Source organism: Chitinophaga sp. (genome assembly GCF_036569185.1).
GTDB lineage: Bacteria > Bacteroidota > Bacteroidia > Chitinophagales > Chitinophagaceae > Chitinophaga.
The window spans coordinates 1-57671 of the sequence record NZ_DATCRD010000422.1 but is presented as its reverse complement, the minus strand read 5'-3'; the positions used below and the strand labels follow the sequence as shown (position 1 = coordinate 57671).

Annotated in this window: 49 protein-coding genes, 1 tRNA gene and 1 pseudogene (1 of these 51 running past the window's edge); 25 read left to right on the top strand and 26 right to left on the bottom strand. The window is 48.2% G+C overall.

The features are described 5' to 3' along the window. On the top strand, positions 1-1373 hold the 3' portion of the coding sequence (locus VIM72_RS31900) for a L,D-transpeptidase family protein (RefSeq protein WP_332006840.1). It extends 163 nt beyond the left edge of the window; 1373 of the gene's 1536 nt are visible here — the last part of the coding sequence; its start codon lies off the left edge, out of view; it ends in the stop codon at positions 1371-1373. 71 nt (positions 1374-1444) lie between these two features. Here the strand turns inward: VIM72_RS31900 and VIM72_RS31895 are convergent, their stop codons facing one another. Both VIM72_RS31895 and icd read right to left on the bottom strand, forming a co-directional pair. After that, complete coding sequence (locus tag VIM72_RS31895) at positions 1445-2674, bottom strand: NADP-dependent isocitrate dehydrogenase (protein WP_142683440.1); 1230 nt, start codon at positions 2672-2674, stop codon at positions 1445-1447. 393 nt (positions 2675-3067) lie between these two features. Next, positions 3068-4339, bottom strand: a complete 1272-nt coding sequence (gene icd, locus VIM72_RS31890) for an NADP-dependent isocitrate dehydrogenase (RefSeq protein WP_142683439.1) — start codon at positions 4337-4339, stop codon at positions 3068-3070. Between the two features lie 190 nt (positions 4340-4529). On the opposite strand from icd, the gene VIM72_RS31885 reads away from it, so the two are divergent. The 6 genes from VIM72_RS31885 (at position 4530) to VIM72_RS31860 (ending at position 8913) form a co-directional block, all read left to right on the top strand. Then, positions 4530-5135 (top strand): SGNH/GDSL hydrolase family protein, encoded by a 606-nt coding sequence (locus tag VIM72_RS31885; protein ID WP_332006839.1) that lies wholly within the window; start codon positions 4530-4532, stop codon positions 5133-5135. A 43-nt stretch (positions 5136-5178) separates the two neighbouring features. Continuing rightward, positions 5179-5847, top strand: coding sequence for a flavodoxin reductase (locus VIM72_RS31880; protein WP_332006838.1), 669 nt, complete (start codon positions 5179-5181; stop codon positions 5845-5847). Positions 5848-5964: 117 nt separating this feature from the next. Beyond that, complete coding sequence (locus VIM72_RS31875; protein WP_332006837.1) at positions 5965-6702, top strand: LiaF transmembrane domain-containing protein; 738 nt, start codon at positions 5965-5967, stop codon at positions 6700-6702. A gap of 60 nt (positions 6703-6762) precedes the next feature. Further along, a complete protein-coding gene (locus VIM72_RS31870; protein ID WP_079469030.1) occupies positions 6763-7116 on the top strand; it encodes a DUF4288 domain-containing protein in 354 nt (117 codons plus the stop codon). A gap of 17 nt (positions 7117-7133) precedes the next feature. After that, positions 7134-8198 carry a sensor histidine kinase gene (locus VIM72_RS31865; protein ID WP_332006836.1) on the top strand — a complete coding sequence of 355 codons (1065 nt, stop codon included), beginning with the start codon at positions 7134-7136 and terminating at the stop codon, positions 8196-8198. Beyond that, the gene (locus VIM72_RS31860; protein WP_332006835.1) at positions 8176-8913 is read left to right on the top strand and encodes a LytR/AlgR family response regulator transcription factor; all 738 of its coding nucleotides are present in this window, start codon (positions 8176-8178) and stop codon (positions 8911-8913) included. Before VIM72_RS31865 ends, VIM72_RS31860 begins: the two co-directional genes overlap by 23 nt. 221 nt (positions 8914-9134) lie before the next feature. Here VIM72_RS31860 and VIM72_RS31855 read toward each other — a convergent pair whose 3' ends face one another. The 3 genes from VIM72_RS31855 to VIM72_RS31845 are packed head-to-tail and all read right to left on the bottom strand — an operon-like array spanning position 9135 to position 12113. Further along, a complete protein-coding gene (locus VIM72_RS31855; RefSeq protein ID WP_332006834.1) occupies positions 9135-9521 on the bottom strand; it encodes a thioesterase family protein in 387 nt (128 codons plus the stop codon). A gap of 36 nt (positions 9522-9557) precedes the next feature. Next, complete coding sequence (locus VIM72_RS31850) at positions 9558-11438, bottom strand: Nramp family divalent metal transporter (RefSeq protein WP_332006833.1); 1881 nt, start codon at positions 11436-11438, stop codon at positions 9558-9560. A 15-nt stretch (positions 11439-11453) separates the two neighbouring features. Next, positions 11454-12113: a metal-dependent transcriptional regulator gene (locus VIM72_RS31845; protein WP_332006832.1), complete on the bottom strand. Its 660-nt coding sequence runs from the start codon at positions 12111-12113 to the stop codon at positions 11454-11456. A 132-nt stretch (positions 12114-12245) separates the two neighbouring features. On the opposite strand from VIM72_RS31845, the gene VIM72_RS31840 reads away from it, so the two are divergent. Both VIM72_RS31840 and VIM72_RS31835 read left to right on the top strand, forming a co-directional pair. Then, positions 12246-13187: a hypothetical protein gene (locus VIM72_RS31840; RefSeq protein ID WP_332006831.1), complete on the top strand. Its 942-nt coding sequence runs from the start codon at positions 12246-12248 to the stop codon at positions 13185-13187. 421 nt (positions 13188-13608) lie between these two features. Next, positions 13609-13683, top strand: a tRNA-Val gene (locus VIM72_RS31835). A gap of 77 nt (positions 13684-13760) precedes the next feature. Here VIM72_RS31835 and VIM72_RS31830 read toward each other — a convergent pair. Continuing rightward, positions 13761-15905, bottom strand: coding sequence for a cation:proton antiporter (locus VIM72_RS31830; RefSeq protein ID WP_332006830.1), 2145 nt, complete (start codon positions 15903-15905; stop codon positions 13761-13763). A gap of 104 nt (positions 15906-16009) precedes the next feature. On the opposite strand from VIM72_RS31830, the gene VIM72_RS31825 reads away from it, so the two are divergent. The 4 genes from VIM72_RS31825 to VIM72_RS31810 all read left to right on the top strand — a co-directional run bounded on the left by VIM72_RS31825 (position 16010) and on the right by VIM72_RS31810 (position 19172). Beyond that, positions 16010-16318, top strand: a complete 309-nt coding sequence (locus VIM72_RS31825; RefSeq protein WP_332006829.1) for an ATP-dependent Clp protease adaptor ClpS — start codon at positions 16010-16012, stop codon at positions 16316-16318. 8 nt (positions 16319-16326) lie between these two features. Then, the gene (gene aat, locus VIM72_RS31820; protein ID WP_332006828.1) at positions 16327-16965 is read left to right on the top strand and encodes a leucyl/phenylalanyl-tRNA--protein transferase; all 639 of its coding nucleotides are present in this window, start codon (positions 16327-16329) and stop codon (positions 16963-16965) included. 56 nt (positions 16966-17021) lie between these two features. Then, entirely contained in the window at positions 17022-17630 is a 609-nt protein-coding gene (locus VIM72_RS31815) for a DinB family protein (RefSeq protein ID WP_332006827.1), read from the top strand. 75 nt (positions 17631-17705) lie between these two features. Then, positions 17706-19172, top strand: a complete 1467-nt coding sequence (locus VIM72_RS31810) for an MFS transporter (RefSeq protein ID WP_332006826.1) — start codon at positions 17706-17708, stop codon at positions 19170-19172. On the opposite strand, the gene mtaB is transcribed toward VIM72_RS31810, so the two are convergent. Further along, positions 19169-20446, bottom strand: coding sequence for a tRNA (N(6)-L-threonylcarbamoyladenosine(37)-C(2))-methylthiotransferase MtaB (mtaB, locus tag VIM72_RS31805; protein WP_332006825.1), 1278 nt, complete (start codon positions 20444-20446; stop codon positions 19169-19171). The two genes, VIM72_RS31810 and mtaB, sit on opposite strands and share 4 nt — an antisense overlap. A 91-nt stretch (positions 20447-20537) precedes the next feature. Between mtaB and VIM72_RS31800 the strand changes: the two genes are divergently transcribed. The 3 genes from VIM72_RS31800 (at position 20538) to priA (ending at position 24248) form a co-directional block, all read left to right on the top strand. Further along, positions 20538-20972 carry a DUF4258 domain-containing protein gene (locus VIM72_RS31800; RefSeq protein ID WP_332006824.1) on the top strand — a complete coding sequence of 145 codons (435 nt, stop codon included), beginning with the start codon at positions 20538-20540 and terminating at the stop codon, positions 20970-20972. Between the two features lie 73 nt (positions 20973-21045). Next, positions 21046-21813, top strand: a complete 768-nt coding sequence (locus VIM72_RS31795) for a lysophospholipid acyltransferase family protein (protein ID WP_332006823.1) — start codon at positions 21046-21048, stop codon at positions 21811-21813. Continuing rightward, positions 21810-24248 carry a replication restart helicase PriA gene (gene priA, locus VIM72_RS31790; protein WP_332006822.1) on the top strand — a complete coding sequence of 813 codons (2439 nt, stop codon included), beginning with the start codon at positions 21810-21812 and terminating at the stop codon, positions 24246-24248. The genes VIM72_RS31795 and priA overlap by 4 nt, the downstream gene beginning before the upstream one ends. A 3-nt stretch (positions 24249-24251) precedes the next feature. Here the strand turns inward: priA and VIM72_RS31785 are convergent, their stop codons facing one another. Further along, positions 24252-26216: a hypothetical protein gene (locus VIM72_RS31785; RefSeq protein ID WP_332006821.1), complete on the bottom strand. Its 1965-nt coding sequence runs from the start codon at positions 26214-26216 to the stop codon at positions 24252-24254. A 32-nt stretch (positions 26217-26248) separates the two neighbouring features. After that, entirely contained in the window at positions 26249-26911 is a 663-nt protein-coding gene (locus VIM72_RS31780) for an oxidoreductase (protein ID WP_332006820.1), read from the bottom strand. 73 nt (positions 26912-26984) lie between these two features. Between VIM72_RS31780 and murB the strand changes: the two genes are divergently transcribed. Further along, a complete protein-coding gene (murB, locus tag VIM72_RS31775) occupies positions 26985-28001 on the top strand; it encodes a UDP-N-acetylmuramate dehydrogenase (protein ID WP_332006819.1) in 1017 nt (338 codons plus the stop codon). A 222-nt stretch (positions 28002-28223) separates the two neighbouring features. Here murB and VIM72_RS31770 read toward each other — a convergent pair whose 3' ends face one another. From VIM72_RS31770 to VIM72_RS31695, 16 genes and pseudogenes are all read right to left on the bottom strand, one after another. After that, positions 28224-29192, bottom strand: a complete 969-nt coding sequence (locus tag VIM72_RS31770; RefSeq protein WP_332006818.1) for a YpdA family putative bacillithiol disulfide reductase — start codon at positions 29190-29192, stop codon at positions 28224-28226. A 15-nt stretch (positions 29193-29207) separates the two neighbouring features. Beyond that, positions 29208-29903: a type 1 glutamine amidotransferase gene (locus VIM72_RS31765; protein WP_332006817.1), complete on the bottom strand. Its 696-nt coding sequence runs from the start codon at positions 29901-29903 to the stop codon at positions 29208-29210. A 37-nt stretch (positions 29904-29940) separates the two neighbouring features. Further along, positions 29941-30822 (bottom strand): SAM-dependent methyltransferase, encoded by an 882-nt coding sequence (locus tag VIM72_RS31760; RefSeq protein WP_332006816.1) that lies wholly within the window; start codon positions 30820-30822, stop codon positions 29941-29943. A 113-nt stretch (positions 30823-30935) separates the two neighbouring features. Then, positions 30936-31892: a YeiH family protein gene (locus VIM72_RS31755; RefSeq protein WP_332006815.1), complete on the bottom strand. Its 957-nt coding sequence runs from the start codon at positions 31890-31892 to the stop codon at positions 30936-30938. A 94-nt stretch (positions 31893-31986) separates the two neighbouring features. Then, a complete protein-coding gene (locus VIM72_RS31750) occupies positions 31987-32826 on the bottom strand; it encodes a hypothetical protein (RefSeq protein WP_332006814.1) in 840 nt (279 codons plus the stop codon). Between the two features lie 73 nt (positions 32827-32899). Beyond that, positions 32900-33277 carry a hypothetical protein gene (locus VIM72_RS31745; protein ID WP_332006813.1) on the bottom strand — a complete coding sequence of 126 codons (378 nt, stop codon included), beginning with the start codon at positions 33275-33277 and terminating at the stop codon, positions 32900-32902. A 96-nt stretch (positions 33278-33373) separates the two neighbouring features. Continuing rightward, a complete protein-coding gene (locus tag VIM72_RS31740) occupies positions 33374-33952 on the bottom strand; it encodes a hypothetical protein (protein WP_332006812.1) in 579 nt (192 codons plus the stop codon). A 63-nt stretch (positions 33953-34015) separates the two neighbouring features. Beyond that, positions 34016-34447 carry a phosphohydrolase gene (locus VIM72_RS31735; RefSeq protein ID WP_332006811.1) on the bottom strand — a complete coding sequence of 144 codons (432 nt, stop codon included), beginning with the start codon at positions 34445-34447 and terminating at the stop codon, positions 34016-34018. Positions 34448-34504: 57 nt separating this feature from the next. Further along, positions 34505-36436 (bottom strand): annotated as a pseudogene (nagB, locus tag VIM72_RS31730) (glucosamine-6-phosphate deaminase); the annotation flags it as partial. Positions 36437-36674: 238 nt separating this feature from the next. Then, positions 36675-38969, bottom strand: a complete 2295-nt coding sequence (locus tag VIM72_RS31725) for a beta-N-acetylhexosaminidase (protein ID WP_332006810.1) — start codon at positions 38967-38969, stop codon at positions 36675-36677. Positions 38970-38987: 18 nt separating this feature from the next. Next, a complete protein-coding gene (locus VIM72_RS31720; protein WP_332006809.1) occupies positions 38988-39755 on the bottom strand; it encodes an endonuclease/exonuclease/phosphatase family protein in 768 nt (255 codons plus the stop codon). Positions 39756-39762: 7 nt separating this feature from the next. After that, the gene (locus VIM72_RS31715) at positions 39763-40647 is read right to left on the bottom strand and encodes an alkaline phosphatase (RefSeq protein WP_332006808.1); all 885 of its coding nucleotides are present in this window, start codon (positions 40645-40647) and stop codon (positions 39763-39765) included. 86 nt (positions 40648-40733) lie between these two features. Continuing rightward, a complete protein-coding gene (locus VIM72_RS31710; protein ID WP_332006807.1) occupies positions 40734-41489 on the bottom strand; it encodes a copper homeostasis protein CutC in 756 nt (251 codons plus the stop codon). A 64-nt stretch (positions 41490-41553) separates the two neighbouring features. Further along, positions 41554-42609 carry a N(4)-(beta-N-acetylglucosaminyl)-L-asparaginase gene (locus VIM72_RS31705; protein ID WP_332006806.1) on the bottom strand — a complete coding sequence of 352 codons (1056 nt, stop codon included), beginning with the start codon at positions 42607-42609 and terminating at the stop codon, positions 41554-41556. Between the two features lie 36 nt (positions 42610-42645). Further along, positions 42646-43611, bottom strand: a complete 966-nt coding sequence (locus VIM72_RS31700) for an ROK family protein (RefSeq protein WP_332006805.1) — start codon at positions 43609-43611, stop codon at positions 42646-42648. Continuing rightward, positions 43583-45499, bottom strand: a complete 1917-nt coding sequence (locus tag VIM72_RS31695; protein WP_332006804.1) for an MFS transporter — start codon at positions 45497-45499, stop codon at positions 43583-43585. The genes VIM72_RS31700 and VIM72_RS31695 overlap by 29 nt, the downstream gene beginning before the upstream one ends. 197 nt (positions 45500-45696) lie before the next feature. Between VIM72_RS31695 and VIM72_RS31690 the strand changes: the two genes are divergently transcribed. Together VIM72_RS31690 and galK are read left to right on the top strand one after the other, a co-directional pair. Beyond that, positions 45697-47019 (top strand): sugar MFS transporter, encoded by a 1323-nt coding sequence (locus VIM72_RS31690; RefSeq protein ID WP_332006803.1) that lies wholly within the window; start codon positions 45697-45699, stop codon positions 47017-47019. 110 nt (positions 47020-47129) lie between these two features. Further along, the gene (gene galK / locus VIM72_RS31685; protein WP_332006802.1) at positions 47130-48275 is read left to right on the top strand and encodes a galactokinase; all 1146 of its coding nucleotides are present in this window, start codon (positions 47130-47132) and stop codon (positions 48273-48275) included. Positions 48276-48505: 230 nt separating this feature from the next. Here galK and VIM72_RS31680 read toward each other — a convergent pair whose 3' ends face one another. Then, on the bottom strand, positions 48506-49900 hold the full coding sequence (locus VIM72_RS31680; protein WP_332006801.1) for a Gfo/Idh/MocA family protein: 1395 nt from the start codon (positions 49898-49900) through the stop codon (positions 48506-48508). Between the two features lie 551 nt (positions 49901-50451). Here VIM72_RS31680 and VIM72_RS31675 point away from each other — a divergent pair. From VIM72_RS31675 to VIM72_RS31650, 6 genes are all read left to right on the top strand, one after another. Next, positions 50452-52509, top strand: coding sequence for an alpha-L-fucosidase (locus VIM72_RS31675; protein WP_332006800.1), 2058 nt, complete (start codon positions 50452-50454; stop codon positions 52507-52509). Between the two features lie 610 nt (positions 52510-53119). After that, positions 53120-53899 (top strand): GNAT family N-acetyltransferase, encoded by a 780-nt coding sequence (locus VIM72_RS31670; protein WP_332006799.1) that lies wholly within the window; start codon positions 53120-53122, stop codon positions 53897-53899. 50 nt (positions 53900-53949) lie between these two features. Beyond that, positions 53950-55152, top strand: coding sequence for an argininosuccinate synthase (locus tag VIM72_RS31665; RefSeq protein ID WP_332006798.1), 1203 nt, complete (start codon positions 53950-53952; stop codon positions 55150-55152). Positions 55153-55244: 92 nt separating this feature from the next. Beyond that, a complete protein-coding gene (locus tag VIM72_RS31660) occupies positions 55245-55604 on the top strand; it encodes a four helix bundle protein (protein ID WP_332006797.1) in 360 nt (119 codons plus the stop codon). Between the two features lie 93 nt (positions 55605-55697). Further along, a complete protein-coding gene (gene argC, locus VIM72_RS31655; protein ID WP_332006796.1) occupies positions 55698-56678 on the top strand; it encodes an N-acetyl-gamma-glutamyl-phosphate reductase in 981 nt (326 codons plus the stop codon). 33 nt (positions 56679-56711) lie between these two features. Continuing rightward, positions 56712-57671, top strand: a 960-nt coding sequence (locus VIM72_RS31650) for an aspartate aminotransferase family protein (RefSeq protein ID WP_332006795.1), incomplete at its 3' end; no start/stop codon positions are given.

Genomic DNA, 57671 nt, shown 5'->3' with positions numbered 1-57671 from the left:
CCGATTCCATGCTGTATATGATCCAGCATGCGGAAGATATGGGGCTGCTGCCGGCGCAATATCATGAGCCGGCGCTTACCGCTGCATGGGAGCAGATCAGCAGCGATGCTACTGCAAAAAAAGACGCCGCCCTATGGGCGAAGGTAGATGTACTGATGACAGACGCTTTCATGAAAATGGCGTCGGACCTGCGCTACGGCGTTGCGCCGCGCGACAGCGTTACGCTCAGGAAAGATTCAGCGTTTACAGATGAAGAGCTTATTGCCCGGTTGCGGCAGGCGCTCGAAGAGAAAAATGTGACAGCTATCCTGCATTCACTGGAGCCTACCCATGAAGGATACCTTGCCCTGAAAGAAGGGATTCAAACTTTCAAAGCCAAATACGCAGACTACCACTGGGATACATTACCGCTTAATTATACGGACACACTGGGTTTCCGCCAGTTGGTGTTCAACCGCCTGGTACAAAGCGGGCATCTTGATACCACTGGCCGTGAGCTGGATTCAGCGCTGTTGAAAACAGGTGTAAAAGCATTTCAGAAAGAGTTCAATATCTATCCCGATGGTGTGGCCGGGAAGAGAACAGTAATGGCCATGAACCGCTCTGCGCACGACTGGATCATGCAAGCCGCTGTAAACCTTGATCGCTGGCGTAAACTGCCGGATACACTGCCTTCCAGGTATATCCTCGTGAACCTGCCGGGTTATAACCTGAAAGTGGTGGATAGCGGGGAAGTGGTGCTGGAATCCCGTGTAATTGTAGGCGCGCCGCGTACGCGCACACCGCTGCTCAATTCCTATATGACCAATTTTATGATGTTCCCTTACTGGCGCGTGCCTTACAGCATTGTGTTTAAGGAAATGCTGCCTGCTATAAAAAAAGATATCGGTTATCTCGCTAAGAAAAACCTGGAAGTAATTGATAAGGATGGCAATGCAGTGGATCCATATACCATCGACTGGTCAAAGCTCAAGCAAGGGCATTTCCCTTATGTGCTCCGGCAGATGGATGGCATCGATAATTCACTGGGCGTCATGAAGTTTAATTTCAGGAATAAATACAGTGTATATCTTCATGATACCAATAACCGCGGATTGTTTAAGAACTCTATGCGGGCCATGAGCCATGGTTGCGTGCGGGTGCAGCAATGGGATAGCCTGGCGCAGTACCTGGTGCGGGCCGATAGCCTGAGGCACAGCGGTGATAGTATCCGGGTATGGCTGGCGAGGGAGGAAAAGAAACAGATAGATCTGCCTAAACATATTCCCATCTATCTACGGTATTTTACTGCAGAAGGAAAAAACGGGGAGCTTGTTTTCTATGATGATATTTATGGAGAAGATAAGATATTAAGGAAGAAGATGAAGTTGTAAAAGTCTTTATCTCATTAAATAAAAAAGCAGCGGAATGATATTCATCCCGCTGCTTTTTTATTATTCGTAAATTAAGCCAGTTTCGCTTTCAGTGCGGTATCCAGCGCTTCCAGGAATTCTTCAGTATACAGGTAGTGTTTACCATGTTCTACTTTATTTCCATGGATACAAACAGCCAGATCTTTTGTCATTTTACCACTTTCCACAGTTTCAATACAAACCTGTTCCAGTGCCTGGCAGAAGTTGATCAGTTGCTGGTTGTTATCCAGTTTACCACGGAACTCCAGTCCGCGTGTCCATGCGAAGATGGAAGCGATAGGGTTGGTGGAAGTAGGTTTACCAGCCTGGTGATCACGATAGTGACGGGTTACAGTACCGTGAGCGGCTTCTGCTTCCATTGTTTTACCATCAGGAGTGATGAGGGTGGAAGTCATGAGGCCGAGGGAACCAAAGCCCTGTGCAACGGTATCAGACTGTACGTCGCCATCGTAGTTTTTACAGGCCCATACAAAGTTACCATGCCATTTCAGTGCGCTGGCCACCATGTCATCGATCAGGCGATGCTCATAGGTTAAGCCGTTGGCCTGGAATTCAGCTTTAAATTCCTGTTGATAGATTTCTTCGAAGATATCTTTGAAACGGCCATCATATTTTTTAAGGATGGTGTTTTTGGTGCTCAGGTATAAAGGCCATTTTTTCATCAGTGCCTGGTTGAAACATGCACGGGCAAAGCCTTTGATAGATTCGTCGGTGTTGTACATGGCCAATGCAACGCCATCGCCTTTGAAGTTGTATACTTCATGTTCAATCACTTCGCCGTTTTCGCCTTCAAACTTAATGGTCAGTTTACCCTTTCCTTTTGTAACGAAATCGGTAGCGCGGTACTGGTCACCAAAAGCATGACGGCCAATACAGATCGGCGCAGTCCAGTTTGGCACCAGGCGCGGAACATTCTTGGTCACTATTGGCTCACGGAATACGGTGCCATCCAGGATATTACGGATAGTTCCGTTGGGTGATTTCCACATCTGTTTCAGGTTAAACTCCTTTACACGCTCTTCATCCGGTGTAATGGTAGCGCATTTGATACCTACGCCTACTTCCCTGATAGCATTGGCTGCATCAATGGTCACCTGGTCGTTGGTAGCATCGCGGTGCTCCATGCCCAGGTCAAAGTATTTGATCTCAACATCCAGATATGGAAGTATCAGTTTATCCTTGATGAATTTCCAGATGATCCGTGTCATTTCATCACCATCCAGTTCAACTACCGGATTAGCAACTTTAATTTTTTCTGCCATTTCGGGTTTTTTAAAATTAGATTAAAAGCTTTTCACAACAATTATTCAAGCGAGTCCCAATTGGGATAATCACGAAAAATACGAATAGCTGGGAAAAAAACAAAATTTCGCGGAATTTGTCCGACTCAGGATTATGATGATTATAATGATTAGCTTGATTTTATTTTTTGAATTGGGAGATGGGAGCGGGGTTTGTCTGACTCAGGATTACACTTATTTTGACGATTACGCGGATATTTTAATAATTAATTAAAACAGACCGGGGAGATAAAAGCGGTTCTATCCGCTTCTATCTCCCCGAATTATATAAAAAATTTAATCAGCTTAATCCATAAAATAAAATCAGGCTAATCATTATAATCATCATAATCCTGAGTCAGACAAAATCCGCGCTTAGTGCTGCATTTGCTTGATCACTTCATCCGCAAATTCGCTGGTTTTTACCAGGGTGGCATCATCCATCAGGTTGTAGAAGTCGATGGTAACGCGTTTGCGCATGATAGCAGTGCTGAGGCCGTGAACAATAATTTCGGCAGCTTCTTTCCAGCCCATGTATTCCAGCATCATTACGCCGCTCAGGATCACTGAAGACGGGTTCATGGTGTTGGTATTGGCAAAGCGTGGCGCGGTGCCGTGGGTGGCTTCAAATACAGCATAGCCGGTAAGATAGTTGATGTTGGCGCCGGGAGCAATACCAATACCGCCTACAGCGGCAGCCAGTGCATCGGAAATATAGTCGCCGTTCAGGTTCAGGGTAGCTACCACGGAGTAATCCTGCGGCGCCAGCAGGATCTGTTGCAGGAAGTTATCCGCAATTACATCCTTGATCAACAGCTTTCCTTTTGCGGTGGCTACTTTCAGCTCTTTGTTAGCTTCTTCTTCACCCAGTTCTTTCTTGGTTTTTTCCCAATGTTCCCAGGTGTATACTTTATCACCGAATTCTCTTTCTGCCAGTGCATAGCCCCAGTTTTTGAAACCGCCTTCGGTGAATTTCATGATATTGCCTTTATGCACCAGGGTGAGCGATGGGCGCTTGTGCTCCAGGGCATAGATAATTGCAGCGCGTACCAGTCTTTCTGTACCTTCAATGGATACCGGTTTAATACCCAGGGAAGAGGTTTCCGGGAACCTGATCTTTTTAACGCCCATTTCATTTTGCAGGAAATCGAGCAGTTTCTTTGCTTCAGGCGTACCCGTCATATATTCAATGCCAGCATAGATGTCTTCCGTGTTTTCGCGGAAAATCACCATATCCACCTTTTCCGGATGTTTTACCGGGGAAGGCACCTTGTTAAACCAGCGTACAGGCCTTACACAGGCATAGAGGTCCAGTTCCTGGCGCATAGCAACGTTCAGGGAGCGGATACCACCACCAACGGGAGTAGACAGGGGACCTTTGATAGATACCAGGTATTCTTTCAGTGCATCCAGTGTAGCCTTTGGCAGCCATTCACCTGTTTGCTGGAAGGCTTTTTCACCTGCCAGTACTTCTTTCCATTCGATTTTCCTATCACCGCCATAAGCTTTCTCTACAGCCGCGTCGAATACGCGTACACTGGCTCTCCAGATGTCCGGACCTATTCCGTCGCCTTCTATAAATGGGATGATGGGTTGTGCAGGGACCTGTAACAGGCCATTGTTCATCGTTATTTTTTCTGCCGGCATAAAACGGTTTCTTTATGCGTTACGTAATTGTTGTAATCGCGTGCAAAGGTAAGGCTTTTCAGTTTACGCAGTGGGAAGATTTGCCCTTTATTCCGCAAATTTAACACCCGCATATAACTTTTTGCTTATGTTAGGATTAATGTTATTTTGCTGCACACTTTTTTGCAGCAACAAAATCTCAGCTACCAGCATGATACCAGTTACGTATCTCGCCCTTGGCGATAGTTATACCATAGGTGAACAGGTTGCCTATCCTGAATGTTTTCCCGTACAGGCCGCCGCTTTGCTGCGGGAACAGGGCATAGCGGTAGATCCACCGCAGATCATAGCCACCACCGGCTGGACCACCGACGAACTGGAAGCCGGTATTGCCGCCGCTCATATACATAAAACTTACGATATAGTAACCCTGCTGATCGGTGTAAATAACCAGTACCGCGGTCGTTCCGTGGAGGAATATGCAGGTGAGTTTACCGCGCTGCTGCAAAAAGCCATTGCCTTTGCAGGTAATAATCCTGCGCATGTGGTAGTGTTGTCTATCCCCGACTGGGGCGTAACTCCCTTCGCGGCAAACCGCGACCGGGAGCAGATCAGCCGGGAAATAGATGCCTACAATGCGGTTAATAAAACCATCGCGGGGGAATGGCTGGTGCCTTACCTGGATATCACGCACTTTACCCGGGAAGCCCCGCAGGACCCGGAACTGGTAGCGGCCGACGGGCTGCATCCCTCCGGGAAAGACTACCGCCGCTGGGCGGCCGCATTGCTGCCTTTATTGCTGCAGGCATTGCGCTGAGACGAAAAATACCCTACTTTCATATTCAAGAAAACCTGTACAAATGGAAAGCCATATCGTAAAAATCCTGGCCATTACCCCTGTAACGCACAACGTTCGCCAATTTACCGTGGAAAAGCCCGCAGGATATACCTTTGTGCCTGGCCAGGCCACAGAAGTAGCTATCAACAAACCCGGATGGGAAGAAGAAAGACGCCCTTTTACCTTTACAAGCCTCACCTCATGGGATCAACTGGAGTTCACCATTAAGATCTATGACGACCATAACAGCGTTACCCATGAACTGGGCCTGCTGAAAGCAGGTGATGAACTTATCCTGCACGATGTATGGGGCACCATTCACTATAATGGCGAAGGCGTGTTCATTGCGGGTGGTGCAGGCGTTACGCCCTTTATTGCCATTCTGCGCGACCTGCAGCAAAAAGGCCAGCTGGGCAGCAACCAGCTGATCTGTTCCAATAAAACCCTGGCGGATATTATCCTGAAAGATGAATTTGAAGCTATGCTGGGCCCCCGCTTTATTAATACCCTCACTGCACAAGAGGTACCCGGCTACGATCATCATACCATTGATGAGCGCTACCTGAAAGAGAAGATCCGGAACTTTAACCAGCATTTCTATATCTGTGGCCCCGATCCTATGGTGCAGCAGCTGAAAGCCATCCTGGTAAAACTGGCCGGAAACGATGCCCTGGTAACGGTAGAAATATAACCCGTCATTTTCACCGGCAATTTCCTGCTTTTTACCGGTAAGGGTGCTTTATTAGCCTAAACCCTGTTTTCAATAACAAGGCGCCGTTCTACATTTGTATCATAAACAATAAAACAAATGAGAAACGAAGATATTGAAGCATCAAGAAGAAAAGGCCGCTTTGTAGGCGGTGCAGTTCTTATCATCGTTGGTGCCTGCCTGTTATTGCAACGCCTGGATCTGAACCTGCCCCACTGGCTGTTCTCCTGGGAAATGATCCTGATAGCTGTGGGTATCGTTATTGGAGCTAAGCATAACTTCAGGCCCGGGGGATGGATCGTGATGGTGCTGGTAGGCGGAATCTTCCTGGTAAACGAAATATTTGATCTGCCATACGCCACTGCCCAGTTTATCTGGCCGGTTGTATTGATCCTGGTGGGTATTATGCTGATCGTTAAAAAAAATTATCCGGAGGCAGAATGGCCATCCAGAAAAAAGAGCTTCGCCGCCAGTGAGGAATTCTCTACCGGGGAAGATGTACTGAATGCTACCGCCATCTTCGGCAGTGTGAATAAAGCGATAATGTCTAAAAATTTTAAGGGAGGCGATGTAACCGCTATTTTCGGGGGCGCAACACTCAATTTTATGAAGGCAGATATCAACGGCGCGGCTGTAATGGACATCACCACGGTGTTTGGCGGATGTGAAATCATTGTGCCGGCCAACTGGAAAGTACAGGTAGATATCACTACTATCCTGGGCGGTGTGGAAGATAAACGTTACATGGGCCAGCAGATCCCTAACGGACCAATTGAGAAATTGCTGATCCTGAAAGGAACCTGTTTACTCGGCGGCGTGGAAATAAAAAGCTTCTGATCATAAAATATCCATATCTCAACCTTTATTCTATCTTCTCCAACTTTTAAATTTAATTTTATGCATTGGTTTGTTGCGAAAGTTGTATACCAGATCATCTGTGGCGAAGGCAATCATACCCCGCAGTTTGATGAACAATTAAGATTGATCAGCGCTGTTACCAAGAAAGACGCCTGCGATAAAGCCCGCGAAATTGGTATGCAGGAACAATATGCTTTTAAGAATCAGCAACAGGAACTGGTACAGTGGAAGTTCATCAATGTACCGGAAGTATATACCCTGGACCAGCTGACAGATGGTATGGAACTCTACTCCCGCATCGAAGAACCGGGAGATCCGAATTCCTACATCGCCTGGCTACAGATGAAATCGGCCCAGTTACAAGGCCAACAGTATTTTGAGCTTAACGTATAACAAAAAAAACGGCTCCTTTGCTTAAACAATTGATGAAAGGCAATTCCTGGTGGACTTTCCTCACTCCATTCGCTATATGGTTGCTCTTATATGGCGGACTGTTGTGGTACTGGTACGACCTCCCCATTTTGGAATCTGCGACTGACAGCGCAGTACACGTAATACTACTGGGAGCCGCCGGTATTATAATCAGCCATAACGTGGCTTATTATCGCCCGGCAGACGGCACCATGAAGTTTGGCTATGTGTCTATCGTGAGCTTTGCCCTGTCTGTATTGTGGGTATGCCTGAGCCGCTGGCTCCTCACCTCCGCCTTTCCCGGCAATCCGAACTATGTCAGCTGGCTGAATAATGCAATCCCCATTCATGCCCTTGTTGGATGGATGCTGATTGCAGGCATCGGCTACCGGAGCCAGATGTGGTACGATGCGGAAGAGCAGCAGGAATACCGCGAACGTAAAGAAGCCACGGAGAAGATAGTAAGAGAAGCAGAGCTCTTTAAACTGCGGCAGCAATTGCAGCCGCATTTCCTGTTTAACAGCCTCAACTCCATTAACGCACTGATCATGCTGCGGCCAAAAGAAGCCCGCGAAATGGTATTGAAGCTTTCTGATTTTCTGAGAGGATCCCTGAAGCGCGAAGATGATCAATGGATCACACTCTCCGAAGAACTGAACTACCTGCAGCTCTACCTGGATATAGAAAAAGTACGTTTCGGACATCGTTTAACCGCTAACGTTACTACCTATGAGGAGGCCGACAAAATGCTGCTGCCGCCCATGCTGCTGCAGCCTGTAGTAGAGAATGCCATTAAATTCGGATTATACGATACCACTGGTGATATCACCATCAGCATAAAAACATGGTTGGAAGATAATATGTTGTACATCGCGGTGCAAAACCCGTTCGACAACGAACTGCAGCAACCAAATAAAGGAACCGGCTTCGGCTTGTCGTCAATACAACGCAGGCTTTACCTGCTGTTTGCACGCCAGGACCTGCTGGAAACTTCCACCGTTGAAAATAAATTTACTACCGTTATTAAAGTACCACAATCGCATGATAAAAGCAGTATTAATTGACGATGAACCATTGGCCAGGGAAGTGGTAAAGGAATACCTGTTAAACTTTCCACAGATAGAAGTAGTACAGGAATGTAATGATGGGTTTGAAGGATTAAAGGCCATACAACAACATCAGCCGGATATCGTTTTCCTGGACATTCAGATGCCCAAGATCACCGGTTTTGAGATGCTGGAGCTCGTGGAAAATATGCCCGCCGTGATCTTTACCACCGCCTTTGAAGAACATGCTATCAGGGCCTTTGAAGTACATGCGGTTGATTACCTGCTGAAACCTTTTTCCGCCGATCGTTTTGATAAAGCAGTACAAAAATGGCTGGATCATTTTCAGACACCCACCGCCAATACGGAGGCACTGCTGGAAACCGCTGCAGCAACGCCTTTGCAGAGCAACCGCGTGGTAATAAAGATCAACGGGAAGATCAAGATCATCCCCGTACAGGATATCCATTACCTGGAAGCAGCAGATGACTATGTGAAAATAGTAACACAGGAAGGCAGCTTCCTGAAGAATAAAACGATGTCATTTTTCGAAAAAATGCTGGACCCGCAACAGTTTACACGGGTACATCGTTCCTATATACTCAACGTAAACCAGGTAACCCGTATAGATCCCTATGAAAAGGAAAACCACCTGGCCATCCTGCGCAGCGGGGCAAGGGTACTGGTGAGCAAAACCGGTTACCCGCGGCTGAAGGCGGCGCTGGGATTGTAGCGGAGTTTGTCTGACTCAGGATTAAACTGATTTTACTGATTTTCCGGATTTTATTTTTTGGATTTTAAACTGATTTTAATGGATTTGGGGAGATATAAGCGGATATTATTTCATTCGCTTATATCTCCCCAAATCCATTAAAATCAAAAATGATCAAATCCAGGAAATCAGTAAAATCAGTTTAATCCTGAGTCAGACAAAATCCGCATCGCCGAAGGCGATCACCGCGCAAAGAGTTGTTCCAGTTTTTCTTTAGGAAGAATCTTCTGCACCTGCACTCCGGTAGCCACTACACGGCCATTGCAAACGGCTTCGTAACTGCAGGTAATTTCGTGGCGGTGTATTTGTGTAATTACTGCTGTAAAATCCACCTGGCTACCAGCCACGGCAGGGGAGCGGTGATCTACCGTGAGCCGGGTGCCGATACCCTCTTCATGCGCTTCCTTCATTTCCAGTACAAACAGGCGGCAACACCATTCTGCATCCCGCGCCAGTGCAAAGGTGGCATATACCGGATGAACATTGCCGCTGTCGAAGGAGGCACAGTCTTCCTGCCGCACGGTGCGACTGAAATGCCTGGTATCTCCCGGTTTGAATATGGAAAGCATATTGTTATCGTTTACCCGTTATAGTTAGGAATGTTTTTATTGCACCACCAGTACCGGGATCTTCACCTGGTGCCTTACCTGGTTAGCGGTTTCTCCATACAGCCAGTCTTTGAAACCCCGGTGCCCGTGCCCTCCCAGTACGAGGAAGTCGGCCTTTTCCTGGTGCACGATGCGGGCAATTTCACGGGCCCGCCTGCGGAAGCCAAGTACGCCTTTGGCGTTGATATTGCGGCTTTTCAGCAGGGCGATATAAGTGTCCAGCTGTTCCTGGTCGCGACGTGTTTCCAGGTCGTCCGATTCTTTCCCGAAGTATTTGGCGGAGGCGCTTTCCACGATATGGATCAGGATATACTGCGTGTGTTCATTACCGTGAGCAATGGCGTTGGTCACGATATCCTTATCGCGTTGTGAAAAATCCAGGGCCATTGCGATGCATTGATAGGTGGGCTTTTCCATTTCCCCCAGCGATACCTGTGTAGTATGGATACCGGCGGCTGCATCTTCGCGGTAGCGGCGCCGCAGCGGGTATACAATGGTGATGAGCAGCAGCACCACGAAACCGATGCAGCCGGCCATAATCAGTCCATCTACAAAAATATTCCCGGTACCAGACATATAATCAAATGCTTCTGATAATACCATCCGCATGTTAAGGTACACCAATAAACTGGTGACCAGCCAGCTGAAAATTTTAGTGACTGGCTTAATCGCGAAAGCGCCCATCGTTTTTTTATCGCTTACAAAATGGATGAGGGGGATAATGGCGAAGCCCAGCTGCAAACTGAGCAGCACCTGGCTGAACACCAGGAGTGCGCCTACTTCTTCATCGCCGGCAATGAGGATCACCAACAGGGCGGGAACGATGGCCAGTAACCGGGTGAGGAGCCTCCGCAGCCAGGGATTGATACGCAGGCGCAGGTAGCCCTCCATTACGATCTGCCCGGCCAGTGTACCGGTTACCGTAGAGCTTTGCCCGGCTGCAATCAATGCCACCGCAAACAGGATAGGCGCCAGTTTGCTGCCCAGCAGCTGATCCAGTAACCGGTGCGCATCCTGTATTTCCGCCACATCTGTTCTGCCGCTTTTGAAAAATACGGCGGCAGCCAGTATTAAGATGGCCGCATTCACCAAGAAGGCGAGGTTCAGGGCAATGGTGCTGTCGATGAAATTCATTTTAATGGCTTGCCTGATCCCTGTATCATCCCGTTTTATTTTCCGTGTTTGCACCAGGGCCGAATGAAGATACAGGTTATGCGGCATCACGGTAGCGCCGATAATGCCGATGGCAATATACAGGGCCGTGTTGTCAGGAATAGTAGGAATAAAGCCTTTCACCACTTCATTCATCTGCGGTTTTACAAGGATCAGTTCCACGAGGAAGGAGGCGCCTACAATGGCAACAAGACTGATAATAAATCCTTCCATTTTACGGATGCCGTAACGCTGCAGTATGAGCAGCAGGAAGGTATCCAGTACGGTCAGGCTCACGCCCCATACCAGTGGCAGCCCTGTGAGCAGCTGGATACCAATGGCCATTCCCAATACTTCCGCCAGGTCGGTAGCGGCTATTGCGATTTCCGCCAGTATGTACAGGATAAAATTCACCACGGGTGGATAGGTTTCCCGGTTTGCCTGCGCCAGGTCGCGCCCGCGCACAATACCCAACCGGGCGCTCAAACTTTGCAGCAGCAGGGCCATGAGGTTACTCATGAGCAATACCCACAATAATTTATAGCCGTACTGGCTGCCGCCGGCGAGGTCGGTGGCCCAGTTGCCGGGATCCATATAACCCACGCTCACCAGGTAGGCAGGGCCAAAGAAGGCGAGGAACTTTTTCCACCTGGATTTTCCGTTTGTTTCTACACTCTGATGTACCTCACTTAATGATGCTGATGAATGTATATGTTCGATGCTCATAGTATATGCTGATGATTACAGGGGTCTGACCATAATATTTTTTGCCACCTGCTCGCTGATGGTGATGGGAGATTGCCCTTTTACTTTTATTTCTATGGAATTATCGTATTCGTAATGGGCCATGATTTCCAGCTGGGTGCCGAGCTTTATTCCTTTGGCATTAAGAAAGGCCAGCAGGGCGGTCGACTGGTCCGTTACGGCGGTTACCACCAGCCGTTTGGCATTGGCCTGGTCCAGCGAGGTTTGGGGGCGGGGTTTGACCAGTTTCCCATTGGCATCGGGAATAGGATCGCCATGTGGGTCTATTACCGGGTTACCCAAAAATTCGCTGAGCCGGTTGGTGAGTTTTTCACTGCGCACATGTTCCAGCTCTTCAGCCAGTTCATGCACTTCTTCCCAGCTGAAGGAGAGCTTATCCACCAGGAAGCACTCCCACAGGCGGTGGCGGCGTACAATCTGCAGGGCGGCTTTCCTGCCGTCGGCGGAAAGGGTAATGCCCTTGTATTTCTCATATTCAATCAGTTTCTTCTCTTTCAGCTTTTTAGCCATGTCTGTAACCGATGCGGGCTTTGTATCCAGCTCATAGGCCAGTGCATTGGTAGTAACTACCGCATCGCCTTCCTGCAGTTTGTAAATCGACTTAATATGGTTCTCCTCTGCGATCGATAAATTCATGTTATCTAAAATATTATTTAGACAAATCTAAATAATAAATCTGAACATTTATCTATCCGGTATGTTTTTTGATTTTTTAACGCGCACATATAAAAATTATATATAACTTTTCGCCCAGAATCAACTATTGTAATGAAGCGTTTCCTTTTATTATTACTGGCCATCGGTATGCTGGCAGCCTGCAAATCAAAAAAGAAAACGGGCGATGGCAACGAGCCCATGACATTTGAAGACTTCCAGGCATTGTTTACCCCTGGCGCCCTGCCTTACAGGCTTACTCCGGATACGCTCCAGCTGAAACAGCCGGATTCATTACGGCTGGATACTGCCGCCATGCGGTTTTTGACAGATACCCTCACAAAGGGTGATTTCTCCAAAAGTGAACCGGTGAAGTATTTCCCGTTACAGCGGATCTCCGGCAGTGCAGTGAATTATATGACAGTGAAGGCTGCCGGCAGATCGCAATCCGTCGGTTATCTCTGCTTCCTGGATAAAAAAGGTAAATATCTCAACAGGATACGTGTAGCCAGTACCGGTAGTGCGGATGGAACGGTCACCTCCCTGGTGATAGACAGCAAAAACGTAGTAAAGATCAGCAGTGAAAAGAAACTGTCGGGCAGCCGCAGCGCATTGAAAGAAGATTTTTACATGGTAAATCCCGATGGAACCGTAACCCTGATCATGACTAACTCCAACGGGCCTACGAATGCCGGGCAGATCTTTAACCCGATCGATACTTTGCCACGCAAGCATAAATTTTCCGGCGACTATACCTCCGGCGATATGAACATTGTATCTATCCGCGACGGGGATGATCCCAAATCATTCCAGTTCTTTATCACCTTTTCAAAAGATAACGGTAACTGCAAAGGAGAACTGAGCGGAAAAGGACATTATATTGGCGGTAACAGGGGAGAGTATAAAGACAAAGAATCATCCTGCGGCATTGCTTTCCAGTTTACCGGTAACCGTGTCAGCATCCGTGAAATAGGCGGTTGCGGCGCTTACCGCGGTATCAAGTGCTTCTTCGAAGGCGGCTTCGCAAAGAAGGTGGAGAAGAAGAAAAAGAAATAAGGATCGCCTTCGGCGATGAAAATTGTCTTGGAGCAGGATTACGCTGATTATACTGATTAGTTTGATTTTATTTTTGATTTTATAAAGGACTTAAAAGATATCCATGTGGATTTTGTCTGACTCGGGACGATGATGATTTTACTGATTATACTTTTGAGATTTGTAAAAGATATTGTAATAATTAAGGGAGATAAAAGCAGGAATATCGGCTTTTATCTCCCTTAATTATTATTAAAAATTCAAAAGAATCAAAGCGTAAAAATCAAGGTAATCAGTATAATCAGCGTAATCCTGAGTCAGACAAAATTCGCATCGCCGAAGGCGATCCACGCGTTTTTTCAAAAAATATTTGGTAGAATAAAAATAGTTTATACCTTTGCGATCCAATCGAACGAAAGGGACGATAGGTAAGAAACAAAGAGGGAGCTTAGCTCAGCTGGTTCAGAGCATCTGCCTTACAAGCAGAGGGTCACTGGTTCGAATCCAGTAGCTCCCACGCTACACACAATTAAAAAGGTCCTGCAGAAATGCGGGACCTTTTTGCGTTTAGCTACCAGCCATCGGCAGTAACCATTATTTCTTGAATATCCGTTTTACGGCTTTGCCCAGTTTATTCAGGTTGGCAATCTGTTCCTGTATAGGCGCCAGCGTAAGGTCTTCCGATTGCAGCCCTGCTTCCAGTGAATCAAACTCTCTCTGTTCCGGGTATAAAAGGATCACGTTATTATCCTTGAAATGACGCTCCAGCTTCGCGGGGATACCATCCATATACGCATGATAGGAAAGCGTGCTTTTACGGGCAGTAACCACTACTACCAGGTCGTCCCTGGTTATTTCCCTGGAGAGCACCAGGAAATCCTCGATGGTATCAAACTGGCGGAAGCCCAGGTCCACGCTCATTTTTGTTTGCTCCGCAAATGCCGTGGTAATGGTTTGTGTTTTCTCATTACAGAAAACCAGTAACCTGGCGCCTGCCTGTTTGGCGAGCATAAACATTTTTTGCATGTAATGCAGGAAGCCCAGTTCGTATTCTGCATTGGGCGGTAGGATCAGCGCCATTTTTTTTGTAGTGTTCAGCGGTGAATGGAAGTTACATACATATACTGTTTCCCATACCCGCTGCAGCACGTTGTCCATGGTGGTACCAAAAATGTTGCCCAGCCAGCGGTCGGTGGTGCTTGTTTTATCCGTCCAGCCAAGTATCACGTCGCTGATCAGCAGTTCCTTTGTAGCGCGTGTGATGCCATCGGAAACGTTGAGGTCAATACGGGTCACTACCTGTACATCACTTTCTGTGGCGGCGGCATGTATCACTGCTTTTTCCAGCATTTTGTTGGTGAGATGAATCTTTTCTTTTGCCTCTTCATTATCCTGTACTACTGCCAGCGGGTAAATAGGCGTGGGGGCGCTGTGGTCCTTGATCATCACGGCAAAGTCGAGCAACGCTTCAATACGGTCGGGGTTGGAAACAGGCACCAGTATACGTTCCGGCTGATCGTCCGGTTCAGGTTTACTTTCTGCTTCCTGTATCGCCAGCCGGCGGCCTGCGTTCTCTGTAACAAAAGATCCCACCAGGCAGGTAATGAGGATGAGTATTACGGTGCCGTTCAGCACATGCTCATCCACGATATGCATATTATACCCGATGAGTATCACCGCGATGGTAGCGGCGGCATGGGCGCTGCTGAGCCCGAAGATCACCTTGCGCTGATTGGGGCTGTATTTAAAAACCAGCTGTGTGAAGAGGGCTGCCAGCCATTTGCTGCTAAGGGCCATCAGGGTGAGCGCGCCGGCAATGATCAGTGCGTCGGGGCCTTTCAGTAATACCCGCAGGTCTACCAGCATGCCTACACTGATGAGGAAAAAAGGAATGAAAATAGCGTTGCCTACAAATTCGATGCGGTTCATCAGCGGCGATGTATGAGGGATCAGCTGGTTGAGCGCCAGTCCCGCAAGGAACGCACCGATAATACCTTCCACACCAGCCAGTTCCGCCAGGAAGGCGGAAGCAAATACCAGGGCCAGTACAAAAATGAAATGCGAGGTTTTATCGTCTTTTATCTTTTTAAAAAACCAACGGCCCAGCATAGGCATCAGCCAGAGGATGATAGCGGCAAAAATGGCCAGTGAAATGCCCAGCCGTACCCAGAAATAAGTATTGAGGTTGCCCGCCTGCGCGCCGGTGATCACTGCCAGTATCAGCAGTACTGCTGTGTCGGTAATAATAGTGCCGCCCACAGCCACGGTTACGGCTTCATTTTTAGTGATGCCCAGCCGGCTCGCCAGCGGATAAGCCACCAGCGTATGGGTGGCAAACATGCTGGATACCAGCAGCGTGGCCATAAAGTTGAACTCCAGCACATAGGTGCATACCACGTACCCCATTGCAAGTGGAATAAAGAAGGTAAAGGCGCCGAATACCATGCTCCGGTAGCGGTTCTTGCGGAATTCGGTCATATCCAGCTCCAGGCCCGCCAGGAACATAATGTATAGCAGCCCGGCCTTGGCAAAGAGGTCAATACTGTCTTTCTGTATAATTTTAAAACCATGATCACCGATCAGCATCCCGGCAATGATCAACCCTATAATACTGGGGATCCGCAGCTTACGCAACAGGATGGGGGCCAGCAGTATTATAAACAAGACCAGCGAAAAGATCGGCACGGGATCTTTCAGTGGTAAATTAGTATCCATCAGTAAAACCAGTCCGTTCATCATAACCATTTTTTAAATTCGAAGCATCCTGAAATCCGCAGATCTCTGCTAAATATGGATAAATTAACGAATAATCCATGTAATTTTGCATAAAGCTTTTATTAAAGATGAGCGATCATACAAGTACAAAAGGATTACCGGAGGAAGAGATAGATGTGCTGGTGGCGGAAGATGAACAGTTTCCGTTCAGCCTGGTAGTCTGGAATGATGAGGTGAATACATTCGACTGGGTCATTTCCTCACTGATGGAGGTTTGCGGGCATACGCACGAGCAGGCCGAACAGTGCGCGCTGATCATTCATTTTAATGGAAAGTATGCTGTTAAACAGGGCGAATATCTCAAGCTTCGTCCCCTTTGTGAAGCCCTGCAGGAGAGAGGACTAAGTGCCACTATTGAAGAAATGGCAGGCAGCTGATTCCCGATATGACTGTTTTTCGTCTTAATAAACAACTGGTTTTTCCACCTGTTCAGCTGTCCGAGCCCGACGGATTACTTGCCGTAGGAGGGGACCTGTCGGTGGAGCGGTTGCTGCTGGCTTACCGTTCCGGTATTTTCCCCTGGTACGATGAACCGCCTATCCTGTGGTGGAGCCCCGATCCCCGCTTTGTATTATTCCCTGATGAACTGAAAGTATCCGCCAGTATGAAACAGGTGCTGCGTAAAAAGCAATTCCGGATCACTTTCAATGAAGATTTTGCAGGAGTGATTGCCCGCTGCAGCAGCGTTCCCCGCCCGGGCCAGACCGGCACCTGGATTACACCCGAAATGCAGGAAGCTTATATCCGGCTGCACGAGGCAGGCTATGCCATGTCGGTGGAATGCTGGCAGCATAATGAATTGGTAGGGGGGCTCTACGGTGTTAAAACAGGTCCTTTCTTTTTCGGGGAATCCATGTTTGCCACCGTGAGCAATGCTTCCAAAGCAGCCTTTATTACTTTTGTGCAAACTTATGCACAGGAGCTTCAGATGATCGACTGCCAGGTGCATACTGACCATCTGGCCTCGCTGGGTGCAGGATTTATTACCAGGGAGGAATTTCTGGAGATCATCAGCTTTTCGTAATTTGCTTATCTTCTGATCAATAACTCCAATTTCCTGGCACTTAAATTTTATCCACGATGAAAAAGTTACTGCTACTGCTGACAATAACCGTTTTTTCAGCAGTCACCGCCTTCCGCCCGGTATCCGGCGTAAAGGAAGACAGATCCCTTCTCCTCACTCAGCTGCAGCAAACAAAGGATCAGCTCCTGAAAGATGTGCAGGGCCTCACAGATGCACAACTGGAGTACAAACCCGCGGCCGACCGCTGGTCGGTGATTGAATGCGTGGAGCATATCACCCTGATCGAAAAAGCCATCATGGAAGGAGAGCAAAAACTGGTGCAGCAACCAGCCAATCCTGAAAGAAGGAAAGACATCAAAACCACGGATGAACAGATCATTAAAAATGTGGAAGACCGCAGCCACAAAAGAAAGGCGCCTGAGTTCGGGGTTCCGAAGCACAATTATTCCTCCAATGCGGACGCAATTAAAGCATTTACAGCGCAACGCGATAAGCTCATCGAATACGTAACCAACACCCAGGACGTTTTGCGTGATCATATCACAGACCACCCGGCGCTCGGCCCGATCGATGCCTACCAGTTGTTACTGCTGGATGCCGCGCACACCAACCGCCACACACAACAGCTGGAGGAAGTAAAGGCTGACCCGGGTTTCCCGAAGTAACAGCCACCCCTGCTGTTTGGCATGGTATAATCATTGCCGGTGCACGGGTATCTGTTCATAGGGAAAGCTGAAAATATGAATCTGAGACCGCGCACCGACATTACCGAACCCGAAAGGGCCCGCGGCATGAAGCTGATCATTGGCGACGGGCTGGCCGCGGAAGCCATGATCACGCTTACCGGCGGGGCATTCCTGGTGGCAATGGCACTGCTCATGGGCGCCAATAACCTGCAGATCGGGTTGTTGTCCGGCCTCCCCACTTTCACCAACGTGTTCCAGTTAATATCCATCTGGCTGGTGCGTCGCAGCAATAACAGGCGACTGGTAACCGTGCTATGCTCTCTCCTCGCCAGGATCCCGTTATTGCTAATTGGCGCCATTCCCCTGTTATTTCCCCAAACAGGTAATATCAATTTCCTGATCTTCTTTCTTTTCTTTTTTTACTTCTTCGGCTCTATCGCCGGGCCCAGCTGGAACGCCTGGATAAAGGATCTTATCCCTGAGCAGATCATGGGAAGCTACTTCGCCAAAAGAAGCAGCTACACACAGGGATTGAATGTGATATTAAGCCTGGCGGCCGCTTTCGGCGTGGATTATATCCGGCGGTATTATCCTGCCTATGAGCTTACTACTTATTACTGTATGTTCATTGCTGCCGGTGTTGCAGGCATTGCAGGCGCATTTATACTGGCAGGCGCAGCAGAGCCGCAATCCTACATGGACAAAGAGAATTTCTTTAGGTTACTTACACGCCCGCTGAAGGACAAAAACTTTCTGCGCCTGCTGGTTTTCAACTCCGCCTGGGTATTTGCGCTGAATATAGCTACCCCGTTCTTTACGGTATTCATGATGCAGGGCATGCACCTGTCTCTTTCTGTTATTACCATATTGCTGATGGTAAGCCAGCTTACAGGGGTATTTACTTTCCGTATGTGGGGCGTATTTGCAGACAGGTACAGCAATAAAACCATCCTTGCTATCAGCGGTCCCTTATACATTGCCTGTGTGGTAGGTTGGTGTTTTGTGGGAATTTATTCGGAGATGTATGCCAATATGATATTGCTGGTGCTGATCCATATTTTTACCGGTATTGCCAACGCAGGCATCAATCTTTCAATAACTAATATCGGTCTGAAACTGGCCCCCGTAAAGGATGCAGTGGTATACTTATCGACCAGGAATATTATTACCGCTGTTTTTTCTGCATTGGCGCCCCTGGCAGGTGGTTACCTGGCAGATTTTTTTTCATCAAGACATTTACAGGTAGATGCAATATTCACCGGCCCGCATACTACAAAAACCTTGCACCTGGTGGCCTTGCATCAATGGAACTTCCTGTTCCTCATCAGCGCTATCCTGCTGCTGATGTCCCTGGAACTGTTGCTGCTGGTAGCGGAAAAGGGAGAAGTAGGGAAAAATATTGTGGTGCGCATAATGCGCAGCAGTATTAAAAATAACCTGAAAGATTATTTCCTGATAGGCAACCTGATCACATGGCACGAACATTTCCGGGGTTTCCTGCTCCGGAGGAAATCCGGTTAGCGCAGGTCCCAGTCGATCAGCTGGTTATGCCATTCCTGGCGGAAAGGAGTAGTTACTTTGATGTAGTTATCGGTATAGCCTTCCATCATACCATCTTTCCCAAGTGATTCAAACAGCACTTTCCTGGTTTGATGCAGGTGTTGTTCATTAAAGAACTGTTGCTTTTTGTGGCTGAGGTTGCGCAGCATTTTGTTGCGCTCGTTCCTGGTATGCACAGGCACTACCGGCTTGATATCCAGGGCAGCGGTATTGGGGCGTTCCGAGTAAGTGAACACGTGAAGATAGGATACATCCAGTTCATGCAGGAAGTCGTATGTTTCGCGGAAATGCGCATCGCTTTCGCCGGGGAAACCTACAATCACATCTACGCCAATGGCGCAATGCGGCATAAATTGTTTGATGAGGGCTACTTTTTCCGCATACAGTTCACGGCGGTAGCGACGGCGCATGAGCCCCAGGATCTCGTTGCTTCCGCTTTGCAGCGGAATATGGAAATGAGGCATGAAACTGCGGCTGTTGGCTACAAATTCAATGATCTCATTGGTAAGCAGGTTGGGTTCTATAGATGAGATGCGGTAACGGGAAATACCTTCTACCTTATCCAGTTCCTGTGCCAGTTCAAAAAAGGTTTCTTCCCTTTTTTTCCCGCCTTCAAAGCCTTTCCCGAAATCGCCCAGGTTCACACCGGTGAGCACAATTTCCTTTACGCCGGTAGCCGCCAGGTCCTGTGCGTGTTTCACCACGTTGGCAACACTGTCGCTGCGGCTTTTGCCACGGGCCATGGGAATGGTACAAAAGGCGCAGGTATAGTCACAGCCATCCTGAACTTTCAGGAAGGTACGGGTACGATCATTCAACGAATAGGAAGCATGAAAACTATTCACCTCCTCAATGTCGCAGGAACAGATCTTTGCGCTGTCTCCTTTGGTGAGTGTTTTGAGATGCTCGGCGATATTAAATTTCTCTGCAGCGCCCAGTACCAGGTCCACCCCCTCAATAGAAGCAATTTCTTCAGGTTTCAGCTGGGCATAACAGCCGGTGATCACTACCATGCTGCCCGGCGCCCGGCGCTGTATGCGGCGTACCAGCATACGGCACTCCTTATCGGCATTATCTGTTACAGAACAGGTATTGATCACATATACATCTGCTGTTCCGTCGAAATCCGTTTTTACAAACCCATCCTGCTCCAGTAACCTGCTGATTGAAGAGGTTTCTGAAAAGTTCAGCTTACAGCCGAGTGTATGAAATGCTACTGTTTTTACCTGTTCCATAAAGGGAGGCAAAGGTAGGAACTTTTTATGTCATAGTTAGGTAAGGAATTTTTAACTATTTTGCGCGCCGTTCTGTTGCTTTATGAAATCAATGCAAAAATACCTGCCCGTTTTCCTCTTAACCCTGCTGTTGCTGGCCGGCTGGCAACAGAAGTGGTGGAAAAGTACACCCGCTCCTTCCTCTACCGGCAGCCGCCCCGTTGTGGCCCGTAGTAATTCCGCCAGCCCCGCTATTGAAGGGGAGGTGATTAACAGGCACGCCCACCTTGAATATACGAAACACGCCATCTGTCGGATGGATTGTCGACAGGTGACAAGGGCCGAAGTGGAGGAAATCCTTGCCGAAGGGAAGGTGAACCCCGAAAAATCCAACCCAAACGATCAGCCCTGTCCAACCTATGCACTGGAAGGCTATTCCAGAGAAGGACAGCATCTCCGGATCGTTTTTGCCCCCTGCGATTCGCAGCACGCTAAAGTAATTACCTGTATAGATCTTGATAAGGAATGGACCTGTCACTGCGATTAATTCAACGCCTCTTTCCGTGTAATTCGTAATTTTCTTCGTAGTTTTCCGCCATATTAAACCTTCAGAGGCGTCTATGAATTTTTTACTGAAACCGTTGCGTGTTATTTATGTGATATACGCCGCTGCTGTCTTCCTGGGCATCATGTTCCTGATATTGCCGCCTATTTTCCTGGCTTCCCTGCTGGGCAGGCAAAAAGGGGGTAACATTATATTTTATTTTCTCCGTTTCTGGGCGCATGCCTGGTTCCCGATGGTAGGTATGTGGGTAACCCGCAAATATTTATGCGAGCGCGACAATGAACCCTGCATTTACGTGGTAAATCACCGCTCTTATCTCGATGCCGCTATTGCCGTAAAGGTAATGCGGCTTCCCTTCCGCCCCCTGGGCAAAGTGGAAATGTCGAAGATCCCCTTCTTCGGTTTTATCTATAAAAATTCAGTAGTACCGGTCGACCGTTCCAGCGCAGCCGGCAGAGCGCGCAGTGTACGGGAAATGATGACCGCCCTCAGAGCAGGCATCTCCATCCTGGTATTCCCGGAAGGCACCACCAATGATACCGATCAGCCATTACGTCCTTTCCACAACGGCGCATTCCGCATGGCCATTGAACTGCAGAAACCCATTAAACCGGTGCTCTACCTCGATGCAGGCCACCGCTTGCCACATAAAGGACCTATGCACCTTTCCCCTGGTAAATGCCGCGTAGTGTTTCTTCCGCCAATACCTGTTACGGGAATGACGCTCGATGATATCAATACCCTCAAACAAAAGGTGTTTGATGCGATGGACACCGAATTACGTAAATATCATAAATACCCAACCCTGCAGCCAATAGGATGAAGTACGCAGATGTAATATTGCCGTTGGCGCTACCAAAAAATTACACCTACTCGGTTCCTGAAAATATGTCCGGCCTCCAGGTAGGATGCCGGGTAGCCGTGCAGCTGGGGAAACAAAAGAAGTACGCCGGTATCGTGAAAGCTATCCACGAACAGGCGCCGCTGTATAAAACAAAACCCCTGCTGGATATGCTGGACGCGGAGCCTATCGTATATCCCACCCAGTTAGCCTTCTGGGAATGGGTGGCCAGCTACTATATGTGCACGGAAGGGGAGGTGCTGAATGCCGCACTGCCGGCCCATCTCAAGCTTTCCAGCGAAACGCTCCTGCTTTTCAACGATGCCTTCGGCGATGACTTTACTTCCCTCGACGATGATGAATACCTCATCGCAGAAGCCCTGCATATCCGCAAGGAGCTACGCATAGAGGAAGTGCAGATGATCCTCGATAAATCAGAAGTATACTCCGTTATCAAGAAACTGATAGAGAAAAAAGTATTGCTGGTATACGAGGAACTGAAAGAAGTATACAAGGAGAAGCAGGAAAATTATGTGCAGTTGCATGCCCATTACCAGGAAGAAGAGCAATTGGCGGCCCTCTTCAACGACATGGGCCGCGCGCCAAAGCAAATGGAACTGCTACTCGCTTACCTTCACCTGCTGAAAACGCAGGGCGCTGTGTTGCAGAAAGAATTGCTGAAGAAGTCCGGCGCTACAGCGGCCCAGCTGAAAGGCCTGGTAGATAAAAATATCCTGTGGGTGGAGAAACGCACGGTAGACCGTATCGCTACCGGCAAAGTAGATGCACAGATCGATTTTGACCTGAGCCCTGCACAGGAAAAAGCATTGGAAGAAGTACAAACGCATTTTAAAGATAAACAGGTAACCCTGCTTCACGGCGTTACTTCCAGCGGTAAAACGCAGGTATACGTGAAGATGATGGAAGCCTGCCTGGCCAGCGGTAAACAGGTGCTGTACCTGTTGCCCGAAATAGGGCTTACCGCGCAGGTGATCCGCCGGTTGCAGAAACATTTCGGCGCCAGCATTGGTATCTACCACTCAAAGTTTAATAACAATGAGCGCGTGGAAATATGGAACAAGGTAAAAACAGGCGAGCTGCGCATCATATTGGGCGCCCGTTCCGGCCTGCTGCTGCCGTTCCGGGACCTGGGCCTGATCATCCTGGATGAAGAGCACGACACGTCCTATAAACAGCAGGACCCCGCCCCCCGTTATCATGCAAGGGATGCCGCCATTTATTACGCCGGCCTTTTCAAAGCCAAAGTGCTGCTGGGCTCTGCCACACCCTCCCTGGAATCGTATTTTAATGCCCAACAGGGAAAATATGGACTGGTTGAACTGAAAGAACGATTCGGTGGCGTGGAAATGCCCGCCATAGAAATAGTGGATATCAAAAAGGAAATGGCGGAGAAAACCATGGACGGCCATTTTTCTTCCGCGCTGAAAGCTGCCATCTCGCAAAGTATAACAGACGGAAAACAGGTGATCCTTTTCCAGAACCGCCGCGGATACGCGCCTTTCCTGCTATGCACTACCTGTGGCTGGATACCGCATTGCAAGCAATGTGATGTATCGCTCACTTATCATAAAAACCAGGATAAGCTCCACTGCCACTACTGCGGTACAAGATATCCCTATGTACATACCTGCGCAGCCTGCGGCTCTCAAACCATTGAGCCCAAGAGCTTTGGCACGGAAAAAATAGAAGACGACCTGCAGGCGGCGTTTCCCGAAGCCCGCATTGCCCGCATGGATGTGGATACGGTGAGAAATAAAGACAGTCATAATAAACTGATCCAGCTGCTGGAAGACCGCAGTATTGATATACTTGTAGGCACCCAGATGGTGGTAAAGGGACTGGATTTTGAAAACGTAAACCTGGTAGGGATCCTGAGCGCCGACAATCTCCTGGGCTTCCCCGATTTCCGGGTGAATGAAAGGGCTTTCCAGATGATGGAACAGGTAAGCGGGCGCGCCGGCCGTAAAAACGGGCAGGGAAAAGTGCTGATCCAGGCCAGCAATACGCGGCACCCGGTATTGCATTATGTAATGGCGCACGATTATAAGGCGATGTTTGAAGCGGAAATTGCCGAGCGGCAGGTATTTGGTTATCCACCTTTCTTCCGTTTACTGAAATTGACTATCCGCCATAAAAACCAGCAAACTGCCGAACAGGCCGCGCAGATCCTGGCCAGCTGGCTGCAGCCGCATATCGGTGCGCAACTGGTGGGGCCCGCCGCGCCACTGGTAGCAAGGGTACGTAATAATTACCTGCAGGAAATGCTGATCAAGCTGCCCCGTGAAGCAAGGCTGATCACTCATGTAAAAAGAGTATTGCAGGAATTCATTATCCAGCTTAAAACGGAAAAAAGATTCCGTTCCGTGGTCATTATCCCGGATGTAGACGGCGTATAAAAATTATTCTTTCACCAGTACCAGGTCCTGTTGCTGGAGTACCTGGATCCTCTTCAGCAACTGTCCGAAGGCGGCTTTACTACTGCCGGAAAAATCGGTTTGTTTATACCACTCCAGCACAAAAATCCGCAACTGGCCGCTGTCCTGCTCGCACCGCATTTTAAAGCCTAATGCCCCTTCTTTATCATTGATCTCTGCGGAAAAATCTTCTTTATTGGCCACTTTATAACCGGCAGGAACGGGAATGACTATACGTTTTTCCTGGTAGTAGGGAAAATTGATCTGTACCGGCAGGTTGCCTGGCGGAAGGGGGATATCCGTAGTCAGGTTATTCCCTAGTAAAGGGCCTGTGTGGATCACTATACTGTTTTCTTTATTTTCTACGGAAGATGTATTAAGCAATGTGCTGTTCAGTAATACAGGCTTATCCAGGGACCGGTTGTTAAATACCTCGTTTTCCGGTTTTACTTCCAGGGGCTTCCTGGCGCCGGGCTCAAAAGGAAGGATGGCGTTATACACCTGCAGCCTGCCTTCCGATGTGCTGCCGGTGCCCATAAAGGCCGTTTTCAGGTTAGAGGCGGGGTAACCTCCAAAGGATTGTTTAACCTCCCAGGTAGGGTCTTTTACGGACCGGAGCGTGGCCTCCAGGGTGATGTTACTGAGCGTATACGGCGGTGCCGGTGTTTGAATAAAGTCTGTGAGCACTTTGTTTTCCGTACCCACCAGTGTATCGCGACAGCGCAATGCGGGAATACCGGTTTGTAACGACGGGTAACATGGAAAGCGTGTAACCATCTCCGTTGGGGCCAGCGCCTGTTGCACTGCCGGGAAATACAGCAACACATTGGTGGGTAGCTGCCGGTATACCAGCTGGCTGTCCATCAGCAGGCTGTCGCGCGAGGTAGTGAATAACACCTGCGTTTGAATGTTCAGCATATAATACACTGCATTCAGCAAACGGGTAAAGCCTGCTTTTTCTGCCTGTTTATTGCGGAGGATGGAAATGATGTCTACCGTTTCGCGGGTTTCAGAAGGCGCTACCAGGCGGTAATTGGATTTTATGTATTGTTCCACCAGGTAAATCATCTGTGGAAGAGGAAGGCGTTGCTTTACAAAAGGCCATTTCTGCACCTCTTTTTCCAGCTGTTTGAATTCCGCTTTAGACACTGCCACAATGGGAATATAATTATCTTCCCCAAATTTCTGCCAGGTCATACGTACCGTGTCTTTCCCTTCTATGGCCTGTTTCAGCCCGAAATCAATTCGTTTCAGCTGTGGCAGGTAAAAGAACAGGTCGCTGGCGGGAAGTTCCGGCATCTGTTGCATATTCAGCCAGTAGTAATGGTTGTTACCGCCAATGCTGTCGCGCAGCGGAGGTAATCCGGCACTGGGCTTTATCACAAAATCAAGTGTTTTGGGAGCTATCAGCATATAACTGAGCTGGTTGCATGGAATACCGGATTGCAGGTAATCGGTACCGGCATAATCGTATTGTACTTTGAGACTCAGTTCATATTCAATTTCGCACCCGGCGTCGAGCATAAGGTTATTGACAACTATTGCTTTATGTGTCTGGCTCAATTCAACCATTCTTACCTGGTCGTTAAGGTTCAAAACGCCTCCGCTGGGATGTATTACGCGGATGCGCAGGCCGCGCAATGCCTCGCTGGGTTCCATCTCCATCACCAGGCGCGTAAGACTGTCTGCCGCACGCTGTGTATTGATCTTAATGTTTTTGTACAGCATTCTGTAATGTGAGGTACCCTGTACTTTGTCGCGTGCGCTCACATTAAAATCCCGGACCATCCTGTAATCCAGGATCGTATAAGGATCATTGGTGGGTGGAGAAGTATGCAGCTGTGGATTTTGTTCCCATATCCAGGGAAGGGAGTTATTCACCTGTGCCTGCATAGATAACGGCAGCATGGCAATAGCTGCAACAGCCAGAAGAAGGGCCCATTTTTTCATACGTGCTAAAGATAAGATGCAATTCCGGATTTTCATGATTCCCCCATGCTCTGGATAGCATCGGATTCGTAGATGCTCACTCCTTCGTCGTTCTCTTTTGCCGCTATCATCATGGCATTGGCAACGGTTGCTGCTTTAATGCCCCGGTATTTTTTCCATCTTCCCTGTAATAAAAAATAAAAAAGCAGGAAAAGATATCTTCCAATCCATTCGCCTAACCGGAATTCTTTACGCGGGCCTATCAGCACAGAAGGCCGGAAAATATTCACACTCCGGAAACCCACCTGCTCGATGGCTTTTTCCGTTTGCCCTTTTGTGCGCAGATAGAAGTTACGGGAATTAGGGTTAGCGTTAATGGAAGACATAAGCAGGAATTGGGAAACGCCCTGTTCTTTTGCTATCCTGGCGCATTTTACAGGAATGTCATAATCTACTGCCCTGAAATTTTCCTGGCTGCCGGCCTTTTTAATGGTGGTGCCAATACAGCAGAAAAGGATATCGCCATGCAATGCTGCCGCCAGGCTCTCTTCATCATCAAAGTCCACGATAATGCTTTCCAGTTTAGGTCTGGCATGCGCCCAGGGCTGCCGCACCAGTACCTTCACTTTGCTGAAGGCAGGGTCATGCAGCAGCGCCGCTACCAGGTGAGTGCCGGTGAGTCCTGTTGCGCCTATTACAATTGCCGTTTTATTCATGGAACCTGATTATGGGATTTATGATTTCTAAATGATTTGCGGCTATCTTTGCTGACTATAAATTTAAGCTATTATGCAGGTATCAGAAAATGTTCTGCTCAAATCATATAATACTTTCGGGATCGATGCCACTGCACGCTATTTTGCCGCCTTTTCGGATGTAGAAGAGCTGATGGATATTACCAGGCAACAGCAGCAGGATGGCCTGCCGCGGATGATCCTGGGTGGGGGCAGCAATATCCTGTTCACACAGGACTTTAACGGCTGGCTGTTGAAAAACAATATCAAAGGCATCAGCGTTACCGGTGAGGATAACGATTACGTATATGTGAAAGCAGGGGCAGGAGAGAACTGGCACGGGTTTGTGCAGCATTGTATTGCGCAAAACCTGGCCGGACTGGAAAACCTATCGCTGATACCCGGCAATGTAGGCGCCAGCCCCATGCAGAATATAGGCGCCTACGGTGTGGAGATAAAAGACGTGTTCCATGAACTGGAAGCCCTCCACCTCAACGATCACAGCATCGTCACCTTTAATAATGCCGGTTGTCATTTCGGTTACCGTGAAAGCATCTTTAAAAAAGAATACAGGAACCAGTTTGCTATTTTATCTGTTACCTACCGGTTAAGCAAACAACCACATTTCAATACCAGCTATGGCGCTATCAATGAAGAGCTCCAGCGTATGAATGTGCAGGAGCTTTCTATCCAGGCTATCAGCCAGGCGGTGATCAACATCCGTTCTTCCAAGCTGCCCAATCCTGCTGAAATAGGGAATGCGGGCAGCTTCTTTAAAAATCCTACGGTAACCAGGGAAGTCTACGAAAAATTACATGCCGCTTTTCCTGCCATGGTAGCCTATCCTGTGGCGGATGATCATTTCAAGCTGGCTGCCGGCTGGCTTATTGAACAATGCGGCTGGAAAGGATACCGTAACGGCGATGCAGGCGTACATGCCCGGCAGGCATTGGTACTGGTGAATTACGGCCATGCAAAGGGCAGCGAAATCTATCACCTGTCGCAGCAGGTGCTGGACAGCGTGAAAGACAAATTCGGCGTGGAACTGGAGCGCGAGGTGAATATTGTGTGAGCGCCTTCGGCGCTTAAATTGTCTTGGAGCAGGATTAGGCTGATTTTACTGATTAGCTTGATTTTTGGTTTTAGATTTTTTTGATAATTAGAAAGGGAGATAAAAGCAACATATCGCTTTTATCTCCCTTTCTCTTTTTATAAATCCAGAAAATAAAATCAAGCTAATCAGTAAAATCAGCCTAATCCTGCTCCAAGACAATTTAAGCGCCGAAGGCGCTCCCTACGCGCTGGCGCGGATATGCGCCATGATCTTCCCTGCATGGTCGCGGGAGTTTTCAATGAACCACACATGGGTGTTCATCCCGCCGCAAACCACGCCGGCTAAGTAAATGCGTGGCATATTGGTTTCCATAGTAGCCGGGTTATAAGCCGGTAACCTCAGCTGGTCGTTGGATAAGGCGATGCCTGCTTTCTCCAGCAGGCTGAAGTTAGGTTGGTAGCCCGTCATGGCAATAACAAAATCGTTGGCAATGGTGATAGGACCATCCGGTGTGGCAATGTCCACTTCTTTATCACGGATAGCGGTGAGCGAAGAGTTAAACCATGCTTTTATGGAGCCTTCCTTTATACGGTTTTCAATATCGGGGCGTACCCAGTATTTTACGCGGGAGCCAATGTCTTCCTGGCGGATCACCATGGTAACGCGGGCGCCTTTGCGGTAAGTTTCCAGCGCGGCATCTACGGCGGAGTTATGTGCGCCTATCACTACTACATCCTGTGTGGCATAGAAATGAGGATCTTTGTAATAGTGGGTTACTTTAGGAAGCTCTTCACCGGGGATATTCAGCAGGTTGGGAATATCATAAAAGCCGGTTGCAATTACCACATGGCGCGCATGATAAGCGCCTTTGCTGGTAGTGATCGTATATTCGCCGGCGTTAGGTGTTATCTGTTCTGCTTCTTCAAACAGTTTTATATTCAGCTCATGCGAGGTGGCTACCCGCCTGTAATATTCCAGCGCTTCCGGCCGGGTGGGTTTCGGGTTGATAGATACAAATGGAACATTCCCAATTTCCAGTCGCTCGGAAGTGGAGAAAAAAGTCATGTACAACGGGTAGTTGTACAGGGAATTTACCACACAGCCTTTTTCAAGGATAATATAACTCAGCCCGGCTCTTTTGGCTTCCAGTCCACAGGCAAGACCAATAGGCCCGCCGCCGATAATCAATACATCAAACGCAGCATTCATACAATCATATTTTATTTACAGCGCTGCCATATAATCCAGCAGGCGGTACATGGTTTCAGTGTTTTGTGTGAGCAGGTTGGCGTGCTGCAGGATCTTCTGCTCACTTTGTACAAACGGTCCTCCTGCTGCAATAGCGCTGCTGCAGTGCAGGATCATTTCCTGCAAACTTTCTGCCGTTAATTCCATATGGAACTGGAGGCCTATTACCCGGTCGCCGTAAATGAAGGCCTGGTGACTGCAGGCTGCGGAGGCCGCAAAGCGGGTAGCGCCGGCCGGTATATCAAACGTATCGCCGTGAAAATGAAAGGTATTGAAATGAGAAGGCAGTACGCCTTCCAGCGGGGCGGCCTGTCCCTGGAAGCTTACGTCCAGCGGGAACCAGCCTATTTCAGGTTGCGTATGCGGGTATACGTTGGCGTCCAGTGCGGCGGCAATCAGTTGGGAGCCCAGGCAAATGCCCAATACTTTTTTATTCTGACTGATAGCTTCCCTGATGAGCGCTATCTCTGTAGTCATCCATGGATGCTGGTCCTGTTCATATACGCCCATCGGTCCTCCCATGACAATAAGCCAGTCGGCGGCTGCAAGGGCAGAGGCATCGGTGCTTTCGTACCAGCGGGTGTGGGTGACGGTGTGCCCGTGATGGTTAGCCCAGCCGGCAATGCTGCTTAATCCTTCAAAAGGTACATGTTGAAAGTAATGAATATGCATATGCAGAACGCTAAATAATGCACCGAAGATACGGCTGCTATTTCACTTCTGCTCTTACTACCCTTAAATATTCATAACCTTTCATATGCCTGCTCTTTTCGCCGAAATATTTGGCGCGGTAATCATCGGCGCCGCCATCATAATGCAGTTGCAGGTGGTATAATTCCAGGTAGGCATACAGTTCTTCCGGGCTGATGCCGAAATCCCAGTTCTCGCCGGCACGGCGCAGCAGCCGGTTGATGCGCACAAATCCATAAAAGGCGGTTGGATTTTCCAGCACTGCTTTCTCTACATAAGTGAAGATGATCTGTGTGCCCGGATGAAAATTCTTCACGTGATGAAAGATCGTTTCTGCCTGTTTGGCTTCCTGTATGGTGGTAAGCCCTTCCCAGAGGAACAGTGTTTTATAATGCGAGCCGTAAAACAGTTTAGGGAACACTTCGGAAATCTGCTGGCGGTTCATGTCCAGTTCCACGTAATCTACATGGATAGCGGGTAATCCTACCAGGGTCGACAGGATTTTCTTCTTGGTATATTGAAGCGTGGGATGATCCATTTCCACGTAATGCAGCGGTACGCCAACGTTGAGGCGATGCGCCCTTGTATCAAATGTGGCATTGAGAATGATCACCTGGTTGATTCCCTGTGATTTTACGGCGTGAATGATCATGTCGTCTATCAGTCTTGTTCTGGCAACAGCGGCGGTGAAGCTGCCTGGCCAACGGAACTGGATACACGCCGTAACTATTCTCCTGATGAAGGGAACCATGCAACCTGCCAGTATAAGCTGGTAGAACTTTGAGAGGAAGGCGCCGGCAAAAGGATCATATAACAAGCGCTCCTTTTCCGGTTTGGTACTTTCTATTGCCCGGAATGCTGCCATGTAAGTACCGGATTTGGTGGCGGGAAACCGGCTCATAAGTGGTGTGTGGTCGTCATGGTTATTGAGATAAATGCTGCCAGTATCACAAGGATCAGTGATCAAATATATGTAAAAATGAGAATAGGGTTATCACGGGATTTTCCCCGGTATCATGCCATATAACAGATGGCCAGTAAGGTGGCGGCGCTGATCATTACCCAAAGGATAACCCCGTGTATCAGCGGTTTGCGGCCTATAGCGCGCAATGCTTCACGGCTTAGATGGGTACCTATCAGGAACAGGGTGAGCGACAAACCGGTTTTGGCGCTTTTTACGAGGAAGAGGCCTGTTGGCTGAAACTGCGGCGCCCAGGTATTAAGGGCCATGGCGCCTGCAAATACGGCAATAAACCACGGGATCCTGATGTTGCCGGTATTGCTTTTGAATAGCCCGGTAGTTATGAGCGCTACGGGAATGATCCACAAAGCGCGTGACAGCTTTACGGTAGTGGCTATCTGCAGCGCTTCTTCGCCATATTTGCCGGCAGCGCCTATTACTGAGCTGGTATCGTGAATAGCAATAGCGCTCCACAGGCCAAACTGCTGCTGGGTTAAATGCAATCCATGACCCACAGCAGGGAATATAAAAAGCGCCAGGGCATTCAGCAGGAAGATGATGCCCAGTGCGGCAGACACCTGTTTTTCCCCTGCTTTCATCACGGGGGCAATAGCGGCTATGGCGCTCCCACCGCAGATGGCGGTGCCGCAGGAAATAAGATGAGCTGTTTTTTTATCGATCCCCAGCAGTTTACCCAGTAAGGCGCCGGTTAACAAGGTACCGGCAATGGCGGCAATAGTGAACAGGAATCCATCTTTACCGGTTTGCAGCGCGTTATGCACATTCATGCCAAAGCCCATTCCTATGATCGACAGTTGCAGCAACCAATGCGTAATACGCGGGGTGACTGCCGCAAAGGGATTGCCGCTGGATTGCGCCAGTGCTACGCCCAGCAGCAAAGCTACGGGTGGCGTTACCACCGGCAGCAGGGTGATAGCCGCTGCAGTGAGGAATATAATTTTCTGTGTGTGCGCTGGTAGCCAGGCAGTGGCTGTATCCTGTTGTTGCATATACGAAACGTTTGTAACTGATCACAAAGTTCCGTATCACAACCACCGGAGTCAAATGGCTATAAGTGATAGGTGATAACCAAAAGTTATGTGCTTAATCAACAGAAAGAATGAACTTGTTGAACTTCACCGCGAAATCTTCTTTCAGGCTTTTATCAATACCATTGAGATAGTTAACGGTAAAGCCGCGCTGCAGTCTGCGCTCACTGCTGCCATCCAGCTGAAAGGGCCGGGCATGCAGTACGCCGATCAGCTGTTTTCCCTGGAACACAAGGGCCAGCCGGTACAACGGGCTGGGATCATCGATCCCGCTTTCATAATTGAAATACAGCACATAAGGCTTGAGCACCGTTTCTTCTTCCAGTTTGAAATTGTGGATAAAGGGATCCATATCAGCGGTGCTTCTGCCTTTATGTTGTTTCAGGTAGCTGCTTAAAGCAGATTCAATGATGGTGCCGCTGCGGATATTTTTCTTCTGCGTATAGCCGCTAACGGTAGCCCACATCTTTTCGCCGTTGGTGGCTACCGGTAGTTTGATATCGCGTTGCAGCACGCCTGCTTCCACGCCATTTACTTTTATTTTGCGGCCTTTGTGGAAAAGGGGTTTGCTGAATTCATCTTTTGTAATATCAAAATCAATACTCACGGGGTACCAGTCTTTTTTTAAAGGTGCACAGCGCAGCGGGATATAATCTACCAAAGTAACCAGCGGTTCACCACCGGGGTTATTTAATACGGCGGCAGCGCCGTTAATTCTTTCGCCTATGATAGGAGCCTTGCTGCGGGCGGGTTTGGTGGTAGTGGCAGCAGGTGTCTTTTTTTTATTGTCAGCTATATTTTCTTCGTTGTCGTATTTGCTTGGTTTGTTATTCAGGTTGCACGATGCCAGTAATACTGCCAGCAGCAGGCAGGACAATTGTTTGTTGAGATGCATATAAAAGTTACTGTTTTATGGGGATAGAAGTACTCCGGTCTCCATCCCAGCTGCATCTGCACAAAGATTGGGCCTAGAATTCTGTGAATATAACGGTGTCGCCTATCTGCAAACGGTACACCTGTTTCATAGTGGAAAACGGGTCCAGGGGCGACCAGTCCTGCGTGGTATAAAGCTGTATGTTTTTGCCTGCCAGTTGCTGCTCCAGTGTTTTTAAAGAGATACCGGTATTGGTTTTACGGGAGATGTAATAAATTTTAGGGTCCTGCTTCAGGTGGATCATGATACCGGGAGGCCCGTTTTTAATTGCCTGTACTACGCCGGAAACAGGCGCACAGTTTTCCTTTTTAGCCCTCCGGGCAGATGGAATACCGGAAATAAGCAATACCAGTATCAAGGTGGCTACCAGCAACAATGCTGCTGTGCCTTTTTTGTTGGCTTGTTTTGTCATGATCCGTTGGCGTAAGTCAGGTTAGGTACAGTCAGCTCAAATTACAAAATATATGAATAAAAAAAGCAGGCTGCGGGCCTGCTTATATTCAAGGTATTATTTTTCTTTGTGATCGCCGGTATCTTCATCCCAGTCGTCTTCTTCCTGCCAGTCTTCATCTTCTTCCCAATCGTCGTCCTCATCTTCCTCATCAATCAGCAAACTTTGTTCTGATCCCGGCTCTATATGGTTTGCCCGCCAGTGGGCCACAATTTCATCCGCTTTTTGCTGTACGGGAGTGAAATCGCTGATGGCGGCGCCCTCAAACTCCACTTCCACATCGGGCAGGGCTTTGAGCGCATGGAAGCAATCCTGCAGGAGGCTGATGGTGGCGGGGGCATTGCGCAGGGCGCTGTAAGACAGCCGTATGGCATCGAACGGGCCGCTGTTATGAAACACTTCCTCCCCGTTGATCATGGGGAAAAGCCATATCAGCACATCATCGCCGGATTCTTCGCTGTTAAGGATACCAAAAAAATCATCGAGCTGTTCAAAACCCAATGGGGCCAGTTGTGCGAATGCTTTGTTCCTGGCTGGAAATTTAGGATGCTCTTCTCCTGTGATTAAGAATAATTCACCGAACCTGGGCTTCTCTTTTGCAGCGAATCTAAAATCAATGAGGATGTCGTTTTCCATTGATGGCTATTCTGTTTTCTACTGTAATTTAATAGTTTAATCGGAAGGCGTTGAAAAAATATTCTACTGGATAACGGCGGCCGCTATCCGGCGGTAAGCATGCAGGTATTTGTTCAGGCGGGCTATATCCTGCTCTTTTACTTCCGTCATGCGCCTGATATCCATGTTGTCGGTCAGGTCGTTGAGCTTAACCATGCAGGCCAAACGGTTCTGGAGGGTACGGTCTACGAAATGGTTGTAGTCTTCATCCTCCTCCAGTTTTGTAACACAGTACAGGGCTGCCAGCAGGTGAGGGGCCAGTCCTTCCCGTTCAAGGGCCTCAAAGGTCCAGTCGGTATCCTCTACCACATCATGCAGTACGCCTACAATTTTCTCGTCTTCGGTGCGTCCCATTTGCATTACCCGGAATACATGCCCTATATAGGGTTGCCCGTATTTGTCTACCTGGTCTTTATGGGCGGTAGTAGCTATTTCGATCGCTCTGCTCAGATTCATATAAAAAAATAAAGGGGCTGCGATGGTGATCACAGCCCCCTAAAAGTATGATTTTATTTACATAAAATGATAACGCACAAATGCTTCCATGGCGGCATACTTCTGTAAACCCAGGCGGTCGTACAGGTCGGCGGTGTTGGCATTGCGGTCTTCTGCACGCTGCCAGAACTCGCGGAGATCGGTTCCCTGGAAAGGCACCACATCTTTCTGGCTCTGGTGGATGAAGATACCCAGGCGTTTCTGCATTACCTGGTCGGGGCTCATTGGAACGGCCATTTCAATTTCATGGATATCCCATTCCTGCCATGCGCCTTTGTACAGCCATACCCAGCAATCTTTCGCCCAGTCTTCTGTTTTCACAATTTCCAGTGCGGCAAAGATGATGTCCAGGCATACCTTGTGCGTTCCATGCGGATCGGCCAGGTCGCCGGCGCAGAAGATCTGTTGTGGTTTCAGTTTGCGCAGCAGTTCTACGGTCAGCGCCACATCTTCAGGGCCCATTGGTTTCTTTTCCACCAAACCGGTTTCATAGAAAGGCAGGTTCATGAAATGGGCGTTTTCTTCCGGAATACCTACATAACGGCAGGTGGCTTTTGCTTCGCAACGGCGGATCAGCCCTTTAATAGCGCGGATCTCAGGTGTATCTTTCTGGCTTGGCTTCTTGGTGCGGATGAATGCTTTTGCTTCATCCAGGATCATGGAGCTTTTGCTTTTATCAATATCGAACATGCCTTCAAAACCTACGGCAAAGTCGATGAAGCGCAGCAGGAACTCATCTGTTACGGCAATATTACCGGAAGTCTGGTAAGCTACGTGCACATCATGCCCCTGTTCGTGCAGGCGGATGAAAGTACCACCCATGGAAATGATATCATCATCAGGATGCGGGGAGAAGATCAGCGCGCGTTTTTTAGCAGGTTCTGAACGCTCCGGGTGATTTGGTAACTGTGGACCGGGTTTACCGCCGGGCCAGCCGGTAATGGTATCACGGATAGCGTTAAATTCTTCAATATTCAGCTCATAGGCGGAACCATATTGTACGATCAGGTCGTTCAAACCATTTTCATTGTAGTCCTTATCGGTGAGCATCAGGATAGGTTTGTTCAGCTTCAGCGCCAGGCCGGTCACTGCCTTGCGGATCAGGCCCGGGGTCCACTCGCAGTCGCCGGTAAGCCATGGTTCATTGAAACGGGTAAGGTCGGCCGCTGCCTGTTCATCGATCACGAACTTGCAGTTAGAATGTTGCTGCAGCAGGGAAGCAGGCACCTGGTCGGTGCTGTGCCCTTCTACGGAACGGCGAACGATCTTTGATTTATGGGAGCCCCATGCCATCAGGATAATACGTTTCGCCTTAAAGATGCTGCTGAGGCCCATGGTAATAGCAAGGCGCGGCACCTGGCTCATATTCGGGAACTCATACGCATTGGCCAAACGGGTGCTGTTGTCCAGCGTCACCAAACGGGTGTGGGAATTAATGTTGGCGCCAGGCTCGTTGAAACCAATGTGACCGTTGTTACCAATACCCAGCACCTGGAGATCGATACCGCCTAAGTCTTCAATGCGTTTGTCGTAAGCCTCGCAATATTTCTTGATCTGGTCTTTTGGAATGGTACCATCAGGTATGTTGTACCGGCCTTCAGGGATATCCACATGATTGAACAGGTGTTCTTTCATAAAGCGGTGATAGCTCTGTAAAGCATCCGGCTCTATAGGGTAATACTCATCCAGGTTAAATGTGATGACGTTCTTAAAGCTAAGCCCTTCTTCTTTGTGCATACGCACTAACTCTGCATACAGATATTTAGGAGTGGAGCCGGTGGCAAGTCCTAAAATGCAATCCTGGCCGGCAGCCTGCTTTTCGCGGATCAGTGCGGCAATTTCCTGTGCTACTGCTTTGGAACCTTCTTTGGCAGAGGGATGTATTTCCACAGCAATTTGTTCAAAGCTGTCGATCAGTTCGATTTCCTGATGATTAATCGTCATTTGTAAACGTTTTTGATTAGATGCGGTTTAAAAACGAGCCGGAAAATTAAAGAATTTACTGCTATCGCGCATTATTATTTAGCAGTATTTAAATTATATTTCTTTAGCTTGTAATAAACCATTTAATATTTGATCTCGTTAATATGTTTAGCGCACAGCGGTTGAAGGCCGTATCACATATTTTTGGTGTAGGAGTCATAAAATGAAAACCGTTCCGCATTTGCCGGGACGGTTTTCTGTTTTATTAATTGATGATAAATTCATCTGCAAACAACCATGCGCCATTGCCTGCTCCTGCGGCTCCGGCGGGAATCCTGCCAAAGTTCTGCATCTCCACTTTCACAAACTTTCCACGCACCGCCTGCAAATGGCCTCTTACTTTGTTGATACCTTGTTGTGCAAAGGTGTTTTGCTTATATACTTCCTTAAATGTTTTACCATCGTCAGATACTGCAAACACTACCTGTTTCGGCGGATAAATCCAGTCGCCCTTTGCATTGATGGTATTAATGCCTACCAGGTGAATATCCTGTATACTATCCAGTTCCACTATCGCTTCCATATCCTTACCGTTAAAGCCAAACCATTCATTATCGTTATAAGCGGCATTTCCTTCTATGCCATTTACAAGCACAAAGCTGGTATCCGGCCGGTGGCCTGCATCTGCGGCAGTTATGCTGCTGATCTTTTTAGCCAGCGCTTTGTGAAACAAAAATGCCTGGTTGTATTCATTGCCAAAAGGTTTGCCATCCAGGTATACCTGCGCACGCAGTGTACCGGTATGCGTGATCTGTACCGGTGCGGTGTAAGGAGTCGCCTGAGGGGTAGGAGCAGTACTATCAGTAGTGAAAAATATTTTACCATCGTCCAGTTTGGAGCTCAGTACTACATCTACGCCGCCTTTGCCGTTATCCGTTACTTTGCCGGTTACTTCAAAAACATGTTTGGCATAATTTACCTTCTTCAGATCCAGTCTTTTTACATGCACTTTCAGGCGGTCTGCAAAAGCGTCGTAGTTACGTTTATCCCTGGGCGACCAAAGCACTTCCGATATAGCGGCAGCGCGCGGATATACCATGTATTCAAGGTAGTTGGTGTTGTTGATGTACTCAGTCCATACATTGGCCTGTGCGCCTTTGATGTGCCTGGCTTCATCGCTGCTCAGTTCTGCAGGCACCGGCTCGTAGGAGTATACTTTGCTTACCGGCAGGAATCCGCCGATAGCCAGCGGCTCATTGGAGCTTCTCGACTGGTAATGATCAAAGTAGCAGAATTCGCCCGGCGTCATAATTACATCATGTTTTTGCCTGGCTGCAGCAATGCCGCCTTCAATGCCTCTCCAGCTCATTACAGTGGCATTGGGCGCCAAACCGCCTTCCAGTATTTCATCCCAGCCAATGATCTGCCTTCCCTTGCTGTTCAGGTATTTCTCCATCCGTTGAATAAAATAGCTCTGCAACGCATGTTCATCTTTCAAACCTTCCTGCTTTATGCGTGCCTGGCATTTAGGACATTTTTCCCAGCGTACTTTAGGACATTCATCACCGCCAATGTGGATATATTTGCTGGGAAACAGCGCCATTACTTCGTCCAGCACATCCTGTAAAAAGAGATATACACTGTCGTTGCCGGCGCAGTATACGTCGTCGTATACGCCCCATCGGGTGCCTACTTCATACGGCCCGCCGGTACAGCCCAGGTTAGGATATGCGGTAAGCGCTGCGAGTGAATGTCCGGGCATTTCAATTTCAGGTATCACCGTGATGAAATGATCGGCAGCATACTGCACTACTTCTTTCACCTGTTCCTGCGTGTAAAAACCGCCGTAAGGTTTGCCGTCAAATTTATTGTCGGCATAACGGCCGGCCATTGTTTCTTTCCGTTTGGAAGCCACTTCCTGCAGGCGTGGATATTTTTTGATTTCAATACGCCAGCCCTGGTCTTCTGTTAAATGCCAGTGAAAAGTATTCAGCTTGTGCATCGCCATCAGGTCGATATACTTCTTTATAAAATCAACAGAAAAAAAGTGACGGCCCACATCCAGGTGCAGTCCGCGGTAAGCAAAGCGTGGTGCATCGGTAATGCTTACGCCAGGTACATACATGGCGCGCGCTTTTTCCACAGGCAGCAGCTGGATCAGCGTCTGCACGCCATAAAAAGTGCCGGCGCCGCTGTTGCCTTTGATGATGATGTTGTTGTGGTCTGCAGTAAGCGTATAGCCTTCTGCGTTAGTACCGTCGTTGCCGGTTTGCAGGAGGATGGCATTTTTATCGCCCTGCGCTTTCACTTCCAGTTCATAGCCTGTAAGTTCTTTGAGCCAGGCATTGAATAAAGCGGCTGTTTTTTTGTCGCTTTCATTGCCGGCAACAATCACGGTCTGCTTGTCCAGTAAAAAAGAATCAGCTGTTTCGCTGACGCTGGCAGGCATAGGAATGATGCTCACGCTGCCTTTGGGAGCGGCCGGTTGCCGGGAGGAACAACTCCACAGACCGGCTGCAGCTATCAGTAAGCACCCGTGAATTACGCTTTTCATTGTCATATAATGGATTGTTTTTTCTTATTTCATTTCCAGTTCGCATAGTACCGGCCGGTGGTCTGATGCTACGGTTTCTTCAATGATCCGCGCACCGGTAACTGTCCACCTGTGTTTGGGAGCAGTCATGATATAATCCAGTTTTATCTTCGGTGAATCGGAAGGAAAGGTAGGCCCCATCTGGCTGGTGGCGTCCGTAAATATTTCTTTCAGGATGTTCACTTCTTTTGACGCCGGTATGGCGTTAAAATCTCCGGCAATAATAACAGGAGTAGCTGTTGCCTTGAAATAATCTGCCAATGCATTGGCCTGTGCAATACGGTCGCCGTCCTTTCTCCCTGCATCCAGGTGAGTGGTCACAAACTGCAGGGAGCTGTCGCCCGGCAGTTTTACGGTAACAATGCCTGCTGCCCTGGGCTCATTTCCTTTCGTGGAAGGTAATAACAGGGTGGTGTTGCTGCTGATGGGAAAACGGGAAAGGATGCCGGTGCCGTAACCCCCGCCGTCGAAATCCATTGCCTTGGCAAAGTAGGTGTACATGCCGGTGATGGAAGCCAGTTCTTTCAGCTGGTCCGACTGGTGGGTGCGGCCGGTAGCGCTGTCTACTTCCTGCAGCGCCACCAGGTCGGGATTGGTGGCCAGGATCACATTGGCAATTCCCTGGAGATCCAGCGCCTGTTTCATGTTTTCCCCGTGATGAATGTTGTAGGTGAGCACTTTTACTTTTTGTGTTTGTGCAAAGAGGGCGCCACCAGCCACACACATCATTGTAATAAGCAGCATTTTTTTCATATCAATATCATTTGAACGCTTCCGTTACTGGTCTTCCGGTCCACACCTGCGGTGTTTTCAACCCAAAGATCCAGGCAAGAGTTGCAGCGGTATCGTAGGTAACCACGCTGCTTTTGATCTCTTTGTTTTTTGCCACACCGGGGCCACGGATAATCCAGGGAATCTGCATTTCTTCCATCGTTTTACCGCCATGTCCTTTCTTAATGCCGCCATGATCGGCGGTAAGCAGGATAATGGTGTTATCCCACATGCCCGCATCTTTTACTGCCTGCAGAATTTTCCCCAGCAACATATCATTCTTTGCTACCTGGTCGAAGTAAGGTTGTATATTATGACCAATATTATGCCCGGTTCCATCGGGTTCATCAAAATGGATGAACAGGAAGTCCGGTTTCTTTTCCTTGATGTATGCTACAGATGCGGCAGTAGCAAGACTATCGTTATCGTGCGTACCAAAGTCTTTGTTAACCGCTGCTTTGGGAAACAGGTAACCGATACCGTCCCAGCTATAAATAACGCCTACCTCTGCCTTTGGTTTCTGCTCGCGCAACAGCGTGTAAATAGAAGGAAACATACCATACTGGTCCAGTTCCCGGGAAGGCAGTTCCGGTTTACGGCTGTCCCATTCTGTATAACCATGTACTTCAGGGCCTGCGCCCATCACCATGGAGGCCCAGTTCACCGCACTGGAGGAAGGCAATACGCTACGGGCCTGTAAGGTCCATGCACCGTCCTGCATCATTTGTTTCATGTTGGGGTTGTCCACTTTCGGGAAACAGTAAGCGCCGAAGCCATCCATGCCTATCAGGATAACATGCTTTACCCCTTTGACCTGTGCCTGCGCGAAGAATCCGCCAAGCAACAAGCCTGTTGCAATGATCAATTTTTTCATTTCGTTGTTCACTTTTGGGACCGGTATGTGCCGGCCGCTATATTAATAATGGGTTTTCAATAAAGTTTTCAGCTAAACATCAACGGCTAAGATAATAATGTTTTCTCGCCTATTTCACGGATTAATGCTACTTCTTTTTTCTGTGTGGCGGAGATGCCATACTCAGGAACACCGGGAATGCCGCCCATGCTCACATTGGGGTTGCGGTAAATCATACCGCTTTCTTCATAGGCTTTGGCGGAGGTATGATATTCCGTAACACCGGTGGCAGTGATCAGCTGCGCGATGTTAGCGGCCCGCACACCGGAGCCGGCCATAATGGCGATGCGGTCGTTAGCCCTTTCCACCAGCTCTTTCAGCAGCACGGCGCCTTCCAGGGCGGTATTACGCGCTCCCGAAGTAAGGATCCGTTCGCAGCCAATGGAAATAATGTCTTCCAGCGCTTCAAACGGGTTGTCGGTCATATCGAATGCGCGGTGAAAAGTAACGCCCATAGGCCATGCCAGGTCCACGAGTGTTTTGCATCTTTTTTTATCTACCCGTCCATCAGGTGTAAGAATACCGATCACTACCCCATTGCAGCCCAGTTGTTTGCTCAGTTCAATATCACGTTTCATGACTTCAAACTCCAGGTCGGAATAGAGGAAATCGCCGCCACGCGGACGGATAATAGGGTAGAGGTCTATCTTTACTTTTTCCCTTGCCAGCGCAATGGTGCCATAGCTGGGCGTAGTGCCGCCTTCCAGCAGGTTGTCACAAAGCTCTATCCGGTTTGCGCCGCCTTCTTCCGCAGCAATGCAGGACGCTACGGAACCTGCGCATATTTCGAGGGTGAACGACATAAAAAACAACTTTAAAGATAAGATGCAGGTACAGGGAGCAGCAGCTTCTACTGATCCCTGCCTGTTAGAAATAATGTTTCCCGTCAATTAACACATTGCTGGTGTCACTGGTGCATACGGCATAGCTAAAGCCTTTCTGGAGGCAGTAAGCGCCATGTTCGCCTTTTTTATTGAGGGCCAGGAAACCTACCTGGATTTCTTTTGCTTTAGAGGGACTTCTTTTCACGATACGTTCCACCGCTTCCTTACAGGCTTTTTCAGGCGGATAGCCCTGGCGCATCAGTTCTACTACGAGATGGCTGCCTACTATTTTGATCACTTCTTCCCCTACACCGGTGCTGGTAGCAGCGCCTACTTCATTGTCCACATACAATCCTGCGCCGATAATGGGCGAATCGCCCACGCGGCCATGCAGTTTGAAAGCCATACCGCTGGTAGTGCAGGCGCCGGACAGGTTGCCGGCGGCGTCCATGGCTACCATACCTATGGTGTCGTGATTATACACATTCCCCGGCAGCATCAGCGGATTAAAAGCAGTGGCGCCGTTGGTGGGAGTGTATGATTTGTTTTCTATGTTGATGACCGGTTTGTATTCCGATGTTTTCAGCCACTCTTTCCATGCTTTTTCAGATTCCGGCGTCAGCAGGTTTTCCTTCCGGAAGCCGTTGGCCAGTGCAAACTGCAATGCGCCGTCGCCAACCAGCATCACATGCGGCGTTTTCTCCATGACCATGCGGGCTACGGAAATAGCATGGGTAACATGTTCCAGCGCGCCTACGGAGCCGCAGTTGCCATGTTCGTCCATGATGCAGGCATCGAGGGTAACACGGCCATCGCGGTCGGGGAAACCGGAGAATCCAACGGTGTGATTATTAGGATCTGCCTCCGGGATCTTTACGCCTGCTTCTACTGCATCCAGCGCGCGGCCGCCCTGCTTCAGCACTTCCCAGGCAGCAGCATTGGCCGCACGGCCAAAGTCCCAGGTAGATACCACAATGGGCTTCCCTTTTACGGGGCCGCGCTTTCCCTGCGAACGTGCAGGCGTTCCCGTTACTCCATCCAAAGAGAAAACAGCGGCGCTGAGGGCCGCTGTTTTCAGGAATGATCTTCTATTACTCATATAAAGCATTTTATACTTTTCTGCTCCCGCTGAAAGTTAATCTTTCATTTCCCATGCCAGCGCGCTGGCGCCCAGGATAGCTGCATCGCTTTCTTTCAGTTCAGAGAACAGCAATTTAACCTTATTCTGGAAAATAGGCAGCAGGTTCTTTTCCATATGTTCCCGCACCGGTTTCATAATGAGATCGCCGGCTTTGGTAAGACCGCCGAACAGCACAATGGCTTCAGGGCTGGAGAACATGACGAAATTGGCGAGGGCTTCACCGAGTATCTTACCGGTGAACTCATATACCTCCATAGCCAGCGGATCGCCTTTCATGGCCGCTTCATAAATGAGCTTGGAGTTGATCTCTTCGTTGGTATGTTCCCGCATCATGCTCGGCGTATCCGGGCGGTTGGCCAGGAACTCGATGGCAGTGTTGGTAACGCCGGTGGCGGAAGCATAGGCTTCCAGCGAACCATGCGCGCCGGTGCCTGTATGCAGCCTGCCGCCGGGGATCACAATGCAATGTCCCAGTTCGCCGGCAAAGCCGTCGTGACCATAAATCAGCTGACCATTGGCTACAATACCGCTTCCCACGCCTGTGCCCAGGGTGATAACGATAAAGTCTTTCATGCCCCTGGCAGCGCCGTAGATCAGTTCGCCCAATGCCGCTGCATTAGCGTCGTTGGTGAGCACGGTAGGCAAGCCGAATTTCTGTTCCAGCAAACTGGCTAAAGGCACAACGCCTTTCCAGCGCAGGTTTGGCGCATATTCTATATTGCCGGTATAGTAGTTCCCGTTGGGAGCGCCTACGCCGATGCCTTTCATGTTTTCGATACCGCCTGCTTCGTTAATAAGAATAGACAGGTGCCCGTGTAATTCATCCAGGAAGCCGTTTACATCTTCATGCTGATTAGTCAGCATACGACCATCACCAATAATATTACCCCTGCGATCTACAATACCGAATTTTGTGTTAGTACCCCCGATATCAATGCCCACCGCTAACTGCTGACTCATAATCAATTCCTTGAGATTTTAAAATGGTTTTAACTCTAAATGCGAAGAATGCGAGATAAGCAAAGCACAGCGCCGGAATAACATAAGACGCGTGGATACCAATGCTTGAAATGTCTGCCAGACCGCCTTGTACAGGAGGAATGAGGGAACCGCCGAGGATCATCATTACCAGGAATGCAGAACCCTGACCGGTGTATTTACCCAGGCCTGCGATAGATAATGCGAAGATGCTTGGCCACATTACAGAGCAGAACAATCCGCCGCTGATAAAGGCAAATGTGGCCAGCTGCCCGGTGGTGAATAAACCGATCAGCACAGAGCCAACTCCCAGCAAACCAAAGATGGTGAGGGTTTTGGCGGGCTTGTCCTGGCCGGCAAAGAAACCTATGATCTGCACCACTATACAGATGGCATATGGATATAAAACACTGATATCATTGCCCTTGATACTGTTGGCGCCGAGAATAACGCCGTAAGCTACAAACGGAACAATTACACAGAGAATATTACGGGTTGTTTTGGAAACATTGAATACGCTGATAGCGCCGGTCCAGCGGCCAATCATCATACTGCCCCAGAACAGGGATACATAGGGATCCAGTTCCGATTCCGCCAAACCTTTCACCGTAAGGAAACCAGGATGTTTCAGCAACGCACCAAGGTTGCTGGCAATGGATACTTCTACCCCTACATAAATAAAGATGGCCAGCATACCCAGGATCAGCTGCGGGTATTTCATGGCGCCCCATCCCTCACTGTTATTTGCAGACGACATTTTAGTATAGAAAAGGATACCGATAATACCCACAATACCTGCAATGAACATAGGCAGCTCAAATTTCAGTACCAGCCCCAGGAGAATGAAGATAAACATCAGCGTGATACCCAGTAATGACCTGGTGGCTTTGGGAGATGATTCAAACCCTTCAGTATCCTGGCTTTCCGGCATCTTTACAAAAGCAAAAATAGCAGCGGCAATCAGGAACAGGGCAATGAGCAGGAAATATAAAGTGTTGATCTTACTGATATCGGTGCTTACTTCGCCGCCTTTAATGTTGCCAAACAGCAGCATGCTCACGATAATAGGACCGATGGTAGTACCAAAGGAATTGATACCACCTGCCAGGTTCAGGCGGTGCGTACCTTTGGCAGGATCTCCCAGTAAAATAGCGAATGGATTGGCAGCGGTTTGTTGCAGTGAAAATCCTAAGGCTACTATAAATAAGGCCATCAGGATAAGGGCAAAATATCCGAACGTAACGGTTTGTTTAAAATCTGTATCCAGTACGGTCACTACTTTTTCAAGGTTGGCTTTGGAGAAGGTAGCAGCATACTGGTGATGCTCCTCATCTTTTGTAAAGCCCCCTGAAACCGCGGAAAGCAACTGGGTATTGGTAGTATACTTTTCAGCAGATTCGTTGTTGCTGATCAGGAGAGAATAGGTGTCAGGATCTTTCTCGCGGCGGATTTTTACCTGCCTGTCGGAAGTCTGCAGCTGTTGCTCTGCCTGGAAGCTATTGATGTCGCTTACCGTTTCTTTAATAGGAACAATCTTTTCTTTATTCACACATGGAATCATGATCACCGAGCCCAGCACAGAAATCAGCAACCCGTATATGATCCCTTTTTTGTACCCGATCTTGTTGAGGATATCCACTTTTCTTGCTGTGGAAGCCAGGTACAGGATCAGGGAACCAATGAAATAGGCGCTGTAAAAAGAGAAGTCGATCAGTTGTGACTCCAGTTGGGTAAGATTAAAGTGAGATTTGCAGAAAGGGATAAAGATACTGTTGGATGCAGCCAGGAATCCCCAGAAAAAGAAAACCAGAATAAGCACAAAGAACGAAGGATGAGTGCTTTGTGCGGTTTGTTTTGATTGCTGAATCATAAACGTGTTAAGTTACGGTGAAATTTTGCCGGTTAAATGTATAATTATTTTTTTAAAATTTTTTAAAAAGTCAAAATATTCTTGCAATTTAGCAAATAGGTAAAACGTTTTAGCAAAAATAATTGCGAAATATACAAGAAATATAGGAGAAGTTTAGTTATGTTCGTGCTTATCAAAAAAAATAATTCTGACAGCTTATGTCCAACCAAACAGTAACAATGAATGTACCCTCCAAGCAGGCCGGGTATGCGCAATCAATGGCCATCATCGGCATATTGTTTTTCGTATTCGGTTTTGTTACCTGGCTCAATGGAACACTGATCCAGTTTTTCCAGATCGTGTGTGAACTGAACGTATCCCAGGCATTGCTGGTCACCATGGCCTTTTATATGGCCTATTTCTTCCTCTCTATTCCTTCTTCCTTTATCCTGAACAAAACGGGCTTTAAGAACGGGATGGCCTTAGGACTCCTCATCATTGCCATTGGCTCACTGGTATTTATTCCTGCTGCCAACGCGCGCAGCTTCGGTATGTTCCTCACCGGCCTGTTTATCCAGGGCGCAGGATTATCGTTACTGCAAACCGCTTCCAACCCTTATGCCAGTATCATCGGGCCAAAGGAAAGCGCCGCTAAACGTATCAGCATCCTCGGTATCTGTAACAAAAGCGCAGGCGCCCTTGCACCATTGATCCTCAGCTCTATTGTACTGAAAGGCGCCGATAAGCTGGAAAAAGACATCGCGGCAGCGGTAGATGCCGTACAGAAAAATGCTTTACTCGATAGCCTGGCCTCCCGCGTAATCGGGCCTTATGTGGCGATCGCCATCATATTAACCATACTGGCGTTTCTCCTGAAACGTTCTTCTTTACCGGAAATAGATACGAATACGGAAGATGAAGCTACTGCAGCAGCTACTACCGGTAAAACAAGCGTATTCCAGTTCCCCCAGCTGGTACTGGGCGTTCTCTGTATCTTTGTTTATGTAGGCGTGGAAGTAATGGCCGGCGATGTAATTGGCCAGTACGGAAAATCGCTCGGCATGAGCGTGGACGACACCAAGTATTTTACCACCTTTACCCTGGTAGCCATGCTGGCAGGTTATATAATAGGTATTGCCACCATTCCGAAATACCTCACCGGTAAAAAAGGACTACAGATCTCGGCGGTACTGGGCGTACTCTTTACAGTAGCCGCTTATTTGAACACCGGCTTCTCCGCAGTAACGTTCATCGCTTTACTGGGATTGGCCAATGCGCTCATGTGGCCCGCCATTTTCCCGATGGCGATCGACGGGCTGGGTCGTTTTACCAAAATAGGTTCCGCTTTACTGGTAATGGGTATTGCCGGTGGGGGCGTTATCCCGCAGATCTACAGCGGTATGTTCGACCAGCACAGCATGTTCAACGGCCTTTACAGCAGCAGCATCGATTTCCGGCATGCATTCCTGTACTGCATGGTGCCCTGCTACCTGTATATCCTGTTCTATGCCCTGGTAGGCGATAAAATAGGTAAGAATTAACTACTCCTGATATTATTTGAAAAGGTTGTCCTGTTTTTCAGGACAACCTTTTTTATTTCTGAATCATTTTTATATTTTTAGGTGTAAATTTTACGTTTAATATTCCATTAATGATACAAGAAACCAGGGAGCAGTTTATCCACTTATTTGAAAAAGAGCCATTGATGGTCGTTTCCCCCGGAAGGATCAACCTGATCGGCGAGCATACAGACTACAACGACGGATTCGTTTTACCCGCAGCTATCGATAAAAAGATTGTATATGCCATTGCGCTTAACAACACCAGGCAATGCAACGTACACGCGGTTTTTAACAATGAAACCGTGTCATTCCAGCTGAACGATGTAAAACCAACACCGGGATGGATCAACTATCTTATGGGCATAGTGTATCAGCTGCAGGAACGGGGGCTGGAGGTGCAGGGCTTTGATTGCGTACTGGCAGGGGATATCCCCGTAGGCGCCGGTATGTCGTCGTCTGCAGCAGTAGAAGGAGGCCTCGTGGCAGCGCTGGACCACATCTTTAAATACGGGCTTGACCGTATGGAGATGGCCCTCATCGGCCAGAAGGCAGAGCATACTTTCCCCGGTGTAAAATGCGGCATCATGGACCAGTTTGCCAACCTGCACGGTAAAAAAGACCAGGTAATGCGCCTGGATTGCCGCAGCCTGGAGTTTGAATATTTCCCCTTCAGTTTCCCTGATTATAAAATAGTACTGTGCAATTCCATGGTACACCACTCTCTTGCTTCTTCTGAATATAACGTTCGCAGGCAGCAATGTGAGGAGGGGGTAAAAGCCATCCAGGCCAATCACCCTGCGGTGAAATCCCTGCGGGACGCGGATATGAACATGCTCAACGAAGTACGTGCGCAGTTACCTGATAAAGTATACGACCGTTGTAACTATGTGATCGCTGAAATACAACGTGTACAGGATGCCACGGCATTGCTGAAAAAAGGCGATCTGCAGCAGTTCGGTGAACTGATGTACGCCACCCACGAAGGACTGAGCAAACTGTATGAAGTAAGCTGCCCCGAACTGGATTTCCTGGTATCGCTTGCCAGGGAAAGAACAGAAGTGGCCGGCGCCCGCGTAATGGGAGGCGGTTTTGGCGGTTGTACCATCAACCTGGTAAAAGCAGATAAGGTGGATGAATATGTATCCTTTATCAAATCAAAATACCAGGATCAATATGGTAAGGAGCCGGAAGTATATGTGACGGTTATTGAAGAAGGCGTGTCTGTTATAGACTAAACGCCTTCGGCGTTTTAAATTGTCTTGGAGCAGGATTAGGCTGATTTTACTGATTACTTTGATTTTTTTTTAGATTTTTTAAATGATTAAGGGAGATAAAAAGCGAATATCCGCTTATATCTCCCTTAACTATTTAAAAAATCAAAACCTAATCAAATCAAGGTAATCAGTAAAATCAGCCTAATCCTGCTCCAAGACAATTTAAAGCGCCGAAGGCGCTCTACGCGCGCTTAATACTCGTCGTTCAGCGCGAAGATCGGTGTCCTGTTCATCCAGCGGCCACGGGTAAAGTCGGGGATGAATTGAACGCTGCCGCTTTCTGCTACGGATTGCTCACTCAGCGGAGTGATGGCATACCAGGTAGCCATGTCGTATACATCCAGCGGATAGGGAGCGCCGCGTTTAATGCACTCCAGGAAAGAGTTCAGTACAAACCAGTCCATACCGCCATGGCCGGCGCCTGCTGCATCGTTGGCATATTTTTTCCACAACGGGTGGTCGTATTTGCCAAAGTAGCTGTCTGGATCATTGAAATCGCCGGTTTTTTCCCATTCGTCGTATTTGCTCTTCTTCTCTACATAAATAGATTTCTGGTCGTCCATCCACAAACCGTTGGTTCCCTGAACGCGGAAGTTCAGCGAGTAAGGACGTGGAGAGTTGGTATCGTGTGATAACATGATCGTTTCACCATTGTTGGTCTGGATCAGGGTAGATACGATATCACCCAGTTTGAACCGCACCTTTGCGTTTGGATGGTTTTCACCACCGTTATCCACAATGTACTTATGCAGGCCACGCGATTTAGTGGCTACGGATGTAAGCGACACCAAACGGTTACCGCGGTTAATGTTGATATAGTTGTTAACAGGACCAAGACCATGGGAAGGATAAAGATCGCCGTTACGGTGAACAGAGTGGTTGGTTCTCCATTTGGCTTCAGACAGCGCCTTTTCACCAAACTCAACGCCACCGCCGTAATATTGCTTGCCGTTGTTGAATTTCACGGCGCGCAGATCATGCTGGTAGCCCCCCTGTAAGTGAGTAAGCTCACCAAATAAGCCCTGGCGCACCATGTTCAGCACTGCCATCACATCCCTGCGGTAACATACGTTTTCCATACCAAATACAGGGATACCGGTTTCTTCACTGGTGTTTACCAGTTCCCAGCACTCCTGGATATCAGACGCGCCGCATACTTCCACAGCTGGTGTTTTACCTGCTTTCATACAGGCAACCGCCATGATGGAATGCCATTCCCATGGGGTGGCAATGATCACTGCGTCGATATCATCGCGCTTCAGCATGTTGCGGAAATCTTCCGGACCATTGGTGTACTCCGCTACTTTTCTTTTGCCGCCGTATACCTTTTCGATCATTGCCCTTACTTTGGGCAGGGTGTAAGTGGTATCGGGATCAGCGAAAGCAACAACTTCCGCATCTTCACGATGGAGACAGAAATTCAGGTGACCAAGTCCGCGGGCGCCAACGCCAATCAGGCCAATTCTTACCTTGGGTTTCTTTTCGCTGGCAAATAATTTGGCAGAAGAGCCGAGCATAGAAAGTCCTACGCCAGCTGCTACCGTGTTTTTCAGAAAACTTCTGCGATGCAGTGGATTTTTATTCATTGTTCAAAGTTTATCAGCGTATACTTTATACGTCTTAGGAGGGACTAAATTTATAAAAATTGATTTATCTAAACCAACCCAATTGCGAATAATCTTACATTTTTGTGATAAACGGCGGGGAATCTTCACTTATCCCGCAGTCTTCCTGTCGCGCAAGACATATTAAGCCCCATTCAAAGCCGTTTTAACCGGATAGCAATCATCATCGAACAAAGCGGAAGACAATTAAGCCCATTCAAACACCTGCTCAGTCGTACCTTATAATGTCCGCCATGGGCGTTGGTTTCAGAGATAACCCTTATATAAGCTTTATATAACCCTTATGTAAGCCTTATATAAGCGTTATCTATAAGATAAGGGTTATCTACTGATTATTACTACCTTTTTTACAGGATATACTGAAAAACCGGTAAAAGATGGGTGGCCCGAAGCTGCTTCAAGGCATGAATAAAGCTAAAATTCAATTACTAATTGGGAATTTGAGATTGAACCAATCTGATTATCTGCCCTATCTTCGCTGACATCCTAATCCGTAACTTTTATTTCCGGCAATGAAAAAAAACACGTTACTCCTCGCAGGACTGCTTGGGTTTAATATGGCAATGGCCCAGGAGATCAAGCCTTATGGCGCGCTGCCCTCAAAGGCGCAGGTGACCTGGAACGATATGGAATACTATATGTTCATTCATTTTGGGCCCAACACCTTTACCAATAAGGAATGGGGGCATGGAGATGAAGATCCGAAAGTGTTCAACCCTACCCATCTTGATGCCCGGCAATGGGCGCGTACCGCCAAAGCGGCCGGTATGAAAGGCATCGTGATCACCGCCAAACATCATGATGGCTTCTGCCTCTGGCCAAGCAAATACAGCACCCACACCGTGCGTGAAAGCGCCTGGAAAGATGGGAAAGGCGATGTGCTGGCGGAATTGTCGGCCGCCTGTAAGGAATACGGGCTGAAATTTGGCGTGTACCTTTCCCCGTGGGACCGCAACCATCCTGAATATGGTAAGCCCGGGTATAACCAGGTGTTTGCCAATACGCTCAATGAAGTGCTCTCCGGCTACGGTCCTGTATTTGAACAATGGTTCGACGGTGCCAATGGTAGTAATATCAAGCAGCCGTACGACTGGAACCTGTTCCACAGCGTGGTGTATAAGAACCAACCCGATGCTGTTATTTTCAGTGACGTGGGCCCGGGATGCCGTTGGGTAGGCAATGAAAATGGCTTTGCCGGTACTACCAACTGGAGCACGCTGAATGTAAAAGGCTTTTCTCCCGGCGCTAATGGTCCCGCTACTAAATCGCTCAACGAGGGTAATGAGGATGGCGAACAATGGATTCCCGCCGAGTGCGATGTGTCTATCCGGCCGGGATGGTTTTACAGCCCGGAAACAAATGACAAGGTAAAATCAGTGTCTGCATTGCTCGATATTTATTATGGCTCTGTAGGCCGCAATGGTAACCTGATCCTGAATGTGCCGGTAGACCGGGATGGGCTCATCCACCCGAACGACTCTACCCGGCTGATGGAGCTGCGCCGTGTGCTGGACGCATCTTTCAAAAATAACCTGGCAAAACAGGCAGCGGTAACAGCTACCAATACACGCAGCAATAATAAAAATGTAAAGGTGGCTCACCTGAATGACGGTACCAATGCCACTTACTGGGCCACCGCAGACGATGCCACCACTACGGTGATCAACCTGAGCTACAAACAGCCCATCACCTTCAACAGGGTGGTGCTGCAGGAATACATTGCACTGGGGCAGCGGGTGAAAGCCTTCAGCGTGGAGATCCTGGAAAATGGCAGCTGGAAAGAGATTGCAAAGGAAACCACTATAGGGCATAAACGTATCCTGCGTTTAAAGGATTATACCACCACACAGGTGCGGATCAATATCCTGGAGGCCAAAGCTGCGCCGGTGATCAGTGAAGTGCAGCTGTACAAGGCGCCTGGATTGCTAACCCTGCCACAGATTGGCCGTAAAGCTGATGGGCAGGTATGGATCCACAGCGAATCCGGCGATACAGAGATCCACTACACCCTGGATGGCAGCGAGCCCACCTTGAAATCGCCGAAGTACACGGCAGACGGCACAGTGATCAATCTGCCCCGGGGCGGCGTGGTGAAAGCCAAAGCTTTCCTGGACAAGGGTAAAACCGCCAGCGAAACAGTAACCGCTACCTTCGACATGGCGCCTGCCAAATGGAAGGTGATTTCCCCGGAAGAAGGCGACGGCCCTGCCAAAGCGATTGATGGTAACACCGCCAGCGTTTATGTGGCAGGCGGCAAAGAATCATCCGCCAAATACCCGCACGAACTGCAGGTAGATCTGGGCGAAACCCTTTCCCTGAAAGGATTTACCTATACGCCTGCAGGCAGCGGCATCATTTACGGCTACGAATTCTACACCAGCGCCGACGGTAAAAACTGGGGCAACCCGGTAGCCAGCGGCCAGTTTGCCAATATCAAAAACAACCCGGTGCAGCAAACAGTGGCGTTCAAAAAAACGACCGCCCGCTATATCCGCTTTGTAGCTACCTCACCGGCCGACGAAAACGACGCGCAGGCGGCTATTGCGGAACTGGGGGTACTTACCCGCTAAGCCCGCCGCGGATTTTGTCTGACTCAGGATTTTTGTCTGACTCAGGATTAAACTGATTTCGCTGATTACGCTGATTTGATTTTTTAGGATTTTTAAAGATTCGGGGAGATAGAAATGGATATACCATTTTTATCTCCCCGATTTATTATTATAAAATGCAATGGATATTTTCTCTAATCTTTTAATAATCAGTATAAAAATCACGGAATAATCAGCGTAATCAGCGAAATCAGTTTAATCCTGAGTCAGACAAAATCCGCGTTTGTTAAAATTCTTCTCCGCCCAAAAAAAATTCGACTATTTAAAAAGATATTGTTATAACTTTGCCGATAATCTAAACTAAAGACAATATTTATAACAATTTAACGCTGAACTGAAGTTGGAAAAAACCGCAACTCATACCAACATCTCTGCATATCATCCCGCTTTAAACAAAGGGGTATATTCTGTTGGGTTCAATGTCTTTAGATTCCTTTCCCGACGACCTAGAATTTGATAGCGCTTGTCTGATATAACCGCTATCGCACCGTGATTCCCCAATCCTCCGGTGAACCTTTCCATTAGTGGAATTTCAAGTTAGTTTATTGATTCACGATTTCAATTTTAAAAGTTGGAAAATCAACATATCATCGTTAGGGTAGCCACTCCTGACGATATTCACTATTCAAATACCATCACAGACGAGATGGAATCATCTGCAAAAGCAAGAGGAACCGGCATTGCCAAGCGTTCCCCTGATTATGTGGAGCTGAAAATGATGGAAGGTAAGGCCGTTATTGCCGTTACCGACCAGGGCGATTGGGTGGGCTTCTGTTATATAGAGGCCTGGGGGCATGAGAAATTTGTGGCGAACTCGGGACTGATCGTTAATCCCGCCTTCAGAGGGCACGGTGTTGCCAAATCAATCAAGAAAAGAATATTTGAGCTGTCGAGAGAGAAATACCCCGATGCCAAGATCTTTGGTTTAACCACCGGGCTGGCGGTAATGAAAATTAATTCCGAGCTGGGTTATGAGCCGGTAACCTATTCCGAGCTTACCGATGATGAAGAGTTCTGGAAAGGTTGCAGAAGCTGCGTGAACTTCGACATCCTCACCGCTAAAAACAGGAAGAACTGTTTGTGTACCGCCATGCTGTACAACCCGCTGGAGAAGCTGAAAGAAGCAGAAGAAAAGGCAATGGCTGAAAAAGCTGCTGCTGCAGAACCGCAACCACAGCCACAATTATCTGTGAGCGCCAGCGGTCATATGCACCATGCCAGGCGCCGCCGCAGATTTAAAGGAAACATAAAGCTCTATGAGCGTTGGTTACGTTTTAAAAGATTTGTTTTGCTGAAAAGCAAAAAAGAAGGTGGCGCCACCGGTTCTAAAAAGAAATTTTTCCTGTTCTGACTACAGGGCTGTCAATATTGTTATCTGGATCTATAAAAAAAGATGTCATAATGAAAAAAGTAGTACTGGGATTTAGCGGAGGACTTGATACTTCCTATTGCGTTAAATATCTGACCGAAGAAAAAGGATATGAAGTGCATTCAGTGATCGTAAACACTGGTGGTTTCTCTGAACAGGAACTGCAGGAAATAGAAAAGCGCGCTTACAGCCTGGGCGTTAAAAGTCATAAAACTGTTAATGCAATACGTTCTTATTATGATGGTGTGATCAAATATCTCATCTTCGGTAATGTACTGAAAAACAACACCTACCCGTTAAGCGTAAGCGCAGAGCGGATGAGCCAGGCGCTGGCCATCGCGGAATATGTGAAGGAAGTAGGCGCCGACGCAGTAGCGCACGGCAGCACCGGTGCAGGTAACGACCAGGTGCGTTTCGATATGGTATTCCATATCATGATCCCCGGCGTGGAAATCATTACCCCTATCCGTGACATGAAACTGAGCCGCGAAGAAGAGATCACTTATCTCCGGTCAAAAGGAGTGGAAGTGAACTTTGAAAAAGCCATGTACTCTATCAACAAAGGTATGTGGGGAACTTCTGTGGGCGGTAAGGAAACACTGACTTCCAACGGCATGCTGCCTGAAGCTGCATGGCCTACCCAGCTTACAAAGCAGGGAGAAGAACCCGTGAAATTAATATTTGAAAAAGGTGAGCTCACCGGTGTGAACGATAAAACTTTTGGTCACCCGTCTGAAGCCATTCAATATTTACAAACCATTGCCGGGCCGTTTGCCATTGGCCGCGATATCCACGTAGGCGATACCATCATCGGTATCAAAGGACGTGTTGGGTTTGAAGCTGCTGCGCCTATGGTGATCATTAAAGCGCATCATGCACTGGAAAAACATGTGTTAACCAAATGGCAGCTGAGCTGGAAAGACCAGCTGGCGCAGTTCTACGGTAACTACATGCACGAAGGTCAGATCATGGACCCGGTAATGCGCGATATCGAAGCTTTCCTGCAAAACACCCAGGAAAACGTATCCGGCGAAGTGTTCGTAACCCTGATGCCGTACCGTTTCCAGGTAACCGGTATCAGTTCCCCTTACGACCTGATGAGCAGCAAGTTTGGTAAATACGGTGAAATGAACACCGGTTGGAGCGGCGATGATGTAAGAGGATTCAGCAAAATTTTTGGTAACCAGACCATGATCTGGCACCAGGTGCGGGAGAGCGTAAAGCCGAAAGCGTAAAGCTGAAAGCTATTGTGTTGGAGATTAAGTAGCAGATTGTGTGTTTAGTATAGTCCGGTTTAAAATATTTTACAATGTTAAATTAGGACTATATGAGAGATTACAAGAAACTGGAGGTTTGGAAAAGGGCACATTTAATGACGACATTTGTTTATAAAGATGTCGTTGTTCAATTGCCGAAGGATGAGATGTTCGCGCTGGTAAGCCAGATGAAGAGAGCTGCCTATAGCGTGCCGCTAAATATTGTTGAGGGATGTGGTAGAACAACAGAAAAAGATTTTGCGAGGTTTCTTGATCATGCCCTGGGTTCTGCACATGAAGTAGAATATTGCGCATTGCTGGCATTTGATTTGAAATTTTTGGATGAATCAGTTTATACTGATCTCAACAAAAAGGTTAACGAAGTAAAAGCCATGTTAATAGCGTTTATCAAAGCTTTAAGAGTATCATGAGCTAAAAAAGAAGAATAAAAGCATCATCAATCGCTGTAATAGCTTTGGGCTTTATGCTTTGTCCTTTCAGCTTTTTAGCACAATAAATCATAAATGAAACCATCAAAAATAAAAGTAGCTATTATAGGCGGGGCAGGCTATACAGGCGGTGAAATGATCCGGCTTTTACTGAACCACCCGGATGTTACTATTTCGTTTGTGCATAGCCGTAGTAATGCGGGCAACCCGTTGTATGCGGTGCATGCCGACCTGCTGGGGGAAACAGAGCAGTTGTTCACCGGCGATCTTAGTAACGATATCGATGTGATGTTCCTTTGCCTGGGCCATGGTGAATCAAAGAAATTCCTGGAAGCTACGGATGTGGCGCCTCATATAAAAGTGATTGACCTTAGCCAGGATTTTCGTTTAGGCGAAACCGTTAAGGAGCGAGTGTTTGTTTACGGGCTGCCTGAAATGCAACGGGAACAAATTAAAACCGCGCATAACATCGCCAATCCCGGATGCTTTGCCACCGGTATCCAGCTGGGCTTGTTGCCACTGGCGAAAGCGGGGCTGCTGGGAGAAGTGCATACCACCGGTATCACCGGCTCCACCGGGGCAGGACAGAGTTTACAGGCTACCTCTCATTTTACATGGAGAGCCAATAATATTTCCACCTATAAAGTGCTGACTCACCAGCACCTGAAAGAAATACGACGAAGCCTGCAGCTGTTGCAGCCAGGCTACAACGGTGAGGTGAACTTTGTTCCGGTGCGTGGCGATTATCCGAGAGGAATCTGGGTAACCTCGTATATGCAAACCGACTTATCGCTGGAAGAGGCTGTGAAGCTGTATAAAGACTTTTACGCCGGTCATCCGTTTACACACGTAAGCGATAAACAGATAGACCTGAAGCAGGTAGTAAACACCAACAAGTGTTTGATTCAACTGGAAAAAACCGGTAACAAACTGGTGATCCATTCTATTGAAGACAACCTGCTGAAAGGCGCTTCCGGTCAGGCAGTGCAAAACATGAACCTGATGTGCGGACTGGATGAAACGGCAGGACTGAAACTGAAGTCCATCGTGTTCTAAACGTTTTTATCATTCTCAATTTTATTTGCCAGCATGAAACTCTTCGACGTATATCCCGTTAACGATATCATTATAGAAAAAGCCCTCGGCTCCCATGTTTGGGACGATAAGGGTACGCAATACCTGGACCTGTATGGCGGGCATGCCGTGATCTCTATTGGTCATACGCACCCGCATTACGTAAAACGCCTTACCGACCAGTTACATAAAGTAGGCTTTTATTCCAATTCTGTAAAGATGCCTTTGCAGGAAGAGCTGGCCGCCTTACTGGGTAAGGTATCCGGTAAGGAAGACTACCAATTGTTCCTCTGCAACTCCGGTGCAGAAGCTAATGAAAACGCTTTGAAGCTGGCTTCTTTCTACAATGGTAAAAAGAAGGTCATCGCTTTTAAAAAAGCATTTCATGGCAGAACATCCCTGGCTGTAGCCGCTACCGACAATCCGAAGATCGTAGCGCCGGTGAATGAAACAGACAACGTGGTGTTTTTGCCCTGGGAAGATCAGGCCGCACTGGAACAGGCTTTTCAGCAATACGAAGTATCCTCTGTGATCATTGAAGGTATACAGGGCGTAGGTGGCATTAATGTAGCCAGCGAAGCTTTCCTGCAAAAGATCAGGAGCCTCTGCGATACGCACAACGCCGTGTTCATTGCAGACTCAGTGCAATGCGGATACGGCCGCAGCGGTAAATTCTACTCGCACGATTTTGCCGGTGTGAATGCAGACATCTACAGCATGGCAAAAGGAATGGGCAATGGTTTCCCTATCGGCGGCATTATCATTGCGCCTAAGTTCCAGGCTGTGTATGGTATGCTGGGCACCACCTTTGGCGGTAACCACCTGGCCTGTGCCGCAGCCCTGGCCGTACTGGAAACCATACAGGCGGAAAAACTGGTAGAGAATGCAGCTACCGTAGGTAATTACCTCATGGAGAACCTGCGCACTTTTGATAAGGTGAAAGAAGTAAGAGGCCGTGGTTTGATGATCGGTATA

Coding starts and splice junctions, on each gene's coding strand:
- VIM72_RS31850 (WP_332006833.1), bottom strand. CDS start 11,438: ATGAGCATCGAACATATACATTCATCAGCATCATTAAGTGAGGTACAT.
- VIM72_RS31750 (WP_332006814.1), bottom strand. CDS start 32,826: ATGCATCTCAACAAACAATTGTCCTGCCTGCTGCTGGCAGTATTACTG.
- argC (WP_332006796.1), top strand. CDS start 55,698: ATGAAACCATCAAAAATAAAAGTAGCTATTATAGGCGGGGCAGGCTAT.
- galK (WP_332006802.1), top strand. CDS start 47,130: ATGATACAAGAAACCAGGGAGCAGTTTATCCACTTATTTGAAAAAGAG.
- VIM72_RS31845 (WP_332006832.1), bottom strand. CDS start 12,113: ATGAATTTATCGATCGCAGAGGAGAACCATATTAAGTCGATTTACAAA.
- VIM72_RS31680 (WP_332006801.1), bottom strand. CDS start 49,900: ATGAATAAAAATCCACTGCATCGCAGAAGTTTTCTGAAAAACACGGTA.
- VIM72_RS31725 (WP_332006810.1), bottom strand. CDS start 38,969: ATGACAATGAAAAGCGTAATTCACGGGTGCTTACTGATAGCTGCAGCC.
- VIM72_RS31690 (WP_332006803.1), top strand. CDS start 45,697: ATGTCCAACCAAACAGTAACAATGAATGTACCCTCCAAGCAGGCCGGG.
- mtaB (WP_332006825.1), bottom strand. CDS start 20,446: ATGGAACAGGTAAAAACAGTAGCATTTCATACACTCGGCTGTAAGCTG.
- VIM72_RS31745 (WP_332006813.1), bottom strand. CDS start 33,277: ATGACAAAACAAGCCAACAAAAAAGGCACAGCAGCATTGTTGCTGGTA.
- VIM72_RS31675 (WP_332006800.1), top strand. CDS start 50,452: ATGAAAAAAAACACGTTACTCCTCGCAGGACTGCTTGGGTTTAATATG.
- VIM72_RS31885 (WP_332006839.1), top strand. CDS start 4,530: ATGATACCAGTTACGTATCTCGCCCTTGGCGATAGTTATACCATAGGT.
- VIM72_RS31800 (WP_332006824.1), top strand. CDS start 20,538: ATGCAAAAATACCTGCCCGTTTTCCTCTTAACCCTGCTGTTGCTGGCC.
- VIM72_RS31795 (WP_332006823.1), top strand. CDS start 21,046: ATGAATTTTTTACTGAAACCGTTGCGTGTTATTTATGTGATATACGCC.
- VIM72_RS31755 (WP_332006815.1), bottom strand. CDS start 31,892: ATGCAACAACAGGATACAGCCACTGCCTGGCTACCAGCGCACACACAG.
- VIM72_RS31875 (WP_332006837.1), top strand. CDS start 5,965: ATGAGAAACGAAGATATTGAAGCATCAAGAAGAAAAGGCCGCTTTGTA.
- murB (WP_332006819.1), top strand. CDS start 26,985: ATGCAGGTATCAGAAAATGTTCTGCTCAAATCATATAATACTTTCGGG.
- VIM72_RS31830 (WP_332006830.1), bottom strand. CDS start 15,905: ATGATGAACGGACTGGTTTTACTGATGGATACTAATTTACCACTGAAA.
- VIM72_RS31860 (WP_332006835.1), top strand. CDS start 8,176: ATGATAAAAGCAGTATTAATTGACGATGAACCATTGGCCAGGGAAGTG.
- VIM72_RS31760 (WP_332006816.1), bottom strand. CDS start 30,822: ATGAGCCGGTTTCCCGCCACCAAATCCGGTACTTACATGGCAGCATTC.
- VIM72_RS31665 (WP_332006798.1), top strand. CDS start 53,950: ATGAAAAAAGTAGTACTGGGATTTAGCGGAGGACTTGATACTTCCTAT.
- VIM72_RS31880 (WP_332006838.1), top strand. CDS start 5,179: ATGGAAAGCCATATCGTAAAAATCCTGGCCATTACCCCTGTAACGCAC.
- VIM72_RS31840 (WP_332006831.1), top strand. CDS start 12,246: ATGAAGCGTTTCCTTTTATTATTACTGGCCATCGGTATGCTGGCAGCC.
- VIM72_RS31700 (WP_332006805.1), bottom strand. CDS start 43,611: ATGAGTCAGCAGTTAGCGGTGGGCATTGATATCGGGGGTACTAACACA.
- VIM72_RS31815 (WP_332006827.1), top strand. CDS start 17,022: ATGAAAAAGTTACTGCTACTGCTGACAATAACCGTTTTTTCAGCAGTC.
- VIM72_RS31870 (WP_079469030.1), top strand. CDS start 6,763: ATGCATTGGTTTGTTGCGAAAGTTGTATACCAGATCATCTGTGGCGAA.
- VIM72_RS31705 (WP_332006806.1), bottom strand. CDS start 42,609: ATGAGTAATAGAAGATCATTCCTGAAAACAGCGGCCCTCAGCGCCGCT.
- VIM72_RS31710 (WP_332006807.1), bottom strand. CDS start 41,489: ATGTCGTTCACCCTCGAAATATGCGCAGGTTCCGTAGCGTCCTGCATT.
- icd (WP_142683439.1), bottom strand. CDS start 4,339: ATGCCGGCAGAAAAAATAACGATGAACAATGGCCTGTTACAGGTCCCT.
- VIM72_RS31765 (WP_332006817.1), bottom strand. CDS start 29,903: ATGCATATTCATTACTTTCAACATGTACCTTTTGAAGGATTAAGCAGC.
- VIM72_RS31780 (WP_332006820.1), bottom strand. CDS start 26,911: ATGAATAAAACGGCAATTGTAATAGGCGCAACAGGACTCACCGGCACT.
- VIM72_RS31855 (WP_332006834.1), bottom strand. CDS start 9,521: ATGCTTTCCATATTCAAACCGGGAGATACCAGGCATTTCAGTCGCACC.
- VIM72_RS31810 (WP_332006826.1), top strand. CDS start 17,706: ATGAATCTGAGACCGCGCACCGACATTACCGAACCCGAAAGGGCCCGC.
- VIM72_RS31785 (WP_332006821.1), bottom strand. CDS start 26,216: ATGAAAAAATGGGCCCTTCTTCTGGCTGTTGCAGCTATTGCCATGCTG.
- VIM72_RS31825 (WP_332006829.1), top strand. CDS start 16,010: ATGAGCGATCATACAAGTACAAAAGGATTACCGGAGGAAGAGATAGAT.
- VIM72_RS31715 (WP_332006808.1), bottom strand. CDS start 40,647: ATGAAAAAATTGATCATTGCAACAGGCTTGTTGCTTGGCGGATTCTTC.
- aat (WP_332006828.1), top strand. CDS start 16,327: ATGACTGTTTTTCGTCTTAATAAACAACTGGTTTTTCCACCTGTTCAG.
- VIM72_RS31770 (WP_332006818.1), bottom strand. CDS start 29,192: ATGAATGCTGCGTTTGATGTATTGATTATCGGCGGCGGGCCTATTGGT.
- VIM72_RS31720 (WP_332006809.1), bottom strand. CDS start 39,755: ATGAAAAAAATGCTGCTTATTACAATGATGTGTGTGGCTGGTGGCGCC.
- VIM72_RS31695 (WP_332006804.1), bottom strand. CDS start 45,499: ATGATTCAGCAATCAAAACAAACCGCACAAAGCACTCATCCTTCGTTC.
- VIM72_RS31740 (WP_332006812.1), bottom strand. CDS start 33,952: ATGGAAAACGACATCCTCATTGATTTTAGATTCGCTGCAAAAGAGAAG.
- priA (WP_332006822.1), top strand. CDS start 21,810: ATGAAGTACGCAGATGTAATATTGCCGTTGGCGCTACCAAAAAATTAC.
- VIM72_RS31660 (WP_332006797.1), top strand. CDS start 55,245: ATGAGAGATTACAAGAAACTGGAGGTTTGGAAAAGGGCACATTTAATG.
- VIM72_RS31735 (WP_332006811.1), bottom strand. CDS start 34,447: ATGAATCTGAGCAGAGCGATCGAAATAGCTACTACCGCCCATAAAGAC.
- VIM72_RS31895 (WP_142683440.1), bottom strand. CDS start 2,674: ATGGCAGAAAAAATTAAAGTTGCTAATCCGGTAGTTGAACTGGATGGT.